Origin of the sequence: Saccharothrix sabaoui (assembly GCF_051756985.1) — a bacterium.
GTDB lineage: Bacteria > Actinomycetota > Actinomycetes > Mycobacteriales > Pseudonocardiaceae > Actinosynnema.
Genome location: NZ_JBPKJK010000034.1, coordinates 1 through 57,671 on the forward strand (window position 1 = coordinate 1; position 57,671 = coordinate 57,671).

Sequence of the window (57,671 nt, forward strand, 5' to 3'; positions counted from 1 at the left end):
CCTCCCGACGGGCGCGGTCACCTCCCGAGGGGCGCGGTCACTTCCCGAGGGGCGCGGTCACTTCTCGACGGGCACCCGCGCCGCCGCGTCGAGGCGGCTCTGCTGCGCCCACCGCACCACGAACGGCGTCACCAGGCCCAGGCCCAGCAGCAGCACGCCCAGCGCCACCCAGCCGGGCAGCCCCTGGTCCAGGCACAGCGCGGCCAGCAGGGCGGGCCCCGCCGCGTTCGCCGCGCCCGCGCCCAGGCCGAAGATCCCGGCGTACTGGCCCTGCGCGTGCGGCAGCGCCAACCCGAAGGCCAGCTCGAACGACGCCGCCGCGTGCCACAGCTCGCCCAGCGTGTAGACCACCACGCCGAGCAGGAGCACGAACGCGGCCGTCCACGTCGGCAGCGCGGCGGTGAGGCCGATGAGCGCCGACGCCACCAGCAGCGCGCCGCCCGCCCACCGCATCCGCTGCCCCGCCGAGCGCGGGTCGACCACGCCCCGGCTGAGGCGGACCTGGAACGCGACGATCAGCACGCCGTTGACGAGGATCACCGCGGTGATCGCCCAGCGCGGCACGGACGTGCTGTCCACGATCCACAGCGGCAGCGCGAAGCTGGGGATGGCCAGGTGCACGGACATCGCGCCGTTGACCAGCGTGATGGCCAGGTACGGCCGGTCGGTGAGCGCCACCCACCGCCGCTGGGTGGCCTCCACCGGCAGCGGCACGACGTGCGCGAGCCTGGTCAGGATCGCGCCGGACAGCAGGAACGTGGCCGCGCTGCCCAGGATCATGGCGACGTACACCGGCCCGGTGTCGAGCTGGATGCCGATGGTGGCGATCAGGATGCCCAGCATGACGCCGACGTTGGACACCGCGCGCTGGTAGGACAGGAACCACGTGGTGCGGTCGCCCGCCACCGCCCGGATCAGCGGTGCCCGGCTCGCCGAGCCGGCCGCGCCGACGAGCGCGGTCAGCAGCGACACCAGGGCCAGCGCCCAGAACGACCGCACGAACACGAACCCGGCGGTGGCCGCCGCGCCGCACAGCATCGTGGCGATGTGCACCTCGCGGGGCCCGCGGCGGTCGGCCGCGTGCCCGACCAGCGGTCCGGCGGCCAGCCCGACCGCCGCGCCGGCGGTGAGGCCGAACCCGACCTCGACCGGCGACATGCCGATGATCCGGGTCAGGTACAGGGTGCTGCTGCCCAGCAGCATCCCGCCGCCGGCGGTGACCGCGAAGACCGATCCCAGCAGGGCCCGCTGCGGCCCCGGTGGGGGCAGCACGCGCAGGACCGCCCGCCGGGCGCGGCCGAGCGGTCCCCCGCCCGGCCGCTCCCCGGTACCGGGTACCGGGTCGACGTCCTCCCGGTCGCTCATTCGCCGTCGTAGAGCCAGTCGCGGTACTCGCGCTCCGGCGCGCGCCTGCGCTCCAGCGCCCAGCGCTCACCGCTGGTGAGCCACGGCTCGGCCACCACGAGGCGCTCGGCGAACCACGCGCGCAGCTCCTTGACGCGCGCCTGGAACCGGTCGACGTCCTCCGTGACGAGCAGCAGCGCGCCGAGCATGTCGGCCGACGCGGAGAACTTGTCGGCCAGGGTGTGGCCCGGCGGCACGTACATCTGCGCGAACGCCACGTCGGGCTGGGCGATCAGCTCGTCGGCGGTCGGGTAGCCGATGACCGTTCCGGGCGGGCCGAACAGGCCGGCGCAGCCGACGACGTTCGGGTTGACCTTGACCTCGATCTCGGGCTGGCGGCCGATGGCGCACAGCAGGGCGGCCTCGCCGAGGTCGACGTTGAACTTCGCGAGCACCTGCTCCTGCGTCAGCGCGCCGCCGCGGCGGGCGGCGCACTCGCTGAACACGATCCGCCCGGTGCCCTCCTCCCGGAACATCTCCATGTGGAACACGCCGTCCCGCAGGCCCAGCACCTTGATCGCCTCGCGCACGACCGGGTCGGCGGCCTCGTACGCCTCCGGCTCCTGCACGGGGTCGAGCCGCCGCAGCGAGATCGGCTCCTGGCCGGTGATGGCGTCGAGGCAGGGCTGGGTGTAGGCGCCCAGGCCGAAGAACAGCACCTCGCCGTCGAAGGCCACGCCCTCGGCCATCCACTCGTCGCCCTCGACGAACTCCTCCAGCAGGAACGTCCGGCTGGTCTCCTTGGCCAGGCGGGCGGCCCGGCTCGCCGCCTCCAGGTCCTCGCGACCGCGCACCACGCTGGTGGACGTGGTCCCGCCGCCGGCGATGGGCTTGAGCACGGCGCGCTCGAACTCCAGCGGCACGTCGGCGACGTTGAACAGGTCCTCGACGACCTGGGTGCGGGTGACGGGCACGCCTGCCGCCCGCAACGCCGCCTTCTGCAGCGACTTGTCGCGGAAGAGCAGCGCGGTGCCCGGGTCGATCGTCCGGGTGCCCAGGGCGCGCCCGAGCACGGCCGCGGTCACCACGGCGTACTCCCAGGTGGTCTGCACGGCGAGGAACTCCCGGTCGCCCAGGCCCGCCCGGTGCAGGGCCGCCAGGCAGTCCTCCACGTTGGTCACGTCGTCGACGCGGATCAGCGTGCCGCCCGGCGGCAGCTGGACGCGGCCGGAGTCGTACGCCGACGAATTGCACAGCAGCACCGGCTCGATGTCGTGGCGCTGGCACGCCCGCAACACGTAAGGATCGGCACCGATCAACAGAACAGATGGCCTGCTCAAAGTCCCCTCCAGCATCCCCAGTTTCTCCGCTTCCGCGCGGAGCGACGCAACCGTAGCCCATTGCCCGCCGATTGACAGGATTTTTTCACATAACGAACTCGAATGGCCCCCATTGTCCGGACAAATGCGCAGGCTGACGCCGCGCCGAGCAGGCCGGCACCTCGCAGTATTCCACGTCTTCGCAGGTCAGCAAGGGGTTGACAGGGGGGCGTGCAGTCGCTCCGGGAAAGATTTCGCCGCGAATCGACCATTTTGGCAAGATTTTCCCCCGACCGCCCGGAGCGTCGTCGGCGATTTGGAATGCATTTCCAGCCTTTTCGGGGTCCCGATGCGCGATCACCGGCGCGTGCACGTGCAGATTCACGGGCAACCGCCGGAGAGCGCGGCGCGGCACCCAGGAAAACGACCGGCGGCGCGCCGGGCGCGGTTCAGGCGGGCAGTTCCGCGAACCCGGGCCCGCGGCTGTCGAGCGGCGCCGACCCGAGCGCGGTCAGCGCGTGCAGCGCCGTGCCGCCGCGGCGGGTGGTGACGACCAGGCCGGCCACCACCCGCAGCCGCCCCGGGTCCCCACCGTGAAGCGAACGCGCAACACCACGACCCCCGCACCACGTCGCGACCGCGGTGCGGCACACCCCCGGCGCACCCGGACCCCACCGCCGTCCACCCGGCACCACGTCCGGCGGCACGTCCCCCGTTACCGCTCCGCGGCCGGCGCCCCCGCCCCGGCGCCGGACGACGACCGGAAAGGGCTGCTCCGTCCGGCGGCGCACACCCGGGAGGACGACACCCGTCGCACCATCGGCCCACGTCACCCCGCACTCGCTACTCGATGTGGGGAATTCAGCTCCGATCAATACTCCGTTGTGCCACGATTGACCCGTTCGCGGCACGAGGGGGCCGTCGGACTGACTCAGCGAAGTCGGTTGAGTCGTTGCTCGATGGACTGGACAAGATCATTCAGGGGAGGAAGATCTCTTTGTCTACGACCACGGAGACCGAGTTCTTGGGGGAGGACGTCCCACAGGGCGTCACCACGCTGACGGACGTGCCGGAACAGCACGGCGAGCAGCAGGAACAGCAGAGCGGCACCGAGCAGTCGGAGGAGGGCGCGTCCACCGCCGAGTGCATCGGCGGCGGGTGCGTGGAAAAGGTCCCGGCCACCCAGCCCTGACCGTGAAAGGTGACAGCGCCCGCCGACCGGACCCCTGGTCGGCGGGCGTTGTCCCGTTCGGTCCTGTGATCTCATGGACGAGTGCCTGTGACCGCATTCCCGGCCGAGATCGCAGTGATCGACAAAGCGCGCGGACTGCACCGCGACGGAGTCGACGCGTCGTGCTCCGGGAGGCACCGGGAAGCGGTGAGACTGCTCCGCCGGGGGCAGAGCCTGACCGAGACGATCGACCCCGTCGACCCGGCCACCCGGTCCGAGTGGCTGGTGACCCGCATCCGGCTGTCGTCCACGCTGGCGACGCTCGCCGCGGAGAAGGCGGGACCCGCCGCGGGGCTCGACGGGCTGGCCGAGGTGCGCCGACTGGTCGACGAGGTGGTGGACCCCGAGGTCAAGGCGGAGCTGGACGGCACGATCGCGCACAACCGCGGCCTGCTGCTGCTCAACGCGGGGCTGATCGAGACCGCCGTCGCCGTGTTCGACTCGGTGATCGAGCACAAGGAACGCCGGCTCGCGGAGGGCACGCCCGAACCGCCGCTGGTCGAGTCGATCGTGAAGACGCTGTGGAGCAGGGGCACGGCGCACACCAGGCTCGGCGCGATCGGCGCGGCCCGGCACGACCTGACCAGGGCCGTCGCCCTGGCGACCGAGCACGGCCTGTCGGCCAGGGCGACCGACGCGAGCCACGCGCTGGGCGTGCTGGAGCTGCGCGTGGGCGACGTCCCGGCGGCCCTGCGCCGCTACGAGGACAGCGAGCGCTCCGCCCGGGGCCAGGGTCCCGACCTGCCGGTGCTGCTCGGCGTGGACCGGGCGCAGGCGCTGATGGCCGCCGGTCTCGCCGACGAGGCGGGCACCCAGCTCGACGGCGTGCTGGAGGTGCTGCGCGCCGAGCACGGCACCACCCGGTACCTGGCCAACGCGGAGCTGTACCGGGCGGCGGCGGCGTACCTGACCGGCGACCTGGACCTGGCCCGCCGGATGGCGAGCGCGGCCCGGCAGCGGATGCGCCGGTGGGGCTGCGAGAACTGCGTGGCCAACGCGACCCTGCTGGGCCTGCGGGTGGACACCGCGGTGGCCCTGCGCGCCGGCCGGGCGCCCCGGCCGCTCGTCAAGCGGACGCTGGCCTTCGCCGACGGGCTGCCCGTGCCCCGGCTGGCCGAGCAGGCGGCCGTGGCCCGGCTGCTGGCCGTGCGGCTGGAGGTCCGGCGCGGTGACCTCGACGCGGCGCGGCGCGTCCTCGACCGGGTGCCCCGGCCGGGCAGGCTCACCCCGGTCGAGCACCGGATGCTGCGCCGGCTGTGCCGCGCCGAGCTGGCCGTGGCCCTCGGCGACCGGTCGGGCGCGCTCGCCGAGATCAGGGCGGGGCTGACCGACCTCGGGCACGTGCGGGACCGGATGAGCGGCCTGGAGCTGCTGTCCGGGACGGCGCTGCACGGTCAGGACCTGGCCGAACTGGCCGTCACCCTGGTCCTGGAGGGCGGCGACGCCCGCCGGCTGTTCTCGTGGCTGGAGCGGACCCGGGCGCAGACGTACCGCTACGAACAGCTGACCCGCGTGGACGACCCCGAGCTGGCCGAGCGGATCGCCGAGGTCCGCAGCCTCGCGCAGTCGATCCACCAGGCCGAGCACGAGGGCCACCCGACGTCCGCGCTGCGCGGCCGGTACGCCGAGCGCCTCCGCGAGGCCAACCGGCTGGGCTGGCACGCCGGCAAGTGGGGCAGGCCGCGCCCGGTCGTCGGGTCGGAGGAGGTGCTGGCGCGGCTGGGCGACCGGGCGCTGGTCAGCTACGCGTCGTCCGGTGACGTCCTGGTCGCGGTCGTCGTGGTGGGCTCCGCCGTCCGGCTGGTCCGGCTCGGGTCGGCCGGCGCGGCGTCGGAGAGCGCCCGGATGCTCAACGCCGACCTCAACGCCCTGGCCCCCGACCGCCTGCCGGACCCGCTGGTGCGGGTGCTCGCGGCGTCGGCGCACAGGCAGGCGGACCGGCTCGACGCGCAGCTCGTCCGGCCGCTGGCGGAGCTGGTCGGAAACCGGGAGCTGGTGGTCGTGCCGACCGGCGCGCTCTACGCGGTCCCGTGGGGCGTGCTGCCGTCGCTGCGCGGGCGACCCGCGGTCGTGGCGCCCTCGGCGACCGCGTGGCTGGCCGCCGACCGCGCCGGGACCGGGGCGGACGGCCGGACCGTGCTGGTCCGCGGCCCCGAACTGCCCGCCGCGGTCGGCGAGATCGACCGGCTGGGCGCGCACCACCGCACCGCGTCGCTGCTGCACGGCGAACCGGCGACGGCGTCGGCGGTGCTGGCCGCGCTGGACGGCGCGGAGATCGCGCACCTGGCCGCGCACGGCGTCCACGAGCCGGAGAACGCCCTGTTCTCCCGCCTCCAGCTCAGCGACGGGCCGCTCTACGCGTACGAGCTGGCCGGCCTGGACCGCCCGCCGCGCCAGGTGGTGCTGGCCGCATGCGAACTGGCCCTCAACCGCATCCGCCAGGGTGACGAGCCGCTGGGGTTCGCCAGCGCGCTGCTGGCCGGCGGTTCGCGCACGGTGATCGCACCGCTGAGCCGGGTGGGCGACCAGGCGTGCGCCGCCGCGATGGACGACTACCACCGCAGCCTGGCCGCCGGCGCGCGACCGGCCGTGGCGCTGGCCGACGCGATCGCCGTGGACCCGCTGCGGCGGCCGTTCGTCTGCCTGGGCACCGGCTGACCGGGGCCGCGGGCCGTCACGGGTGGGAGAACACGGCCACCAGGTCGTCCAGGCGGGTGACGACCAGCACGCCGACGGCGGCCACGAGCAGCGCGACGAGCACGCCGCCGAGGTCGGCGGGCGGCGGCGTCGAGGCGACCGGGACGAGCAGCCCGGCGCAGGCCAGCACGAGGTTGCGCACCACGTGCGCCCGGCCGGGCGGCGTGGCCGAGGCGCCGAAGCACCGGCACGGCACCCGGCGACCACCGCGCACCGCCCGTGCGATCCCCACCCCGAACACCACCAGCAGCGCCGCCGCCGCCGCGAACCCGGCGGGCACCGTCGAGGGCACGGCCAGCAGCACCAGGACGGCGCCCTCCCCCGCCACCACGGCGGCGGCCACCACCCCGGAGGCGCGCCGGGAGGTCCCCAGCAGCCCGGCGACCGACCCCGAGAACGCCCCGGGGCCGCGCACCTTGCCGACCAGGGCGACCAGGAACACGCCGAAGAGCAGCGCCCGGCAGACGAGCACGAGGTGGGCCGCGGTCATCCCGTCCACCCCCGTCCCCCTCCGCCGCCGGTCCCCGGGACGGTAGCGGCACCGCCCGTCCCGGTGCGACTCACCGACCGAAGCTGCCGACCAGCACCTCGGGCGCGGCCCGCTCGGCGTGCAGCCGCCAGTAGTGGTCGGCGAAGACCTCGGGGGCCAGAACCTCCGGCTCGTACCCCGGGGGGCTCGCGGTGATCGCGCGGTGCGGGACGCTGCCCTCGATCAGCGCGCCGATGTTCACCGCGCCGACGTAGACGCCCTTCCCGGCGAGGGTGGCGTTGAGGTTGTGGACGTAGTTGCGCAGTGCGGCCTGGGCCATGCCGATGTTGCCCAGGAACGGGGTCGGGTGGAGGCCGGACTGACCGGCGGTGAACAGGACCGCGCCGTCGCCGCGCGCCTCCATGGCCGGCAGCACGGCGCGCACCAGGGCGACGGCGGGGACCACGAAGCGGTCCAGGACGAGGCGGAGGTTCTCCGGGGTGACGTCGAGCGCGGGCGCGATGCCCTCACCGAGATTCCCACCGCCCGGGTTGAAGGACACGACGTCGATCCGGCCGAAGCGCTCGGTGACGGCGGCGGCGGTGACGGCGATCTGGTCGTTGTCCTGGACGTCGGCGGTGAACCCGGCCGCCTCGACGCCGTCGGCCGCGAGTTCGGCGACGAGGCGGTCCAGGTTCGCCCTGGTCCGGGCGACGAGGGCGATCCGGAAGCCCTCGCGCCCGAAGCGGCGGGCGATGGCCAGGCCGAGGACGGGACCTGCTCCGAAGATGGCGAGGGTCTTGGCCATGTGCGCCGTCAGCTCCTTCGTGGTGCCAGAAGTTGAGGTCATCCTCAACTTCATTCGAGCATACACAAATCGAGGGGCACCTCAACTTCATTAGGATGGCCGCGTGACCACGCGACCCAAGCCGCTGCGCAAGGACGCCCGACGCAACCGGGAGCTGCTGGTCGGGGCGGCCCGCGAGCTGTTCGCCCGGCACGGGCTCGACGTGCCGCTGGAGGAGGTCGCCCGCACCGCCGGGGTGAGCATCGGCACGCTCTACAACCACTTCCCGCAGCGCGCCGACCTGGTCGACGAGGTGTTCGCCGACCGGGCGGAGACGGTCGTGCGGATCGCGGAGCACGCGCTGTCGCTCGCCGACCCGTGGGACGGCCTGGTGCACTTCCTGGAGCGCGTCTGCGAGCAGCAGGCGGCCGACCGCGGCTACAACGACCTGGTGTCGCGCCGGGTGCCGCAGGCCACGCCGACCGAGGAGTACCGGCGCGGGTACGAGTTGATGGTGAGGATCGTTGAACGAGCCCAGGAGAGCGGGGCGCTCCGGGCGGACGTCACCCTGGAGGACCTGGCGTTCGTGACCTGGGGGACGGCGCGCACGGTCGAGGCGGCGGGCGCGATCCGGTCCTCGCTGTGGCGCCGCCACCTGGCGATCCTGCTCGACGGGATGCGCGCCGACGCCGCCCACCCGCTGCCCGAACCGCCACTGCGGCCCGAGGAGCTGGCGCGGGCGATGAACCCGGACTGCTGACGGGTGCTCACCGCACCGGGCGCGCTCACCGGGCACCAGCCGGCGACGCGGGTCAGGGACCGAACGGCGACGCGGGTCAGGGACCGGACGGTGACGCGGGTCAGGGGCCGAACGGCGACGCGGGTCAGGGACCGGACGGCGACGCGGGTCGGGGGCCGAACGGCGACCCGGCGTTGACCGAGGCCACGTCGAAACCGCAGGCCACCGCGTAGCCGTCGACCAGCTCCCGCAGCTCGCGGCGGGAGAACGGCGGGTCCTGCTCGTCGAAGCCGTCCGGCGCGGCCCGGTGCGCCAGGTTCACCACGGCCTCCGGGCCGTACTCCCGGTTGGCGCGCTGGATGCGGGTCGTCACCGGGCGGCGGAGGCGTTCGTAGGCGGCGAGCCCGGCCGCCGGGTCGTCGGCGGTCAGGTGGTGGGCCAGGGCGCGGGCGTCGACGATCGACTGCGCGGCGCCGTTGGAACCCATGGGCACCATGGCGTGCGCCGCGTCGCCCACGAGCGTCGCGGTGGACACCGACCAGCCCTCGACCGGGTCGATGTCGGCCATCGGGTACTCCAGGACCACGTCGCTGCCGTTGATCAGGTCCGCCACGTCCACGTCGGCGAAGCACCACCCGGCGAACTGGTCGACGAACACCGACGCGGGCACCGGCCGGTTCCAGTCGACGACCCCGTCGCCGTGCGGGGACGGGGCGACCACCGCCCAGTTGACCACCGCGGTGCCGCCGGGCGCGGCCGTCGTCAGCGGGTACACGACGGCCTTGCGCTCCTCGTCGCCGCCGACGAGCATGGTGCGCCCGCCGGAGAACGGCGCGCGGTTCGCGGTGCCCCGGTAGATGGTCATGCCCAGCCGCCGCCGGGGGCCGGGGTGCTCCGGGTGCAGGATCTCCCGCACGGCGGACCGGATGCCGTCCGCGCCGACGAGGACGTCGGCCTCCAGCACCTCCCGCTCACCCGAGGGGCGCACGGCCACCACGCGCCACCGCCCGTCGCCGCGCTGGTCGAGGTCCGCCAGCCGCAGCCCGGTCGTGACGGCGCCGGGACCGAGCCGCGCCCGCACCGCGCCGAGCAGCACCGCCTGCAACGGCCCCCGGTGCAGGGACAGCTGCGGCCACCGGTACCCCGCCTCGACGCCGCGCGGCTCGCGCAGGACCAGACCGCCGCCCCGGTGGTGGTAGCGCAGCTCGGCGGTGGAGACGGAGACCCGCAGCAGCTCCTCCAGCAGGCCGAGCGCGGCCAGCTCCCGCACCGCGTTGGGCAGCACGTTGAGCCCGGCCCCGACCGGCCGCAGCTCCGCCGCCGCGTCGATCACGCGGACGTCGCGCCACCCGGCCCCGTGCAGGCTCAGCGCCGTGGTCAGCCCCGCTATCCCCGCACCCACGACCAGCACCCCGGGCACCGGCGACCTCCTCGCCTCGACACCTCCCGTCCTACCACTTCCGACGGACGGACGGAGACGGGACGGGAACAGGTGGTCGGGGGCGCGGCAGCGGTGGGCCCGCCCCCTGGGAGAGCGGGGGCGGGCCACCTCGGGGTACCGGTCCCCGACGCGGTTCAGCCCGCGTCGAGCGCGATGGCGACGTCGCTGATCCCCAGCGGGAACCGGCCCAGGCTCGTGGTGGCCCCGGTGAACGGGTTGACGCCGTAGAACGTCGACGAACCGCCCGCCGGGGTGAGGGTGGCGAAGAACGACACCGAGGTCGTCCTGCCGCCGGTCAGGTCGCTGTAGATGTCCAGGCCGGCGTTGGCCTGGGCGTCGAAGCCAAGTGAGCCGACCGCGGCCAGGGTGCCGTTGTTGGCCGGGGACTGGATGACGAGCTGGTCGGTGGCGGTGTTGATGTCGAACAGCGTGGTCGCGGTGCTCGCGTCCAGGTCGTTGTTGGTGTACGCGGCGGCCGAGACGCCCCGGGCCGGGCCGAGCGCGGGCGGCGTGGTGAGGACGGCGTCCTCGTCGGTGGCGTGGGTGGCGAGGTTGTGCCGCAGGTTCTGGCCGGTGTTGGCGACCACCCGCAGCCGGTCGGCGGCGGGGTTGAAGTCGACGCCGAAGTTGGTGCCGTACAACGCGACGCCCAGCTGCGAGACCTTCGTGACGACCACGTCGTCCGTCTGGGGCGGGGTGGTGATCGTGTAGATGCCGCCCTGGTCGCCCACGCCGTACATCAGGCCGTTCTGGACGCGGAAGTCGATGCCGATCAACGAGGTGTCGCCGCTGAGCCCCGTGATCTCCCTGACCCAGTCGAGCACGGTGGGCCGGTCCGTGGTGAACATGGTCATCACCTTGCCGTCCGTGCTGATCCCGAACGCCCGCAAGGCCAAGGGCTGTGCCCAGCCCGAGCCCGCCGTCCCCACCAGCGCCGCCGCGGTGGTGGCCACGACCGCCGCCGCGGCGATCCCTCTCGTGAACCGCGTTGTCATCAGTTCTCCCCCTCAGGAAGCGTCCTGCGCGGAATTCCCGGGCCGAAGCTAGGGGCGGTGACTGGACATCGGTTGGACATCGACTGGACCTCGGGCGCGGGCGCTTGCCGTCGTCGGAGCGGCGGCGGAAGAGTGGCCCCACGCGACGAGGGGGACGAAGGGGGACGACACGATGAGGACCGGGGTTCTGCTCGGGGTGCTCGTGATCTGCGGAACGGTGTCCGGCCCGGCGGCCGGTGCGGCGGTGTTCGGCGGGGCGGGGTTCGGTGCGGCGGTGGCCGATGCGGCGGTGGCCGGTGCGGTAACCGGTGGGGCGGTGGCCGGTGGGGCGGTGGCCGGTGCGGTAACCGTTGCGGCAGTGGGCGGTGCGGCACCGTCGACCGCCGCCCCCGCCGGGACCCCGGCGTGCGAGGGGGCGCTCGCGACCGCCGACCCGGTGGTCGTCCTGGACTACGAGGACCTGTGGACCTACCGCTACTCCCTCTCCTGGTGCGTGGTGGACGGGGGGATCACCTGGGTCGTCCCGCGGGTGACCCCGCTGGGGGTCGACCCCCGCTGCACGTGGGTGGGCAGCATGGAGGAGAAGGTGGCGCCGAGGCCGGGCACGAGCAGCTGGACCGCGTTCAACATGAGCGAGTTCTCGTGCCGCGTCGACGACCTGGGCACGGTCATGGGCGTGAACCCGTGGGCGGACGTCGTGGTCCACGCGGACCGCGCGCCGGAGGTGGTGGGCGAGGGCGTCACGGTCCAGCGGTAGCCCGGCGCGACGCCCGCCGCAGCACGGCCAGGGCCTGCGCCTCGCCGAGGCGGTGACCGGTCTCGCGGTGCACGGCGAGCGCCTGGCGGGCGTGCTCGGCGGCGTCCCCGGGGTGGTCCTGGAGCAGGCGGATGTCGGCCAGCACGCCCATGGCCTGCCCCACCAGCGCCCGGTAGCCGGCGTGCCGGGCCAGGGCGAGGGCGTGCCGGGCGTCGCCGATGCCCGCGGTGGCCGTCGCCAGGCCGATGAGGGCGTCCACCTCGGGGTAGCGGTCGCCGGTCTCGCGGATCAGGTCGAGCGCCTGGCGGTACCGGCGGACCGCGTCCGGCCGGTGGCCCAGTCGCCGGTGGACGGTGGCCAGCGCGGTGAGCGCCTCCGCCTCGGTCCGGGGGTCGCCCGCCTCCCGGGCCAGGGCCAGGCCGGCGCGCGCGTGCTCCAGCGCCTCGGCCGGGAGGTCGAGGTCGCAGCACGTCACGGCCAGCCGGCCGTGCGCCTCGGCCTCGCTGCCGCGGTCGCCCGCCTCGTGGTGCAGGTCGAGCGCCGAGGACAGCAGCTCGGCGGCCTCGGTGGGCAGCCCGCGGACGCGCTGCACCTGGCCCAGGTTGGCGAGGTTGATCGCCTCGCCGTGGCGGGACCCGATCCGCCGGTACCGGCTCAACGCCCGCGCGTAGTGCTCGGCGGCCCGCGCCAGCCGGCCCATCTCCCAGTGGACGAGGCCCAGGTTGCCCAGGGCGGCGGCCTCGCCCGCGGGTTGGCCGATGCCGCGGCTCAGCGCCAGCGCGCGGTCGAACCGGGCCGCGGCGGCGGTGAGCCGCCCGGCCTGCCAGTACACGCAGCCGAGGTTGCCGAGCACGGCGGCCTCGCCCTCGACCCACCCGGCCCGCCTGGACAGCAGCAGCCCGTGCGCGTGGTGCCGCACGGCCTGCCGGTAGCGGCCCTGCCGGAAGTGCAGGTCGGCGAGGCTGAGCCGGGCGGCGGCGGGTGCCCTCGGCTCGTCCGCGCCCTCGGCGGCGGCCAGTCCCGCCTCCGCCACCGCCAGCCACTCGACCCGGCGCGTGCTCATCCAGAAGTAGCCCCGCAGGGAGTCCGCGAGCAGCCACGCCACGCGGCGCGGTCCGGCCCGCGCCGCGTGCCGGACCACCGCGACGAGGTTGCCCAGCTCGGCGTCCAGCCAGTACGCCGCACCGACCCCGTCGGTGAGGCCCGAGGGCGTGCGGGCCCCGGTCGGGGGCACCGGCAGGCGCAGCAGGTGCGACGACAGCAGGCCGGCCGCGACGTCCACGGCGTTGAGGTGCCAGTCGTGCAGCCGCCGCAGCGCCGCGGCGCGCTCCTCCGCCGGTTCCCACCGCTCCGCCTGCTCGGCCGCGTAGCGGCGCAGCAGGTCGTGGAAGCGGTGGCGGCCGGGCGCGTGGTGCTCGACCAGGTGCGCGCCCGCCAACCGGTCCAGCAGCCGCGCCGCCCGCTCCGGCGTCACGTCGGCCAGCGCCGCCACCGCCTCGGTGCCGACGTCCGCGCCGGGCACCAGGCTCAGCAGCCGGAACAGCCGGCGCGCCGCGGGCGGCAGCGCCGCGCAGGACAGGTCGAAGGCGGTCCGCACCGCGGCCTGCTCGTCGCCCCGCATCGCCAGCGCGGCCAGCAGGTTGCCCGCCCGCAGCTCGGCGACGTGGTCCGCGATGCCCGCGCCGGGGTGCTCGGCGAGGTCGGCCGCCGCGATCCGCAGCGCCAGCGGCAGGTGCACGCACAGCTCGACCAGCTCGACCGCCGCCCCGGGTTCGGCGCGCACCCGCCGCTCCCCCAGCACGCGGGTCAGCAGCTCCAGCGCGTCGGCGCGGCCGAGCACGCCCAGGGTGAGCGGGCGGGCGCCGTGCACCGCGACCAGACCGCCCAGCCGGTCGCGACCGGTCACCACCACCAGGCACCCCGGGGCGGCGGACAGCAGCGGCCTCACCTGGTCGGGGTCGGCGGCGTTGTCCAGCAGCACCAACACCTTCCGGTCCGTCAGCAGGGAGCGGTACAGGTCCGACGCGCCCCCCACGTCGACGGGCACGCGCTCGGCGGGCACCCCCAGCGCGACCAGGAACCGGGCGAGGACCTCGATCGGCGTGGCCGGCGGGCCGTGGGCGTGCCCGCGCAGGTTCGCGTAGAGCTGCCCGTCCGGGAACCGGTCGCGCACCCGGTGCGCCCAGTGCACGGCCAGCGCGGTCTTGCCCACGCCCGCGGTGCCCGAGATCGCGACGACCCGCACCGCGCCGCCCGGTCCCCCGCCGTCCGCTTCCCCGCCCTGCTCCCCACCCTGTTCCCTGCCGGCCGCTCCCCCGCCGTTTGCTTCACCATCGGCCGCTCCACCACCGGCCGCTCCACCGCCGGCCGGCAGCAGGGCGTCCAGTTCGGACAGTGCCGCGGCCCGGCCGGTGAACCCGCCCGGGTCGGCCGGGAGCTGCCCCGGCGCACGCGGCGCACGCGGCGCGGGGCCGCCCACCGCGGGACCGGCCCGCGCCGGACCCGACCCGGTGACCGGGTCGTCGCGCAGCAGCGCCGCGTGCGCCGCGACCAGCTCCGGCCCGGGGTCCACGCCCAGCTCCTCGACCAGCCGGTCGCGCACCTCGTGGTAGACCTGGAAGGCCCTGGCCCGCTGCCCGACCGCGTGGTAGGCGCGGATCAGCCGGGCCTGGGCCGGTTCGTCCAACGGCTGCTCGGCGACGTCCGCGGCGACCTCGGGCAGCACCTCCGCCGCCGCGCCGACCTGGATCATCGCGTCGCCGTACCGGGCGAGCAGCTCCCGCCGCTCCGCGACCAGCGCCAGCACGCCCGGGTGCTTGGCCAGCACCGGGACGTTGGCGAGCGGGCGACCCCGCCACCACCGCAACGCCTCGCCCAGCAGCGACGCCACCCGCGCCGTGTCGCCGTCGCGGTGCGCGTCCTGCGCCTCGGCGACCAGGCGGCGGACGTGCAGCAGGTCCACGTCCACGACGTGGACCCGCACGGCGTAGCCACCGCCGACGTGCGGCAGCACCCCGCTGCCCGCGCGCGGCGGCCGGTCGGGCTCCAGGAGCCGGCGCAGGTGCTTGACGTGCGTCTGGAGCACGTTCAGCGCGCTGCGCGGCGGCCGGTCGCCCCACAGCGCGTCCACCAGCTCGCGGGTGGTCACCGCCTCGCCGCCGGCGAGCACGAGCAGCCCCAGCACCGCCCGCCGGCCCGGCGGTCCGAGGTCCAGCTCGTCGCGGTCGTGCCACGCCCGCAGCGAACCGAGCACCTGGATGCGCACGGACTTCAGCGCCACGGCGGGCTCCACGGTCGACGTATAGGCGGCGAACCTAGTCCACGGGCCGGTGGGGCACAAGAACGTTGCGCGCGAAGGAAATTACCGCACGCGGGGGGTTGGTCCGCTCAGCCCAGCGCCCGCTCGGCGTGCGCCCAGGCCGTCCAGCAGCCCCTGGATGCGGGCGGTGTCGTCGGGGCGGTCCTGGGCCTCGTAGGACTCCAGCGCCTCCTGCCACGCCGCGCGGGCCTCGTCCACCTGCCCCAGGGCGGCGTGCGGGTGGCCGAGGTGTTCGAGGGTGTCGGCGACCTGGTAGGTGTTGCCGATCTCGCGGAACAGCACCAGCGCCCGCCGGTAGTGCTCCACGGCCGGCGCGTGGTCCCCGGTGTGGTGGTCGATGTAGCCGAGGCTGTCGAGGGTGTCCGCCTCGCCCTCCGGGTTGCCGTGCCGCCGGTGCAGGTCCAGGGCGGCGCGGCAGTGCTCGCGGGCGCGGTCGTGCTGCCCCAGCTGCGCCGCGTACCAGCCGACCATGTTCAGCGCGTTCGCCTCCCACGCCGGGTTGCCGAGCGTGCGGTACAGGTCGAGCGCGCGGGTGGCGTGCTCCAGCGCCTTGCCGTCGTCGCCGCCGCGCGACCACGTCCAGGCCAGCACCTGGTGGACGTGCGCGTGGTTGACCGGGTCGTGCTCCTCGGCCAGGGCGAGCGCCACGTGCAGGTGGCGGACCGCGTCCTCGTGCTGCCGCAGGGCGGCGTGCGCGCGGCCGAGGTTGCGGTGCACCCGGATGCCGGCGGTCGGGTCGTCGAACCGCTCGGCGGCGGTCAGCCCGGCGTGCCACACGGCCAGCTGCTCGTCCAGGTGCCCGCGCCGGTTGTGGAACGTGGTCAGGTTCCACGCGAGCTGCCACACGACCCGGTGCAGGCCGTGGGACGCGGCGGCCTGCTGGGCGGCGAGCAGGCACGCGTGCTCGGTGTCCAGCCAGGCCAGCGCCTCGGCGGTGTCGGCCAGGGGCTGCGGTTCGCCGCCCGGTTCGGCCTCTTCCGGCTCGACCAGCTCGCGGTGCGGGTCCAGGAGGCGGTCCGCGGCGTGCGCGGTGCGCAGGTAGAAGTCGACGACCCGGCGCAGCGCGCGGCGGCGGACGGCCTCCGGCAGGCCGCGGGCGGTGTCGGCGGCGTAGGCGCGGATCAGGTCGTGCATCGCGTACCGGCCGCGGTCGTCGCGGGTGAGCAGCGACGCCTGCTCCAGCCCGCGCAGCGCCGCCGCCGCGCGGGCGGGCGGCAGGCCGGTGAGGGCCGCCGCGGCGGGCAGCGCGGTGTCCGGGCCCGGGGCGATGCCGAGCAGGCCGAACACCTCCCGCTCCTCCGGGGTCAGCGCCTGGTGGGACCAGGACAGCACGGTGGGCAGGCTGGCCGCGGGGTCGCTGTCGGCCAGCGCGTCCAGGCCCAGGTCGCGCAGCTCGGCGGCGAACGTGGCCAGCGGCATGCGGGGGTGCGCGCAGGCGCGGGCGGCGATGACGCCGAGGGCGAGCGGGAACCCCTTGCACAGGGCGATCAGCTCGTCCACGGCCCGCGCCTCGGCCTCGACCCGGGCCGCGCCCAGGCGGCGGGCCAGCAGGTCGCGCGACTCCTCGTTGGACAGCACGTCGAGGTTCAGGTGGCCGGCGCCGTGCGCGGTGGTCAGGCTGAGCAGCCTGCTGCGGCTGGTGACGAGCACGGTGCACGAGCGACCGCCGGGCAGCAGCGGCACGACCTGCGCCGCGCCGGCGGCGTTGTCCAGCACGATCAGCATCCGCCGGTCGGCGACCACGCCGCGCAGCAGCGCCGCCTGCGCGTCCGGGCCCGCCGGCATCCGGCCGGGCTCCACGCCCAGCGCGTCGAGGAACCCGCGCACCGCCACCGCGGGCGGCATGGGCTCGCTCTCCGGGCTGAACCCGCGCAGGTCCACGAACAGCTGGCCGTCGGGGAACCGGTGGACGTGCTGGTGCGCCCAGTGCAGCGCCAACCAGGTCTTGCCGATGCCGCCGGTGCCGCCGATCGCGGAGATCACCACGGTGCCGGCGTCGACGTCGTCCAGCGCGGCCGTGAGGGCGGCCAGCTCGTCGGCGCGGCCGATGAACGAGCGGGGCGGTGCGGGGAGCTGGCGCGGCACGACGGCCACCTGCCGCGGGGCGGGCGCGGCGGGCGCGGCGGGTCCCGCCGCCCCGACCGGTTCGGCCGCGAGCAGCCGCCGGTGCAGGTCGCGCAGCGCGGCGCCGGGGTCGGTGCCCAGCTCCCCGGCCAGCCGCGCGCGGACCCGCTCGTAGTGGGCGAGCGCCTCGGCCTGCCGACCGCCGAGGGCCAGGGCGAGCAGGTGCTGGGCGGCGACGCGCTCGTCCAGCGGGTGCTCGGCGGCGCGGGCGGCCAGCTCGGGCAGCAGGTCGGTGTGCCGCCCGAGGCGCAGCGCCAGGTCGGTGCGCTCCAGCTCGGCCGTCCACCGCTCGCCGTCGAGCATCTCCCGCGCCGCGACGACCCAGGGCGTGTCCAGCCCGCTGAACGCCTCGCCGTGCCACAGCCCGAGCGCCTCGTCGACGGCGGCCAGCCCCCGCGCGGGGTCGGGTGCCGAGCGGGCCCGGGAGAGCAGGGCGCGGAACCGGTGCAGGTCCACCCGCTCCGGGTCCACCTCCAGCACCCAGCCGCCGGAGCGGTGCACGATCGCCACGTCGCCCAGGTCGGCCAGGGCGGTGCGCAGGCGCGACACGTACGAGTGGAGGTTGCCCTTGCCGCGGTGCGGCACCCGGTCGCCCCACACGCGGTCGAGCAGCTGGTCCGCGGTCACCACGCGGTTGGCGTCGACCAGCAGCGCCGCCAGCACGCACTGCCGGCGGGCGTGGCCCACGTCCAGCCGCCGCCCCGCGGTCCACGCCTCGACCGGGCCCAGCACTCTCAGCTCTCCCACGACCGACCTCTCAGCGGTGATTACGCGCGTGCGCGTCAAGGCATATCAGGTCCCGGAGTTCCGGCGCGGGTCAGGCGGGCGGCAGGGCCCGCGATTCCTGCGAGAACACCGGACACCGGCCGAGTGTTCGAAAAATTTCGACTACTTTATCGCAATAGTTTCGACGGCCTCACTACGCCGATCGCACTATCCCCACACCACTCAAGAGTTAATCCCCAATCATCGAACACTACGTCTCAACTGGGCATACACGCAGCATCTCACTCTGGGAGCGATCCCGGACGCGCACCGGCAAACACCACGTAGAACACGATCCAGATCGGGTGCCGAGCCTTCTTGATCCGCAAAATACGGCTGGATCGACGCTTGCAAGACCTTGATGTTTCGGTCAATACTGCTAAAAGTTTCAGGGACTGGGCTGTCAATCCCCGACCAACCCACCTGGTGAACCAGCAGGTGCTCCCCCAGAAGGTGCCAATCATGAAGCTGACATCGAGGTCAGTGCTACGAGCCGCGCTCGTGTCGACCCTCGTCGCCGCCACGACCGGCGCGACGGTGCTCCTGGCCACGTCCGCCAGCGGCGCCGCCTCCACGCTCGCCGCGGCGGCGCAGCAGAGCGGCCGGTACTTCGGCACGGCCGTGGCGGCGAACAAGCTCTCGGACTCGACCTACGTGGGCATCCTGAACCGCGAGTTCGACATGGTCACGGCCGAGAACGAGATGAAGATGGACGCGACGGAACCCCAGCGCGGCCAGTTCAGCTACGCCAGCGGCGACCGGATCGTCAACCACGCCCGCAACCAGGGCATGCGCGTGCGCGGGCACGCCCTGGCGTGGCACTCGCAGCAGCCCGGCTGGATGCAGTCCATGGAGGGCTCCACGCTGCGCCAGGCGATGCTCAACCACGTCACCCAGGTCGCCACGTACTACCGCGGCAAGATCTACGCCTGGGACGTCGTCAACGAGGCGTTCGCGGACGGCAGCTCCGGCGGCCGGCGCGACTCCAACCTCCAGCGCACCGGCAACGACTGGATCGAGGCCGCGTTCCGCGCGGCGCGCGCCGCCGACCCGGGCGCGAAGCTCTGCTACAACGACTACAACACGGACGACTGGACCCACGCCAAGACCCAGGGCGTCTACCGCATGGTGCAGGACTTCAAGTCGCGCGGCGTGCCCATCGACTGCGTCGGCCTCCAGTCGCACTTCAACAGCCAGAGCCCGGTGCCGTCGAACTACCAGACCACGCTCCAGAACTTCGCCAACCTCGGCGTGGACGTGCAGATCACCGAGCTGGACATCGAGGGCTCCGGCAGCGCCCAGGCGGACAACTTCCGCCGGGTGACGCAGGCGTGCCTGGCCGTGGCCCGCTGCACCGGCATCACCGTCTGGGGCATCCGCGACACCGACTCGTGGCGCGCCTCCGGCACCCCGCTGCTGTTCGACGGCAGCGGCAACAAGAAGGCCGCGTACACGTCGACGCTCAACGCCCTCAACGCGGTCACCCCGACGGACACGACCACCACCACGACCACGACCACGACGACCACCACCACGACGACCACGACGACCACGACTCCCGACCCCGTGCCCGGCGGCTGCACCGCCTCGGTGTCGTTGAACTCGTGGAACGGCGGCTTCGTCGCCACGGTGAAGGTCACCGCGGGGTCCAGCGCCATCAGCGGCTGGACGGTGACGACCGCCCTGCCCTCCGGCGCCGCGGTCACCAACTCGTGGAACGCGCAGCGCAGCGGCACCTCCGGCAACGTCAACTGGACGAACGTCGCCTACAACGGCCGGGTCGCGGCCGGGCAGTCGACCGAGTTCGGCTTCCAGGGCACCGGCTCCGCCACCGGCCTGACGCCGACGTGCAGCGCCAGCTGATCCACCCCGCATGACCGAGGCCCGGCGCGGTCCCCCCGCGCCGGGCCTCCGCGTTCGACGCCGGGCGCGCCACCCCGACACGCCACCCCCGGCAGGCCACCACCGACACGCCACCCCCGGCACGCCACTCCCGACACGCCACCCCCGACGCACCGCACCGCACCGGGCGGCGGAGCGCGGGCGTGATCACTACGGTGTGGGGCAGGCGATCGACGAGGAGGCCGGAACCCATGCCCCGTGCGAAGTCCAACGGCATCGAGCTGGAGCACGACACCTTCGGTGACCCGTCCGACCCGACCCTCGTGCTGGTCATGGGCCTGCGGGCGCAGATGACCGCGTGGGACGAGCGGCTGTGCGGGCTGCTGGCCGCGGAGGGCTTCCACGTCGTCCGGTTCGACAACCGGGACTCGGGGCTGTCCACCCAGCTCGACCACCTGCCGGTGCCCGACTTCGCCGCCATCGCGGGCGGCGACCGGAGCACGGTGCCGTACCTGCTGTCCGACATGGCGGACGACCTCGTGGGCCTGCTCGACCACCTCGGCGTGGAGCGCGCGCACGTGGTGGGCGCGTCGATGGGCGGCATGATCGCCCAGCAGGCCGCGATCGGCCACCCGGAGCGGCTGCTCAGCCTCACCTCGATCATGTCGACCACGGGCAACCCGGCGGTCGGCCAGGCCACGCCGGAGGCGCGGGCGGTGCTGGTGCGCCCGCCCGCGACCAGCCGGGAGGAGGCGATCGAGAACGCGGTGGCGGGCTGGCGCGTCTTCGGCTCACCGGGCGCGGAGGGCGACGAGGAGGCCGTCCGCGCGAGGGCCGCCGCCGCGTTCGACCGCGCGTTCCGCCCGGCCGGCGGGGCGCGGCAGATGGCCGCCATCATCGCCTCGCCGGACCGGACCGCCGGTCTCCAGGGCGTCCGGCTGCCCACCCTGGTCGTGCACGGCATGGACGACGCGCTGGTGGGCCCCAGCGGCGGTCAGGCGACCGCCGCCGCCGTCCCCGACTCCGAGCTGCTGCTGGTCGACGGCATGGGCCACGACCTGCCCCCGGCGATCTGGCCGACGCTGGTCCGGGGTGTCCGGCGCAACGCCGACCGGGCCGCCGAGCGGGACCAGCCGGTCTAGCCGAGGTCGTGGACCGGCCGGCCGTCCCGATCGGGACGACCGGCCGGGGAACGCCCCGGTTACAGGGTGCGCTGGAGGTGGTCCGACAGCACGCGCACGAAGTGCGCCGGGTCCGGCAGGTCGCCGCCCTCGGCCAGCAGGGCCATGCCGTGCAGCAGCTCCACGGTGCCCTCCAGCCCGCTGTGGTCCTCGTTCCCGGCGAACGCCTGCTGCAGGCCGGTGACCAGCGGGTGCCCCGGGTTGATCTCCAGGATGCGCTTGACCGGCGGCAGCTCCTGCCCCATCGCCCGGTACATCTTCTCCAGGGTCGGGGTCAGGTCGTGGGCGTCGCCGACCACGCAGGCGGGCGACGTGGTCAGGCGCGAGGACAGCCGCACCTCCTTGACCCGCTCAGCCAGGGTGGTGGTCATCCAGGACAGCAGGTCGGCGAAGTCCTTGCGGCGCTCCTCGGCCTCCGCCTTCTCCTCCTCGGTCTCCAGGTCCACCTGGCCCTTGGCGATCGACTGGAACTGCTTGCCCTGGAAGCCGGGGACGGCGTCGACCCACATCTCGTCGATCGGGTCGGTCAGCACCAGCACCTCGAAGCCCTTGGCGCGCAGCGCCTCCAGGTGCGGCGAGTTCTCCACGGTGGCCCGCGAGTCGCCGGTCATGTAGTAGATGTGCTGCTGGTCGTCCTTCATCCGCTCCACGTACTGCGCGAGCGTGGTCTTCCCCTCGGCGTCGTGCGTGGAGTCGAACGAGCAGATCGCCAGGATCGAGTCGCGGTTCTCGGCGTCGGCGACCAGTCCCTCCTTGACCGCCGCGCCGAACTCGCGCCAGAACGTCGCGTACGACTCGGGCTTGTCCGCCATCATGGTCTTGACGGTGGACAGCACCTTCTTGACCAGGCGGCGGCGCATCAGCGCGATCTGCCGGTCCTGCTGGAGGATCTCCCGGGACACGTTGAGCGACAGGTCCTGGGCGTCCACGACGCCCTTGACGAACCGGAGGTACTCCGGCATCAGCTCTTCGCAGTCGTCCATGATGAACACGCGCTTGACGTAGAGCTGCACGCCGCGCTTGCGCTCGCGCATGAACAGGTCCATCGGGGCCTGGGACGGCAGGAACAGCAGCGCCTGGTACTCGAAGGTGCCCTCCGCCTGCATGCGGATGGTCTCCAGCGGCTTGTTCCAGTCGTGGCTGACGTGCCGGTAGAACTCGGCGTACTCGTCCTCGCTCACCTCGCTGGACGGCCGCGCCCACAGCGCCTTGCGCGAGTTGATCGTGGTCGGCTCGCCGCCCTCCTCCTCGGGCGCGAGCCTGACCGGCCAGGTGATGAAGTCGGCGTACCGCTTGACGATCTCGCGGACCTTCGCGGTCGCGGTGTAGTCCGCCAGGTTGTCCTCGGCGTCGGCGGGCTTGAGGTGCAGGGTCACCGCGGTGCCCTGCGGGACGTCGTCGACGTCCTCGATCGTGTAGGTGCTCTCGCCGCCGGACTCCCAGCGGACGCCCTTCTCCGAGCGCGGGTGCTTCGTCACCAGCGTCACCCGGTCGGCGACCATGAACGTGGAGTAGAAGCCCACGCCGAACTGGCCGATGAGGTCCTGCGGGGCGGCGGCCTCCTGCGACTCCCGCACCTTGCGCAGGAACTCGGCGGTGCCCGACTTCGCGATCGTGCCGATCAGGCCGATCACCTCGTCGCGGGTCATGCCGATGCCGTTGTCCCGGACGGTCAGCGTGCGCTGCTCGCGGTCGACCTCGATGTCGATGTGCAGGTCGGACGTGTCGACGACCAGGTCCTTGTCGCGGAACCCCTCCAAGCGCAGCTTGTCCAGCGCGTCGGAGGCGTTGGACACCAGTTCGCGCAGGAACGTGTCCTTGTTCGAGTAGATCGAGTGGATCATCAGCTGGAGCAGCTGACGCGCCTCTGACTGGAACTCGAGCGTTTCCACGTTCTCCCCTTCGTGTGCGGCATCCGTCGACCCCACATCGTATCGGGGCGGGGCGGGGTCACCCACCACCCGCGCACACCACCGCCCGGTGCCCGCGACCGCCCCGCCCCGCCCCGCCCGACGTGCCGACCACCCGGCCGACGTGCCGCCCCCGCCCGACGTGCCGACCACCCCGGCCGGCCGGCGGCGACGCGGGGACCGCTACCCGCAGTGCAGGCGCGCGTCGGCCCAGTCGGCGTGGTCGAAGTTCCGGCCGTCGCCGGCGTCGGTCGCCCGCAGGGTCAGCGTCCGCACGCCCGCCACGTCCACCGCGACGGCCCGCCCCGGCTCGCCGGAGCGCACGACACCGCTGTCGTGCAGCACCCGGCCGTCGCCGACCACCTGGAACACCACCGACCCCGGCGAGGTCGTCTCGTCGTCGAGCCCCAGCACCGCGCCGAACGACCGGCACGCGCCGCCGAGGTGCACGGTCACCTCGGACGGGGCGTGCGTGCCGAGCCCCTTGGCGTGCACGACGCCGCCGATGGTCAGCGGCCCGCCGTCGCCGGCCGGGTTCTCGCCGTTGGACCGGTCGCGCTCGACCGGCCCCCAGCCGTTGGCCTGGGTGAACGGCAGGTCGCTGACGTGCGGCGCGCCGGTCGGCGCGACGAACACCCGCACCGCCCGCTCGACGTGCACCACCGGGTGGCCGGGGACGCGGAACTCCGCCACCACCGGCACGTCGTGCGCGCCGACCGCCCCCGCCGCCGGGCGCACGGTCCACGTGCCGCCGATCGCCTCGCCCGCCCGCAGCGCGGCCCGCCGGACGGTCGGGCCGGTGACCTCCCAGCCGGCGGGCGCGGTCGCGGTGAGGGTGACGTCCGCGGTGTCGGCGGTGGCGGTGAAGCCGCCGGTCACCTCCACCGGCGTGCCCGGGAGGGCGTCGGCCTCGGCCGGGGTGGTGGTCAGGGTGCTGCCGGGCACCGGCACGACCGGTTCGTCGCACGTCGTGCGCCCCGGCCGGTGGGGGCAGGCCACCGCGGCGAACCCGCCGTGGCGCGGCACCGCCACCTCCAGCGCGTCCGAGGACCGGGCGACCCGGCTCTCCCGCAGCACGTCGCCGCGCACGGCGGCCGGGTCGTCGCGCAGCACCTCGACCAGCCACCGGCCGTCGCCCAGGAAGTCCAGCGACGCGCGCAGCGTGCGCGGGTCGCCCGTCGACACCGCGCCGACGAACCACCGCTCGCCCGACCGGCGCGCCACCACCGCGTGGTCCGCCGGGTCGCCGCCGAGCAGCCGGGTGTCGTCCCACACCGCCGGCACCTGGTCGAGGTGGCGCAGGGCGCGCGGGAACCGCTCGTACGCCTCGGGCTTGTCGGCGAAGTGCGTCCACCCCGACTCGTAGAGCACCGGCAGCGCGACCTCGTGCGCGACGGACGCCTCCCGCGTGCCGACCTCCAGCGACACCGGCGTGTAGTCCATCGAGCCGACCGCGTTGCGGGTGAAGAACTGCACCGGGTTGTTCGCGGCGGGCGGGGAGTTCTCCGCGCCGCGCACGGCCTCCATCGTCATCACGTGCGGCCAGGTGCGGGCCAGGCCGTGCGGGATGGTCGACCCGTGGAAGTTGACCATCAGCCGCAGCTCGGCGGTCTTCGCCAGGACCTCGTCGTACCACTGGTACCGGGCCCGCGAGTCGGACTCCATGAAGTCCAGCTTCACGCCCTTCACGCCCCAGTCGCGCACCCTCGGCAGCACGGTGTCCCGCTCGGCGGCGGTGTCCAGGTCGCTCCACCGGAACCACAGCAGCACCTCGACGCCCCGGGCACGGGCGTAGCGCACCAGGTCGGGCACCCACGCCTCCTGCCAGCCCTCGTCGACCAGGACGTACTCCCAGCCGTGCGCGGCGGCGAAGTCCACGTACCGCCGCTGCCGCTCGGGGTCGCCGGGGCTGGCGTGCTCGCTCAGCCACGACCAGGCGACCTTGCCGGGCCGCACCCACGAGGTGTCGGCGAGCCGGGACGGCGGCGCGAGGTCGTCCACGAGGGTGGACGCGCTCACGGTGGCCAGGTCGCCGACGATCGCCGTCCGCCACGGCGTGCGCAGCTCGCCCGCCGAGTCGGTGCGCTCGTCGGCGAGCACGACGTCGTAGCGCCCCGCCCCGGCGTGCCGCAGCCGCGCGCCGGGGTACCGCCCGTCCACGTCGGACTCGGTCAGCAGCGCCCAGTCCGCGCCGACCCGGAACAGCGACGGGTTGCCGTAGTCGCCGACCGCCGCGCCGCCGGCCGTGGTGCGCACGCGGTTCGCCTCGTACCAGGCGTTGTAGGGCAGCAGGTGGGCCGGCGCGTCGGCGGGCAGGGCGAAGGACGACGCCTCGCCGGTCACCACGACGGGTCCGGGCACCACGTACCGGTAGGCGACGCCGTCCGGCGCGGCGCGCACCACGAGGTCCAACCGCGCGTCGCCGGCACCCGCGAACGACAGCCGCGCCTCGGTCATCCGGTTGTCGCGGTGGAGCCGCTTGCCGGTGGTCGTGGTGTACCGCTCCCGCACGACCCGGTCGACGCGCCCGAGCGGGCGCAGCCCGGTGGTCAGGTCGGCGGCCTCGGTGCGCAGCCCGACGGGCGCGGGCGCCAGCACCGTGCGCCCGCCGCGCGTCACGGCGAGGGTGAGGGCGCCGCCCTCCAGGGCGACCCGCGCCGCCACGCCGCCCGAGGGGGCGGTGACCACCCACCGGTCGGGCGGTGCGGCGGTCGCCGGGGCGGGCAGCACCGCCACCAGGACCGCGGTCAGGGCCAGGACGAGCGGGCGAACCGATGACATCGTTGTCAAACCCCCGTGGTGCCGGTGCGGGCGGTGCGGCGGTCCTCCGATCATGGTCACCCCCGGGAGCGGCGGTCAAGGGCCCCGGCCTTCCCCCGACCGGCATGATGAGGTGTGGCACCGATCACACCCTGCCCCGGAGGTCGCCATGAACGCACGCCTGCGCCGCGCCCTGTCCACCGCCGCGGGGGTGGTCGCCGCCGCGGCGGTGGTCTTACCGGTGTCGCCGGTCGCGGCGGCCGGACCGCCGGCCTACGTCGCGCTCGGCGACTCCATGCCCTCCGGACCGCTGATCCCCACCCCGACCGGTCCCCTGGCCTGCGGCCGGTCCACGCACAACTACCCGCACGAGCTGGCGGCCCGGCTCGGCGCGGTGCTGACCGACGTGACGTGCGGCGGCGCGTCGAGCAGGCACCTGGCCGAGCCGCAGGAGCTGTCGCTGCTCGACCTCCCGGCCGGGACCGCGCCGCCGCAGTTCGACGCGCTGCGCCCGGACACCGACCTGGTCACGCTGACCATCGGCGGCAACGACGTCGGCCTGGTCGGCATCGCGCAGGACTGCGTGCGGCTCGACCCCGCCGCCGCGCCGTGCGCGGGCGAGCACGAGGCGCGCCTCGCCCAGCGGCTGGCCGAGTTCGCGCCGAAGCTGGCCGCCGCGCTGGACGCCGTGCACGCCAGGTCGCCGCGGGCGCGCGTCGTCACCACCGGCTACGGGCTCTACATCAAGGCGGGCGGGTGCTGGCCGGTCCAGCCGGTGCTGCCGGCGGACGCGGACTTCCTCCAGGGCGGCGTCGACCGGCTCAACGCGGTCATCGCCGAGCAGAGCGCGGCGCACGGCGCGGAGTACGTCGACCTGCGCACGCCCAGCGCCGGCCACGACGCCTGCCGGCTGCCGTGGGACAAGTGGGTGGAGGGGTACGTGCCCACCGACCTGGCCGCGCCGCTGCACCCCAACGGGCGCGGCGAGGCGAACTACGCGCGGATCGTCGCCGCCCACGTGCTGGGGGCCTGACATGAGGTTGCCCCTGGTCGTCCTGCTCGTCGCGGCGTCGCTCACCGTCGCCGCACCCGTCCGGGCGGTCGCCGCGCCCGCCGGCGGCTGCGACCCGCTCGGCGGCGGCGCGGAGTGCCTGCTGCCGTTCCCCAGCGACTGGCACACCCGGCCGGACCCGACCACCGGCACGGGTCGGCGGGTCGCGTTCGACTCCCGCGTCCTGCCGCGCAACGCGCTGGGCAGCGCGCCGTCCGCGACCGCGTGGAACCGGGCGGACGGCTTCTCCCCCGGCTCCGCGCTCGTCGCCCACGTGCCGGGCCTCGACCCGGTGGCCAGCGGGATGGCGCCGGTCACCGACATCGGCCGTTCGCTCGACGCCGACTCGCCCGTGGTGCTGCTGGACGCGGCGACCGGCGAGCGGTGGCCGCACTGGGCGGAGATCGACTCCAACGACCCGCTGCGGCGGGCGCTGCTGGTCCACCCGGCCCGCAACTTCCGCGACGGGCACCACTACGTCGTGGCGCTGCGCGGCCTGCGCGACGCGGCGGGCGGCGACCTCGCGCCGAACGCGGCCTTCGCCCGGGTCGCCGGGCCGGACCTGCCGGCGGACGACCCGCTGCACGCCCGGCAGCGGCAGCTGCGCCCCGCCCTGGACGCCCTCGCCGCGCACGGCGTCGCCCCCGGCACGCTCGACCTGGCCTGGGACTTCACCGTGGCGAGCACGCGCGGCCTGACCGGCGACCTGACCGCCATCCGGGACGACGCCCTGCGCTCCCTCGGCGCGCGGGCACCCGCGTCGACCGTCACCGGCGTCACCGACCTCACCCCCGAGCAGGACCCGCGCATCGCCCGCGAGATCACCGGCCGGGTCACCGTGCCGAGCTACCTGACGCTGCCCGGCGGCCTGCCCGGTTCGGTGCTGCGCCGCGCGGCGGACGGCACGCCGCGCCGCTCGCTGTTCGGCGACGTCGAGGCGGGGTTCCGCTGCGAGGTGCCCCGGTCGGCGTTCACCCGGCCCTCCTGGCCCGCCCTGTACGGGCACGGGTTGCTGGGCTCGCGGTCGGAGGTGGGCGCGGGCAACGTGAAGGCGATGGCGGCCGAGCACGGGTTCACCTTCTGCGCCACCGACTGGATCGGCATGGCGCGGGACGACATCCCGGTCGTGCTGGCCGCGCTCGCCGACATCGGCCTGTTCCCGGCCATCCCGGAGCGCTCGCAGCAGGGCGTCCTGAACGCGATCTTCGTGGGCCGCGCGCTGGCGCACCCGCAGGGGTTCACGTCGCACCCGGCGTTCCGCACCGACGACGGCCGCCCGCTGGTCGACACCACCCGTCCCCTGGTCTTCGACGGCAACAGCCAGGGCGGCATCCTGGGCGGCGCGCTGGTGGCCGCGTCGCCGGACATCCGCACCGCGGTCCTCGGCGTCACCGGGATGAACTACGGCCTGCTGCTCAACCGCAGCAGCGACTTCGCGCGGTTCCACCAGGTGCTCGACCTGTCCTACCCGGACCGGCTGCGCCAGCAGGTGGTGCTGCAACTGCTCCAAGTGCTGTGGGACCGGGGTGAGACCAACGGCTACGCCAACCACCTCACGGCGGGCGGGCGGCGCGTGCTCCTGCACATCGCGTTCGGCGACCACCAGGTCGCCAACGTCGCGGCGGACGTGCAGGCCCGCACGATCGGGGCCCACGTGGTGACGCCGGCGCTCGCGCCCGGCCGCAGCCCGGACCGGGTCCCGTTCGCGGGGATCGAGCCGGCGGTACCGCCGCACGCGGGGTCGGCGATGGTCGTGTGGGACAGCGGGACGCCCGCGCCGCCGACGACCAACACGCCGCCCACGGGACCGGAGTACGGGCGCGACCCGCACGCGGACCCGCGTTCCTCGGTCGACGCACGGCGACAAAAAGCCGTGTTCCTGACCACCGGGGTGGTGGTGGACGTGTGCGGCGGAGCGCCGTGCACCGCCCCGCCGGCGTAATTCGCCGACAACGGGAAAACCCCCGGCGGGCCGTTCGGGAGAACGACCCGCCGGGGCGGTGCGGTGGATCAGGTCATCAGGACACGGTGAACTCGTACAGCTTGGTCACCTGACCCGGCTTGAGCGTGCAGGCCGACGTGAAGGTGCCCAGGCCGGTGGTCGAGCCGTCGGCCTTCTTCGGGGTGAGCGTGGTGCTGAAGTTGCCCACCGTGATCGTGGTCTTGCCCGCCTTGGTCAGCGTGAGCGCCGGGGTACCGCCGGTGGCGACCGTGTTGAACGCGCCGGAGGTGGGCACGCTCGTCTTGGCCACGGTCAGGTTCGCCGTCACCGGCACCACGGTGCCCGCGTTGTCCACGCTGGTCGACGCGACCGCCGTGCCCTCCACCGTCTTGGCCCCGACCAGGGACAGGCCCATGGTCGCGGTGGCCGGCACGGTCGCGACGGCGGTCACGCCGGTGGGCGGGAGCGGCACGCCGACGGTGCCGGACGCGGGCAGGTTGGTGACGGTGATCTTCACCGACATGTCCTGCGCCCCGATCAGCGGGAACGGGCAGTTGTAGACGAGCGTCAACTGGGCTGACGCAGCGTGACCGATGCCCGTGCCGCCGAGGACGGCGGTGGTCGCGACCGCGGCACCGACCGCGAGCCCCTGGACGATCTTCCTGGACAGGGAGGTGCGCATGGACAATCTCCTCGTTGAGACCGGTGGGAATACGCGTCAGCGGCGGCGGCAACTCCTGACTACTTGTCAGTAATATACGGATCGCCAAAGACCCCTACAAGTACCGGATTCACATTTGCCGTAATTCCTGACGTCGGCGACAGAAAGTCCGAACGGGGTTGTGAGTGGTGTGACAAAAGTCGTTCACCCGAACGTGTCCGGGCGGGTGGGTGACGGCGCTTGGTACGGTGGCGGGGCAGTGATCGACCGGTGAGGGGACCAGCCGTGGCGGGTGAGGACGACATCTCCGGGTGAGCCCCGGGGTGCCGGCCACCGGTGGGCGTTCGCACGTCCCGCCGAGGTGGCCATGTCGTCGTCCCCCCAGTCATGCCGCGGCGTCGCGTCGACGCGCCCGCGCCACCCCCTCACGAGGTCCCCACCATGTCCGACGCCCCCGTCGTCTGCTCGGCCCTGTCCTTCTCCTGGCCGGACGACTCCCCTTTGTTCACCGACCTGTCCTTCAGCGTCGGCACCGGCCGCACCGGGCTGGTCGCCCCCAACGGCGCGGGCAAGAGCACGCTGCTCAGGCTGATCGCCGGCGAGCTGACCCCCACCTCCGGCAGCGTGACCGTCGACGGCACCGTCGGCTACCTGCCGCAGACCCTGCCCCTGACCGCCGACCTGACCGTCGCGGAGGTCCTGGGCGTCGCGCCCGCGCTGCGCGCGCTGCGGGCCCTGGAGTCCGGCGACGCCGCCGAGGAGCACTTCACCGCCATCGGCACCGACTGGGACGTCGAGGAGCGCACCCGCGCCCAGCTCGACCGCCTCGGGCTCGGCGACGTCGACCTGGACCGACCGCTCGGCACGTTCAGCGGCGGGCAGGTCGTGCGGCTCGGGCTGGCCGCCCAGCTGCTCAAGCGCCCCGACGTGCTGCTGCTCGACGAGCCGACCAACAACCTCGACCTCGACGCCCGGCGCGGGCTGCACGACGTGATCGACGGCTGGACCGGCTGCCTGCTGGTGGTCAGCCACGACCGCGTGCTGCTCGACCGGGTGGACCGCGTCGCCGAGGTCGAGCGCGGCTCGATCCGCTTCCACGGCGGGAACTTCACCGCCTACGAGGAGGCCGTCGCCGTCGAGCGGGAGGCCGCCGAACGCGGCGTGCGCCACGCGGAGCAGGAGGTCAAGCGGGAGAAGCGGGAGATGCAGCAGGCCCGCGAGCGCGCCGCCCGCCGCGCCGGGAACGCCGCGCGCACCCTCGGCAGCGCCGGGCTGCCGAGGATCTTCGCCGGGACCATGAAGCGCAACGCCCAGGAGTCGGCGGGCCGGGCGAACGAGGCGCACGCCGCCCGCGTCGACGGGGCGAGGGCGCGGCTGGACGAGGCGAGCCGCGCCCTGCGCGACGACCGGAGGATCGCGCTGGAACTGCCGGGCACCGCCGTGCCCGCCGGCCGCACGCTGTTCCTCGGCGAAGGGCTGCGGGTGCGGGTGGGCGGGCGCGACCTGCTCGCGGGCGTGGACCTGGCGATCCGCGGCCCGGAGCGGATCGCGCTGACCGGCCCCAACGGCGTCGGGAAGTCCACGCTGCTGCGCGTGCTCGACGGCGACCTGGAGCCGGCGGCGGGCGTGGTGAAGCGCGCCGAGGGCCGGGTGGCCCACTTGTCGCAGCGGCTGGACCTGCTCGACCTCGACCGCACGGTCGCGCAGAACCTCGCCGCCGCCGCGCCCGGCCTGCCCGAGGCCCGGCGGCTGACCCTGCTGGCCCGCTTCCTGTTCCGGGGCGCGCGGGCGCACCTGCCGGTCGGCGCGCTGTCCGGCGGCGAGCGGCTGCGGGCGACGCTGGCGTGCGTGCTGTTCGCCGAACCGGCGCCGCAGCTGCTGCTGCTCGACGAGCCGACGAACAACCTCGACCTGGTCAGCGTCGGCCAGTTGGAGAGCGCGCTGACCGCCTACCGGGGCGCGTTCGTGGTGGTGAGCCACGACGAGCGGTTCCTGACCGGGATCGGCGTGGACCGCCGGCTGCGGCTGGCCGACGGGCGGCTGTCGGGCGCGTGACGCACCCGGGCGCTACGGCAGCGGCAGCCACTCGGTCGACGTGGTCACCTCGGCCAGCGCGTCGGGCAGCGGCTCGACGCCCAGGCCGGGGCCGGTGGGCACGGGCAGGTGGCCGTCCCGCAGCACGAACGGCTCGGTGATGTCGGCCCGGTAGTAGCGGTCGGAGGCGGAGGTGTCGCCGGGCAGGGTGAAGCCGGGCAGCGCGGCCAGCGCGACGTTGGCCGCGCGGCCCAGGCCGCTCTCCAGCATCCCGCCGCACCACACCGGCACGCCGTGCGCGGCGCACACGTCGTGCACGCGGCGGGCCTCCAGGTAGCCGCCGACCCGGCCGGGCTTGACGTTGACCACCGAGCACGCGCCGAGCCGGATCGCGTCGGCGGCGGCGCGGGCCGAGGTGATCGACTCGTCCAGGCACACCGGGGTGCGGATCGCGCGGGCCAGGTCGGCGTGCCCCAGCAGGTCCTCCTCGTCGAACGGCTGCTCGACCAGCAGCAGGCCGAACGGGTCGAGGCGGGCCAGGTGCCCGGTGTCGGCGCGGGTGTAGGCGGTGTTGGCGTCGACCTGGAGCAGCACGCCGTCGCCGAACCGCTCGCGCACCGCGCGCACCGGCTCGACGTCCCAGCCGGGCCGGACCTTCAGCTTGATCCGGACGTAGCCGGCGTCGAGGTAGCGGGTCACCTCGTCGAGCAGCTCCGGCACGGAGTCGGCGATGCCCACCGACACCCCGCACGGCACGCGGTCGCGCACGGCGCCCAGCTCGCGCGCGAACGACCGGCCCGCGGCGCGCAGCTCGGCGTCCAGCACCGCCGTCTCCAGCGCCGCCTTCGCCATCCGGTGCCCCTTGAACGCGGCCAGCGCGGGCGCGACGGCGGTCGCGTCGGCCACCCGCGCGGCGGCGGGCACGAGGTAGGTCCTGAGCACGTGCTGCGCCGCCTCGACGTACTCCGACGAGTAGAGCGGGTCGGCCAGCGCGACGCACTCGCCCCACCCCTCCGCCTCGTCCGTGACGGCCCGCACCAGCAGGATGTCGCGGGTCGTCTCGCTGCCGAACGAGGTCCGGAACGGCGCCACCAGCGGCATCCGGACCCGGCGCAGCTCCACCCCGGTCAGCTTCACGGCCCCTCCACCAGGTACCCGTCGGCGCGGTCGAACCCGACCACCCGGCCGCCGGCCGCCAGCAGCGGCGCGAGGGCCGCGCGCACCGCCCGCCGCCAGTCCCCGGCCGCCTCCGGGGTGGCGGCGCGCAGGGCGGCCACGTCCGGCGGCACGGGCACCCGGGCGGTGCCCGCGGGCGGGGCGGCCGGTCCGGGCAGCGGCGCGCGGACGTCCCAGCGGACCAGCACCCGGTCGCTCTCGTCGTCGGCGTTGATGCCGTCGCGCATGGAGCCGTAGAAGTCGGGCAGGTACTCCACGACCTCCGCGCCGAGCTTGGTGAGGTTGAAGTGGGCGTTGCGGCTGACCAGCGGGTCGAACGTCCAGGTGATCGCGGCGACGCCGCGCGCCGCCGCCCACGCCCGCTGGTGCAGCTTCAGCGCGTACCCGACGCCGCGGCCCAGGGCGGTGGGCGCCACACCGGTGATGTGGCTGTGCAGGACGGCCTCGGCGGGCGGGCCGAAGAACCCGGCGGCGGCGCCGACGAGCGCGGTGCCGTCGTACGCGCCCGCCACGTAGTTCCCGGCCTTGGTCAGGGCGCGCATCAGCTCGGTGGTGATCGGCGGGTTCGCCGGGTCGGGCCGCCAGACGCCGTCGAACAGCCGCTGCACGGCGGCGAGGTCGGCCAGGTCGGTCAGCGCGCGGACCCGCACCCCGGCCGCGCGGGCGGCGGCCTCCGCCTCGGCGACGGGACCGGTCGCCACGTCGCGGGTCCCCGGACCGGTCGCCAGGCCGGTCCTCATGCCGATCACCGCGCCGGTCGCCGGGTCGTGCCCCGCGCCGGTTCCCGGACCGGTCACCACGCCGGTCCGGGAACCGGTTGCCGGGTCGGTCACCCCTCCGCCAGCAGGTCGGCGATCAGGGCCGCCACCAGGGCCGCGCGCGGGGCCAGTTCGTCCACCAGGACGTGCTCGTCGTCGGCGTGCGCGCCGCCGCCCACCGCGCCGAGGCCGTCGAGGGTGGGTGTGCCGACGCCGGCGGTGAAGTTGCCGTCCGAGCCGCCGCCGACGGCCACGCCCTCCAGCGGGGGCAGGCCGAGGCCGGCGGCCACCCGGGACGCGCGGTCGAACAGGGCCGCGGAGGCGGTGCGCGGCAGCGGCGGGCGGTTCGGGCCGCCGACGACCTCCAGGACCGCGCCGTCGAGCACCGGGCGCAGGGCGCGCACCGCGGCGTCCACGCGCTGCTGCTCGGCCGCGTCGCGGGCGCGCACGTCCACCTCGAACTCCCCCGCCGCGGGCACCGTGTTGGCCGAGCTGCCGGCGGAGAGCAGGGTCGGCGTGACCGTCGTGCCGCGCTCCGGGTCGCCCAGCGCGGCCACCGCGAGCACCTGGTGGGCCAGCTCCACGCTCGCGTTGACGCCGCGCTCGGGCTCCAGGCCGGCGTGCGCGGCCCGGCCGGCCACCCGCACCAGGTACCGGGACACGCCCTTGCGCTCGACCTTGAGCGCGCCGCCGGACGCGGACGCCTCCAGCACCAGGGCCGCCGCGCAGCCCGCCGCCTCGGCCTGGATCAGCTCCCGCGAGGACGGCGAGCCGATCTCCTCGTCCCCGGTGACCAGCAGCGTCACGCCGGTGCGGTCGGGCAGGGCGGCGAGCGCGTGGAACGCGGCCACCAGGCCGGCCTTCATGTCGAAGGAGCCGGGGCCGCGCAGCACGCCGTCGCGCACGGTGGCGGGGTGGGTGGCGAGCGAGCCGATCGGCCACACCGTGTCGTGGTGGCCGAGCACCAGCACGCGCGCCGGCCCGTCGCCGAACCGCCAGCGCAGGTGCGTGCGGCCGTCCAGCACGATCCGCTCGGGCTCGACGCCCAACCGCCCGGTCCCGATCCCGGTCACGAGGTCGGCGCTCGCGGCCACGGCCGCCAGGTCGCCCGACGGCGACTCGCAGGCCACCAGTTCCCCGATGTCGGCCAGCATCGCGGGCAGCGCGGCCCGCAGGTGTGCGACGAAGTCCACCCGAGGCAGCCTAGGGGTTCGCCACCCCCTCGCGGTCGGCTTCGCGGCGACTCCCGGGCCCGGCCGATGCCGTCACGCCCCGGCGAGGCGCCCGACCGGCCGCAGGGGAGGCAGCGACCGGTGCGTGTGCCGCCGCGCCGCCAACCGGTAGACGTGCTCGTAGCGGGCGGCCATCCGGTCGACGTCGAACCGCTGCTCGGCGGCGGCGCGGCAGGCGGCGGGGTCCAGCTCGCCCACCCGGCTCAGCGCGGCCACCAGCCCGTCGTGGTCGTCGCAGACGAACCCGGTCACGCCGTGCGCGACGACCTCCGGCACCGAACCCCGGCGCAGCGCGACGACCGGCGTGCCGCACGCCATCGCCTCCGCCATCACCATCCCGAACGGCTCGTCCCACTGGATCGGGAACAGCAGGCAGCGGGCCGCGCCGAGCAGCGCGAGCTTCTCCTCCCGGTCCACCTCGCCCAGCCACTCGACGTCGCCGGACCCCAGCAGCGGCTCGACCACCCGGTCGAAGTACTCCCGCTCCTCCGGGTCGCGGCACTTGGCCGCGATGCGCAGCCGCACGCCCGCCGCCGAGGCCGCCGCGACCGCCTCGGCGATGCCCTTGTCCGGGCTCACCCGCCCGAGGAACAGCGCGAAGTCCTCCTTGTCCCGCCGGCACGGCACGGTCCGCACGGGGATCGCGTTGTGCACGGTGCCCGTCCAGTCCAGGTGCGGCGCCAGGGCGCGCTGCGCGTCGGAGATGGCGACGAGGTGCACGCTGCCGCCCAGCCGCCGGTAGTACTCGCCCAGGTCGCCGGTGACGAGGCCGTGCACGGTGACCACGGTCGGCACCGGCCGCGCGCGGGCCTGGAGCGGGCCGGCCAGGCTGTGGTCGTGCACGACGTCGACGTCGAGGTCGGCGAGGATCTCGGGCAGCGCGGCGGCGTGCACCACCTCCGGGACGGCCTGCCCCAGGCGCTCGTGCTGCGGGTGCGGCGTGGTGGCCACGAAGTCGGCGGCCGTGCCGTTGCGGCCCACGCCGATCAGCGTGACCGCGTTGCCGCGGGCGACCAGCCGGTCCACGAGGTCGGCGCACACCGACTCGATGCCGCCGTAGGCGGCGGGCGGCAGCTCGAACCACGGCGGGGCGACCACGGCGACGCGCACGGTGTCCATCAGTCCCGCCTCCCGCCGGCCGGTTCGCGGATCAGCTCGACGTCGTCGGGCAGGCCGGAGACCTCCACCTCGTCGCCGTCGACGCGCAGCGACACGCGGGTGCCCGCGATCGGCACGCCGTCGAGGACCAGCGGCCCGACCGACGCCGGCAGCACGGGCGCCAGCCACACCCGGCGGCGCGGCGCGTGCGGCTCCACGCGCAGCAGCACGCGCAGCAGGTGCACCGGGGTGGCCGCCGCCCACGCCTGCGGCGAGCACGAGGTCGGGTACGGGACGGGCCGGCTGAACTCGGCGCGGTCGAAGCCGCACAGCAGCTCGGGCAGCCGCCCGTCGAACGCCCGCGCCGCGTCCAGCACGGCGGTGGCGACGCGCTGGGCGTGCTCGACGAAGCCGTACCGCATCAGCCCGGCCGCCACGAGCGCGTTGTCGTGCGGCCACACCGACCCGTTGTGGTAGCTCATCGGGTTGTAGGCGCCCATGCCGGTGGCGAGCGTGCGCACGCCCCAGCCGGAGAACATCTCCGGCGACAGCAGGGAGTCTGCGACCCGCTCGGCCTTGTCGTCGTCGACGATGCCGCTCCACAGGCAGTGGCCCTGGTTGGAGGCGAGGGCGTCCACGGGCCGCTTGTCGCCGTCCAGGGCGATCGCGAAGCGGCCCAGGTCGGGCAGCCAGAAGCGCTCGTTGAACGCCTCCTTCAACCCTGCCGCGCGGTCGCGCCACCGGCGTGCGCCGTCCGGGTCGCCGAAGTCGTCGCACAGGCAGGCCCGCGCCAGGTAGGCGGCGTAGGCGTAGCCCTGCACCTCGCACAGCGCGATCGGGCCGCGGGCGATGCTGCCGTCGGCGAAGTTCACCCCGTCCCACGAGTCCTTCCAGCCCTGGTTCACCAGGCCGCGCCCGGTGGCCCGCTGGTACTCCACGAACCCGTCGCCGTCGCGGTCGCCGTACCGCTCGACCCACTCCAGGGCGCGGTCGGCGTGCGGGAGCACCGCCTCCACCTGCTCGCGGCCGACGCCCCACCGGGACAGCTCGCCCAGCAGCACGACGAACAGCGGCGTGGCGTCCGCCGTGCCGTAGTAGACGTTGCCGCCGCCCAGGGCCAGCGAGGCGTCCGCGCCGAAGCGCATCTCGTGCAGGATGCGCCCCGGCTCCTCCTCGCTCTCCGGCTCGACCGCGGCCCCCTGGTGGTGGGCCAGGGTGCGCACGGTGCCCAGCGCCAGGTTCGGGTCGATCGGCAGGGCCATCAGGGAGGCCAGGATCGAGTCGCGGCCGAACAGCGTCATGAACCACGGCGCGCCCGCCGCGACGGCGGTGTCCTCGGGGCGCTCGGGGTCGAAGATGCGCAGCGCGCCCAGGTCCTGACCGCTGCGCCGGAGGGTCGCGACGAGGCTCGGGTTGCCCGCGTAGCGCAGCAGCGGGCCGACCTCGCGCCACCGCCGGGCGCGCTGGACGGGCAGCGACTCGTCGATGGGCCTGCCCGGCGGGAACATCGGCTCGACCGGCTCGCCGTCCACGACCGGCTGCACGGTCACGCACGTCGACCACTCGCCCTTGGGCGGGATCACCACCCGGAACGCGAGCGCGGACCGCGAGTACTCGGCGCCGTCCGCCCGCACCCGCACGCCCCGGCACCGGCCGTCGAGCAGCCGGTGCAGGCGCAGCCCGTCGTCGGAGACCTCCGCGCGGTGCTCGCCGCGCTCGCGCACCCGGCCCTCCTTGACCTCGAAGAGGTCGGCGAAGTCGGCCGCGACCGCGAGCGTCACCACGTGCGTCGCGGTCTCGCGGCCGAAGTTGCGCAGGACGAGGTCCTCCCGCATCCCCGAGCCGACGTAGCGCTCGCGGCGCACGAGCAGGGTGCTCTCCGCGCCCTGCCGCGCCGACCGGCCGCGACCGACGAACGTGGCCCGGAACGGGTCGGGGTCGAGGGTGGTGATGTGCTCGACCGGGACGCCGTCCACGCGCAGCCGCCACCCGGACACGATGCGGGTGTCCTGGAAGAACGCGCCCTGCGCCGCCGCGCCGTCCACCTCGCCGTCGCCGCCGCACACGCAGAACGACGTGCCGTGCACGAGCGTGACCGTGCTGGGGGCCAGGGTGACCGGCTCGCCGTCGAAGGTCCAACCGCCCTCCGCCATGCGCGCCTCCTCGGGGCTGGGCAACGGGGTCCGGCCCAGGTCGGGTGCCACCCGGGCCGATCGCCAAACACCACCCATCCCGCCGGGGGATGCCACGGACGGCGCAACGCGCGTTCACTCGGACGGCCGATCAAGATCGGCCGTCGGGCCGTCGATGATCGGGGTGGACGACGCGGTACCGCTGCGGTGAGCACCGGAGCGTCGTTCCCACTCCCCCTCGAACCGCGCCGCCGCGCTCCTGTGTCCCCCGTGCCCGGGTCACGCCCGGCGAGCCCCTGCGGCGGGTGCGCCTGCGCCGGGAACCGTCGTCACGCGTCGTGCGCGTCGAGGCGGACGACCGGTCACCCGACCCGCCGGTGCCGGGCGCGTCCAGGCACGGCGCGTCGCGCGGTCGGAGGGGTCGTGGCGGTCGCCGCCCTGGCCACGGCCCGGGATGCGCGCCGCGACCGCGGGGCGGCACGGTGTGGGCCGGTGTCGACCGCACGACCGGGTGACCCACCTTTCGGGTGACGCGGAGTAGTTGCACGGTGCCGGCCGGGGCCGTACGGTCGAGGTGGGTCGACGTCCACACGTCCGTTCGCGCGGAGCGACGATACGGGTTGAAACACGAGCTCGGTTGCCGGTTCTCGTGGCTTGCCGAGAGGTGCCCCATGTCCGATGCCCACCCCGTGACCGCCCCCACCCTCCGCACCCTCGAACACGACGACATCCCGGTCGTCGCCGTGGCCGGCGAGATCGACGCCTCCACCGCGCACCCCGTCCGGGCCCGGTTGGCCGCCCTGCTCGACCGCCGGCCGTCCGGTCTCGTCGTGGACCTGTCCGACGTCGGCTTCATCGGCTCCACGGGCCTGCAACTGCTGCTGGAGGCCGTCCTGCGCTCCCGGCGGCAGGGCACCGCGCTGGTGCTGGTCGCCGCCCACCGCGCGGTGCTGCGCCCGCTGGAGATCACCGACCTGCACCACGCGGTCGCCGTGCACCCGTCGGTCGAGCAGGCCCTGGCGGCGGTGCGCGACCGGCTCGCCGGCGGTGGCGCGCAGCTCCCGCCGCCGCGCCACCGGCAGCGGTGACGGCCCGGCGGGCGTGACCGCTCGGGGCTGAGCGCCCGGGGCCGCCGGCTCAGCCCTCCAGCAGTTCGCCGACCTGCACGCGGAAGTGGAACGTGGACGTGCGGCCGTCCACGACCACCACGTACGAGTCCTCACCCACCCGGATGACCTGACGCGAGCGCACCGACCACGGGTAGGCGGGCACGTGCTCGCGCGCCAGCCTCAGCGCCTCGGCGCGGGCCGCCTCGCGGTCCGCCGAGGCCCAGGTGTGGGACAGCTTCCACTCCCGGCCCTCCCCCATGCCCCGCGCTTCCTCCAGGAGCACCCACCACCGCGTGTCGTCCACGTCACTGGGACGCCCACCGGTCGGGCCGGGTTCCGTCAACGCGGCGTCAAGGTCCCGGTCACGGGTGTCAAGGAGGCGTCAGGCCGCCCGGCGCGGCCCCCGTCCCGATGCACTCTTCCGGGCGTCGCGGTCCCGCGAACGGGGGACCGCCCGAGGCGTCTGGAAGGAGCACGCCCATGGCCGACCTGGCCTACGCGTCGCTGCTGATCGGGGTGTTCGCGCTGCTGGCGCTGACCGTGCGCGGACTGGAGCGGTTGTGAGCGGCACCGGGGTGGTGGCGAACGCCGTCGGCGGCGTGCTCGCCCTGCTGCTGCTCGGGTACCTGTTCGTCGCCCTCGTCCGGCCGGAGAGGTTCTGATGTCCCCGACCGCGGCCGGCCTGCTCCAGGTCGGCCTCCTGCTCCTCGCCCTGGCGGTCGCGCACCGCCCCTTCGGCGACCACCTCGCCCGCACCTACACCGACCGGGAGCACCTGCGGGTCGAGCGGGTCGTCTACCGCGCGGCCCGCGTCGACCCCGACTCCGAGCAGCGGTGGGGCACCTACGCCCGGGCCGTGATCGGGTTCTCGTTCGTCGGTGTGGTGCTGCTCTACGCGTTGCAGCGCGCGCAGTCGCTGCTGCCGTGGGACTTCGGGCGCGGGGACGTGCCGCCGGCGACGGCGTTCAACACCGCGGTCAGCTTCGTGACGAACACGAACTGGCAGTCCTACGTGCCCGAGACCACCCTGGGGCACGCCGTGCAGGTGGTCGGCCTGACGGTGCAGAACTTCGTGTCCGCCGCCGTGGGCATGGCCGTCGCGGTCGCGCTGGTGCGCGGGTTCACCCGCGAGCGCACCGACCGGTTGGGCAACTTCTGGGTCGACCTGACCCGCGGCGTCGTGCGCGTCCTGCTGCCGGTGTCGTTCGCGTTCGCGGTCGTGCTGGTGGCGGCGGGCGTGGTGATGAGCCTGCGGTCCGGGGTGGACGTGGACGGGCAGGTCGTCGCCACCGCGCCGGTCGCGAGCCAGGAGGCGGTCAAGCTGTTGGGCACCAACGGCGGCGGCGTGCTCAACGCCAACTCCGCCCACCCGTTCGAGAACCCGAGCGGCTGGTCCAACCTCGTGCAGGTCTTCCTGGTCCTGCTGATCCCCGTGTCGCTCACCCGCGCGTTCGGCACGATGGTCGGCGACCGCCGGCAGGGGCACGTGCTGCTCGGCGTGGCCGGCGCGCTGTGGGGCGCGGTGCTGGCGCTGGTCTGGGCGGCGGAGGCGAACGGCCTGCGGCCCCTGGAGGGCAAGGAACTGCGCTTCGGCATCCCGTCGAGCGCGTTGTTCGCCAACACCACCACGGCGACGTCGACCGGCGCGGTGAACTCGATGCACGACAGCTTCACCGGCCTGGGCGGCGGCGGTCTGCTGCTGAACATGCTGTTCGGCGAGCTGACGCCCGGCGGCGTGGGCACCGGCCTCTACAGCATCCTCGTGATGGCCGTGATCGCGATGTTCCTGGCGGGCCTCATGGTCGGCCGCACGCCGGAGTACCTGGGCAAGAAGCTGGGCCGCCGCGAGGTGACGGCCGCCGCGGTGTCGATCCTGGCCGTGCCGACCGTGCTGCTCCTCGGCGCGGGCGTGACCGCGGTCCTGCCGTCCACGCCGGGCGCGCTGGCCAACCCGGGCGAGCACGGCCTGTCCGAGATCCTCTACGCCTACGCGTCGGCGGCGAACAACAACGGCAGCGCGTTCGCCGGGCTCACCGCCACGAGCGACTGGTTCCAGGCGTCGCTGGGCGTGTGCACGGCCCTCGGCCGGTTCGTGCCGATCGCCGCCGTGCTGTGCCTGGCCGGTTCGCTGGCCGCGCAGCGGCGGGTCCCGGCCACCGCGGGCACGGTGCCCACGACCGGTCCGCTGTTCGCGACGCTGCTGGCCGGGGCGATCGTCCTGGTCGCCGCGCTCACCCACGTCCCCGCCCTCGCCCTCGGTCCCGTCGCGGAGGCCCTGCTGTGACCACCACCAGAGACCGTCCACTCCGGACGGTTCACCCGACGTCCCCCCGCCCGGTCGCGGCCGGCGCGTTCCGCCCGCGGCAGCTCCTCGCGGCGTTCCCCGACGCGCTGCGCAAGCTCGACCCGCGCCACCAGCTGCGCAACCCGGTGGTGTTCGTGGTCTGGGTCGGCTCGGCCCTCGTCACGGTGTTCGCCGCGACCGACCCGAGCGCCTTCACCGTCTCCGTGGCGGTGTGGCTGTGGCTGACCGTGCTGTTCGCGAACCTGGCCGAGGCGGTCGCCGAGGGGCGCGGCAAGGCACAGGCCGACTCGCTCCGGCGGGCCAAGACCGACGCGGTCGCCCGGTTGACCGACGGCCGCACCGTGCCGGGGACCGACCTGCGGGTCGGCGACCTGGTGGTCGTCGAGGCGGGCGAGGTGGTGCCGGGCGACGGCGACGTCGTCGAGGGCGTCGCCACCGTGGACGAGTCGGCCATCACCGGCGAGTCCGCGCCCGTGGTCCGCGAGTCCGGCGGCGACCGGTCCGCGGTGACCGGCGGCACGACCGTGCTGTCGGACCGGGTCGTCGTGCGCATCACCGCCGAGCCGGGCGAGACGTTCGTGGACCGGATGATCGCCCTGGTCGAGGGCGCGCGGCGGCGCAGGACGCCGAACGAGGTCGCGTTGACGATCCTGCTGTCCACGCTGACGATCACCTTCCTGCTCGCGGTCGTGGCGCTGCAACCGTTCGCGGTGTACTCGGGGGGCGAGCAGTCGGTGGTCGTGCTGACCGCCCTGCTGGTGTGCCTGATCCCCACCACGATCGGCGCGCTGCTGTCCGCCATCGGCATCGCGGGCATGGACCGGCTCGTGCAGCGCAACGTGCTGGCCACCTCCGGCCGGGCCGTGGAGGCGGCCGGCGACGTGGACACGCTGCTGCTGGACAAGACCGGCACCGTCACGTGGGGCAACCGGCGCGCCACCGGGCTGGTCCCCGCGCCCGGCGTGCCGCTCGACGTCCTGGTCGACGCGGCCCGGCTGTCGTCGCTGGCCGACGACACGCCCGAGGGCCGCAGCGTGGTCGAGCTGTGCGCCGCCGAGCACGGCCGGTCGCCCGGGGCCACCGCGCACGAGAGGACCGGCGAGTTCGTGCCGTTCAGCGCGCAGACCCGGGTGAGCGGCGTCGACCTCGACGGCCGCCGCACCCGCAAGGGGGCGGCGAGCGCGTTCACCCTGGACGAGCCGGTGAGGGCGGTGGTCGACGGGATCAGCGCGGCCGGCGGCACCCCGCTGGTGGTCGCCGAGGACGACGTGGTGCTGGGCGTCGTCCGGCTCTCCGACGTGGTCAAGCCCGGCGTGGCGGAGCGGTTCGGGCAGCTGCGCGCGATGGGCATCCGCACCGTGATGGTCACCGGCGACAACCCGCTCACCGCCCGCGCCATCGCCGCCGAGGCCGGGGTCGACGACGTCCTCGCCGAGGCCAGGCCCGAGGACAAGGTGGCGCTGATCCGGCGCGAGCAGGAGGGCGGCCGGCTCGTCGCGATGACCGGCGACGGCACCAACGACGCGCCCGCGCTGGCCCAGGCCGACGTCGGCGTCGCGATGAACACCGGCACCTCGGCCGCCAAGGAGGCCGGGAACATGGTGGACCTCGACTCCGACCCCACCAAGCTCATCGAGGTCGTGGAGATCGGCAAGCAGCTGCTGGTCACGCGGGGCGCGCTGACCACGTTCTCGCTGGCCAACGACCTGGCCAAGTACTTCGCGATCCTGCCCGCGATGTTCGCCTCGGTGCACCCCCAGCTCGGCCGGCTCGACGTCATGCACCTGGCCTCGCCGCAGTCCGCGATCCTGTCCGCGGTGATCTTCAACGCGCTGGTGATCGTGGCGCTGATCCCGCTGGCGCTGCGGGGCGTGCGCTACCGGCCGTCCGGCGCCGCCGCGCTGCTGCGGCGCAACCTGCTCGTCTACGGGCTGGGCGGCGTGGTCACGCCGTTCGCCGGCATCTGGTTGATCGACCTCCTCGTCCGCCTCGTCCCCGGGATCGCCTGAGATGACCTCGTTCGCCAAGCAGGCACTGGCCGGACTGCGCGTCCTGCTCGTGCTCACCGTGATCACCGGCGTGCTCTACCCGGCCGCGGTGTGGGGGGTGTCGCGCCTGCCGGGCCTGCACGACCGGGCCGAGGCGGTGGGCACGACCCTCGTCGCCGTGGACCGCGGGGACGACCGGTACTTCGCCCCCCGCCCCTCGGCCGCCGTGCCGCCCGCCTCGGGCGGCTCCAACAAGGGCGAGCGCAACGCCGAGCAGGACGCCGTCGTCGCCGGGCGCCGCACCGCCGTCGCGACGCGCGAGGGCGTGGGCGAGGACCGGGTGCCGCAGGACGCCGTCACCGCGTCGGCGTCGGGCCTGGACCCGCACATCAGCACGGCCTACGCCCAGCTCCAGGCGCCCCGCGTGGCGCGGCGGAACGGGCTGACCGAGGAGCGCGTGCGCGACCTGGTCGCCGAGCACACCGACGGCCGGTCGCTGGGCTTCCTCGGCGAGCCGGGCGTCAACGTCACCGCGCTGAACCGGGCGCTCGACGAGGCGCGCTGACACCGGCCGCACCACCAGGCCGCACCACCACCGGCCTCGCTGCCGGCAGCCGCAAGGCAGCAGCCTCGCCGGCACCGGCCGCGCCGCCGGTCCGCGTCACCTCGACCCCCGCGTCGGCCTCGCCGGCGCGGGGGTCACGCGCGGGAGGGTAGCGGGACATATCACCCCGGCACGCGTCACCGTTTCGTGGACAGGACCCACTCAGAGTGTCCTACGATGGCTCATACCCACCCGGACGGAGGACGTCGTGCTGAGTGCCGCCGCCGGGAGCGAGGTCGGGCAGCGCTACCGGGCCAACTACGACGCCTTCTCGCTCTCCACCGACCCGTTGCTGGCCGTCGTCGCGGACGGCATGGGCGACGGACCGGGGAGCGCGGTGGCGAGCCGCACGGCGGTCGACCTCGTGGTGCGGCGGGCGGCGGCGGGCAAGGAGGCCCTGCTGGACGCGGTGGCCGAGGCGCACCGGCTCGTCTTCGACTTCGGGCGCGAGCACGGGGTCCTCGCCGGGTGCACGCTGACCGCGCTGGCCGAGTGCCCCGACGGGTTCTGGCTCGTGCAGATCGGCGACTCGCGGCTGTACCGGTCGCGCGGCGAACTGCTGGAGCTGCTGACCGTGGACCACACGATGGCCTGGCTCGGCGCGGTGCACGGCTGGTACCCGTTCGACTCGGCCGAGGCCCGCGCGGCGCGGTACCACCTGACCCGGTTCGTCGGCCACGTCGACGCGCCGGCGCCGGACCTCGTCAAGGTGGAGGTGCGGCCCGGCGACGTGCTGCTGCTGTGCACCGACGGGGTCGCCGAACAGGTGCCGCACCACCGGGTGTCCGACGTCCTCGGGCGGGACGCGCCGCCGGGGGACGCGGTGCGCGACCTGCTCGCCGCCGCGGGGGCGGCCGGGGGACGGGACAACGCCACGGCGATCGTGGTGCGTTCGGCCTAACCCCCTTGGCCTCAGGGGGTTCGGAGGTTCCCCCGACTGCCGGGGTTTCTATATCGTCGCGCTTCGTGGTCACCACGCAGCGCAGTGGGGAGGAGACGTCCGGTGATCGGGCAGCCCGACGGACGTGACGTGCAGCGCTGGCGGACCTCGGACCGAACCTCGTCGCGGGAGGAGCTGGAGGTCGCCCTGAGCGCGTCGTCACCCTCGATCCGGTCGGTGTCCTCGGCCAGGTCGACACCCTCGGCCAGGTCGACGTCCTCGGCCCGGTTCTCGCCGAGGCCGCCCTCGGACGCCGAGCTGATCGACGCCGTGCGGGGCGGTGAACTGCGCGCCTACGGGCAGCTCTACGAGCGGCACGCGACGGCGGCGCGGACGTTCGCCCGGCAGCTGTCGCGGTCGGCGGTGGAGGCCGACGACCTGGTGTCCGAGGCGTTCGCCCGGGTGCTCGACGTGCTGCGGGACGGGCGCGGGCCGGACTCGGCGTTCCGCGCCTACCTGTTCACCGCGATCCGGCACACCGCCTACGACCGGCACCGGCGGGAGAAGCGGGTCGAGCTGGCCGACGACGTGTCCGCCGTCGCGCCCGAGGCGACCGTCGTGCCGTTCCACGACCCGGCGGTGGCGACGCTGGAGCGGTCGCTGGCCACGCGGGCGTTCGCGAGCCTGCCCGAGCGGTGGCAGACGGTGCTGTGGCAGACCGTGATCGAGGGCCAGTCGCACGCCGAGGTGGCCCCGCTGCTCGGGTTGACCGCCAACGGCGTGTCCGCGCTGGCCTACCGGGCGCGCGAGGGCCTCAAGAAGGCGTACCTCCAGGCGCACCTGGAGGACGTGCCGACCACCCGCTGCCGGGCGACCGTCGACCGGCTCGGCGCGTGGACCCGCCGGGGGCTGAAGGGCCGGGAGGCCGCGCAGGTCGAGACGCACCTCGACGGCTGCGTGCGGTGCCGGGCCCTGGCGGAGGAGCTGGCGGACGTCAACGGCGCGCTGCGCGCGGTCGTCGCGCCGCTGGTGCTGGGCGCCGGGGCGGCCGGTTACCTGGCGACCACGGCGGGCGCGGCGGAAGCGGCGGTCGGCGCGGCGGGCGCGGGCACGGCGGCGGTCGGCGCGGGTGCGGCGACGGGTCCGGCGGGCGGTACGGCCGTCTCGGTCCCGCAGTGGCTGGGCGCCGCGGCCTCCACCACGGCGCTGGTGGTCGCGGTCGTGTGGGGGGTGGGGTCGAGCGGGCTGGAGGCCGTGCCGCCGCCCGAGGCCCTGCCGCCCACGCTGAGCGCCGACCCGGGGCAGCCGGCGACGACGACGCCCGGCAACGCGGCGCCGCGGGTGACCGCGGCCCCCTCCGGCAGCGCGACGGCGGCGACGCCCACCGACCCGGGCGGGTCCTCCGGGGTCGTCACGACGCAGCCGGGGACGTCGACGTCCGACGAGCCGCCACCCGGGTCCGCGCCGGACGCGCTGGTGCCGCAGGTGCCGACGGACTTCTCGCTGGGCAGCGGCGGCCCGCCGGTCGACCTGCCGATCACCGTCCGCAACACCGGTTCGACACCCGCGGCGGCGCCCGCGCTCGTGCTGGCGCTGCCCGAGGGCTTCCAGGTGGTCGGTCCCGGCAACGGGCTGCGCGGCGCGCCGGTGGTGGCGTTCGACGGCGCGCGGGCGCAGGAGACCGTCCCCTGCCCGGCGGGCAGGGGCAGGGTGACGTGCACGGCCTCCGGGGAGCTGGCCCCGGGCGACTCGGTGCGGTTCGTGTTCCGGCTGCTCGCGGGTCCGAAGTCGAGCAGCGGCACGGCCACCGGCACGGTGACCGCCGCTCCCCTCCCCCAGGTGACCATCGGGTTCCCGGTGGCGGTGACGCCGAAGAAGTAGCGGGGCGGCCCGGACGCACGACTCGCCGCCGCCACCGCGCCGCGGCGACCCCTACGGCGTGGAGGCGGGAACGTGGAGCTGGAACTGACCGACCAGGGGTGGCACGCGCTGCGCGGCGCGCTCGCCGACGCGGCCGACCGGTTCGCGCGGCTCATCACCGACCGCTGGGAGCCGGGGCGGCGGGCGGTCGGCACGTGGTCGGTCGCCGAGACCGCCGCGCACACCGCGATCGTGGCGCACCTCGACGCGGGCCTGCTGGTCGACCCCGAGGCGGCCACGGGCGTGCCGGAGGTGGACGGGCTCGTCCCGGGCACCACGCTCGCCACCCTCGCGGACCTCAACGCCGCGGCGCTGGAGCGGTTCCCGGACCGGTCGCCGGACGGGATCGCGGACCACCTGCTCACCGGCGTGGCGACGCTGCTGGAGCGCAGCGCCGACCTCGACCCGCTCGCGCCCGCGACCTGGCTCGGCCGCTCGCGGCTCACCGTCGCGTCCCTGCTCGCCCACCAGCTCAACGAGATCCTGCTGCACGGGTTCGACATCGCCGGTCCGGGGTCGCGGGCGTGGCGCGTCCCCCCGGAGGAGGCGGCGCTCGCGTTCGACGTGTTCCTCATGCGGCTGCTCGGCACCGACGACCAGGGCGTGCTGTTCGGGCCGGGCGTGGGCGGCGGGCGGCGGGTGTCCGTGGAGCTGCGCTCCGACCGCACGACACCCGTCGTGCTCACCACCGGCGGGGGCGGGCGCACCACCGTCGAGCCGCCGGACGGCCGCGCCGACGCCCGCATCCGCTTCGAACCGGCGGCGTTCATGCTGACGACCTTCCGGCGCACCCGCCTCACCCGCGCCCTCGCCACCGGCCGGCTCGTCGTCTCCGGGCGACGCCCGTGGGTCGCGGTGGAGTACCTCAGGCGGACCCGGACCCCCTGACGGTGGTCAGGCGGCGCGGGCGGCGGCCACGAAGGCGCGCATCAGGCCGTGGTCCTTGACGCCCCGGCTCGACTCGATGCCGCTGGACACGTCCACGCCCCACGGCCGGGCCCGCCCGATCGCCTCGGCGACGTCGTCCACGCCGAGGCCGCCGGCGAGCAGCCACCGGCCCTCCGGGCGGGCGCCGTCCAGCGCGGCGAGGTCCCAGCGGTGCCCGGAACCGGCCTCGGGCGAGTCGAGCAGGAGCATCTCCTCGCCGAACGCGCCGACCCGCACGTCGGTGCCGGGGGTGAGCGAGACGGCGCGCAGCAGCACCAGGCCCGACCCGGCCAGCTCGTCGAACGCGGCGCGCGGGTAGTCGCCGTGCAGCTGCACGGCGCGCACGCCGGCCCGCTCGGCGACCCGGCGCACCTCGGCCGGCTCGACGTCCTTGAACACGCCGACCGCGAGCACGTGCGGCGGGACGCCGGCCACCAGCTCCCGCGCCGCGTCGGGGTCCACCCGGCGCGCGCTGGCGCTGAAGACGAACCCGACCGCGTCCGCACCCGCGTCGACCGCGACCGCCACGTCGTCCCCGGTGCGCAGGCCGCACAGCTTCACGTACATGCGGCAAACCCTAACGGCGGTGGCGGGCGGGGGCCGGCCCACCCACCACCGCCCCGGCTCACCGCGCGGCCGTGGCCCCGGTGGCGCTCCGGGTGGGCGCGGGGCCCGTGCCCACGAAGGACGTCGCGACGAGGCCCTGCGGGGTGCGCCAGGTGAAGATCGGCTTCCCGTCCGCCAGCACGGTGCCGGCCGGGTCGGTCGCGGTCTCCTCGAAGTAGCGCACCCGCCACTCGCCGAAGCCCGCGGCCGGCGCGAGCTGGCTCGCCTGGCGCACGTAGCCGTCGTCACCGCGCACGGCCAGCTCCACCAGGCCGCCGCCGGTCAGGACGGCGTCCGGCGCGCCGGGCGCGGTCAGCTCGCCCACCTGTTGCCACGTGCCGCCGAACGCGCCGCCGGCCTCCCGCTGGGTGAGCACCCGCCCGTCCGCGCCGCGCGCGAACACCTGGAGCTGCCCGTTGGGGTGCGCGACGGCCGAGGGCCGCGCGGTGGTGCCCGCGCCGACCACCCGCCACGCGCCGGGCGTGCCGTCGACCACGCGCAGCACCCGCGCCGAGCCGTCGGTGAACCGGGCCACCACGTCCAGCGCGGTCCCGTTGCGCAGCACCGCGAAGTCGGCGGTGACGCCGCCGGTCGCGATCCGCCGCCACGCCTCGTACCCGCCGTCCGCCGCGACCTGGCGGCTCTGCCACAGCCCGCCCGCGCCGTCGGCCGCGAACAGCGCCAGCGCGCCGGACGCCTCGGTGCCGACCACCGGGTCACCCGCCATCCAGCCCTCGTGGGCGGTCAGGCCGGTCCCCCACACGCCGTTGCGGACCTGCTGCACCTTGCCGCGCAGCCCCGCGTCGTCCGAGCTGTTGGCCAGCACCTCCAGCCGCCCGTCGCCGCGCACGCCCGCGCCCGGCCGGCCGGTGTGCAGGTGGTACTCGGGGAACGTGGCGTAGTCGAGCAGCCCGTAGTCGCCCGCGTAGCGCTGCTTGGCGGCGGTGAGGCCGCCGGCCGGGTTGACGTAGAAGAACGTCACCAGGCCGTCGGGTCCCTGCACCGGCGTGGTCGGCGCGTCGTAGCGCTGCGGCACCGCCGGGCGCTGCGGCACGGCGGCCCCCGTGACGCGGCACGCGTCGGACTGGCCCTCGACCTGCCAGTCGGGGAGCCAGCCGCCGTCGCCGACGATGCTGCCGGACGCCGCCGCCCACGTCCCGTCGCCCGTGTAGCGGTACCACTTCAGCTGCTGCGTGCCGCCGTTCAGGGCGTAGAACACGCCGCCGCCGACCGAGGCCACGTCGGTGAACTGGTTCCAGCCGGCCGCGCCGACCTGGGGGCCCTCGACCAGCCAGCGCCGGCTCTCCGCGTGGTAGGTGTACTGGTGCAGCGCGCCGGCGTGGGTGCGGGCGAACAGCACGCCGTCGCCCGAGGCCCACAGCATGGTGAAGCGCGACGCCCAGCCGACCGCCAGCGTGCGGTCGAGCGTCGTCCACGCGCCGTTGACCTTGGTGTGGCGGTACCAGTGCAGGTTGCCGTCCGGGGCGATGCCGTAGAAGTCGCCCTTGGCGTCGACCACGAGGGTGTCGCGCGACCACCCCGTCCAGCCGGTGCGCACGGTGTCGCCGACGCCGCCGTTCTCCCAGCCGGAGCCCAGCCAGCGGAACCGGCTGAGCGTCCCGTCGGGCGCCAGCTCGTACACGACGCCGTCCGGGCCGCCCAGGGTGATGCCGTCCCAGGCGAAGCCGTGGCTGAACTGCGTCCGCCAGCTCGGGTTCCCGTTCTCGGGCTCGTCGTGCTGGTAGAGGGTCAGGCTGGTGTCGGGCTTGCGCACGTGCAGGGGCGCGCTCGTGCTGCACTGGAAGGTCTCCGCCGCGCCGGCGGAGCCGGTGGCCAGGGGCGTGAGCGCGGTCGCCACGAGCACCGCGGCCAGGAGACCCGCGGCCCGGTTCACCGCCGCACCGCCGTGGTGCCTGCGTGGGTGGTCTGGGCGGCCGGGCTCTGGACGTACGAGGTGGCCACGAGGCCGCCGGGCGTGCGCCAGGTGAAGATCGGCTTGCCGTCCGCCAGGACCAGGCCCGTCGGGTCGGTCGCGGTCTCCTCGAAGTACCGCACGCCCCACTGGCCGAACCCGGCGGCGGGCGCCCCCTGGTCGGCCTGGTGCACGAACCCGTCCGCGCCGCGCGCGGCGAGCGCCATCAGGCCGTTGCCCTTCAGCACGGCCGCGGGCGAGCCGGTGGTGGCCAGGTCGCCGATCGCGGACCACGTGCCGGGGAACGCGCCCGCGCTCTCGCGCTGGGTGTGGACCAGGCCGTCGGCGCGGCGGGCGAACACCTGGAGGTCGCCGTTGCCGTGCGCGACGGCGGCGGGCCTGCCGGTCACCCCCGCGCCGACGGTGCGCCACGCGCCCACGACGCCGCCGGTGACGCGCGCCGCCCGTGCCGTGCCGTCGGTGAAGCGGGCCACCACGTCCACGGCCGTGCCGTTGCGCAGCACGGTGAGGTCGGTGCTCAGGCCGCCGGCGGCGATCGCGCGCCACGCGGCGTACGGGCCGTTGGGCGCGATCTGGGCGCGCCGCCACAGCGCGCCGGCCCCGTCGACCGCGAACTGGCTCAGCGCGCCGTCCGCCCCGGCGACGACGACGGGGTCGCCGAGCAGCCAGCCGCGGTCGGCGGTGACGGGCGCCGGGCCCCACACGCCGTTCTTGAGCTGCTGCACCTTGCCGCGGTACTCGCCGTCGTCGTGGCTGTTGGCCAGGGTCTCGAACCGGCCGTCCTGGCGCAGGCCCGCGCCCGGCTGCCCGGTGAAGTCGAAGTGCCCGGTGAACGTGCTGTAGTCCAGCAGGCCGTAGTCGCCCGCGGTGCGCTGCGCGGCGAGGCTCAGGCCGCCCTCGCCGTTGACGTAGAAGTACGACACCCGGCCGTCCGGCGCCTGGAGCACGGTGGTCGGCGCGTCGAAGCGCTGCGGCACGGCAGGTCTGGTCGGGAGGGCGTTGCCGGTCAGCCGGCAGCCGTCGGTGTCGGCGACCACGTCCAGCTCGCCGTACCAGCCCCAGCCGACGAGCTTGCCGACGTCGCGGCCGGTGTCCGCCCACGTGTCGGTGTCCTCGTGGTAGCGGTACCACAGCAGCTCGCCGCCGTTGTCGGCGCGCGTGGCGTACAGCACGTCACCGCCGGGCGAGAAGATGCGGTTGAACATGTTCCAGCCGAACCCCGCCGGCCGCGCGTGGTGCACGAAGCGGTCGGACGCGGCGTGGTAGCGGTACCGGAAGAGCTCGCCGCCCGGCTTGCGGGCGTACAGGACGCCGTCACCGGCGGCCACGACGAGGTCGTACTGGTCCCACCCGGTGTCGATGACCTTGCCGCTGCCGGTTTCCCCGCTCCACCAGCCGGTCGCGTCGTCGCCCTCCCAGACGAACACCTCCAGGTTCCCCTCGGGGGTGATCTCGTACAGGCGGCCCTTTTCGTCGACCGTCACCTTGTTGCGGTGCTCGGCCTGGCCGTAGCGGCCCCAGCCGCTGCCCACGACGCGGAAATGCGCGCCGTTCCACGAGTCCCAGTTCCCGGTGGTGTCGTTCCAGCGGAACCTGCGCAGGTCACCGGTGGCCGCGACCATGCTGTAGAGGACGCCGTCCGGCCCGGCCAGGGTGCGCCCGACGTCCCAGCCGCCCCCCACGGTCCGCTTCGTCCCCCAGTCGAAGTTCCCGTTCTCCGGGTCGTTGTGCGGGTAGGTGAAGATACTTCCTCCGGGCGTCACCCCGTACACCTTGACAGCGGTGTCGCAGACGAGTGCGGCGGCCGATGCGGAAATTTCCCCGTGCGCCGCCGGAACAGAAATCCCGGCCATCCCGAAAACCAGGGCGAGCACTGCTCCGGAACTGTTTTTGAGCAGGCTCGCGCTCACTCTTGACATGCACTTCCCCCTGGTCGAACTCGACGGTCGAGGGGACCGTAACGGACACCCGGCACACCGGCCAACCCCTTCACAGTTATCCCCACCAGCGGTAACGAGGTGACGGACGGTATCGCTGGGCGGGGTCCGCTAGGCCGAGCGAGTTAACCGGTGGTCTGCACCACGTCATGTGACGAACAGTCACTTGCCTTTTTTCGATCCGGGCTGGATGCTTCAGCCCGACACGGCCTAGGGGGGCCTGCGGTGGCACGACGGCACCGCGCCTGTCGACACGGGGGGATTCCGGACAATGACCGCTGGGCGTATTCGGCGTGCGCGCTCCAGGCTGCCGCGCTCACCGCGCGGGAGAATTCTGGCCGCGCTCGGCCTGGTGCTCGTGGTGTTCTTCGGCGCGGTCGCGCCGGACGCCGTGGAGCTCCTGCCGCGGTGGGGGTCCACCTCGTCGGACCCGGCCGCCGAGGCGGGCGCGCTCGCGCCCGACCAGCCGTGGGGGTCGGCCGAGGGGCAGGAGCACGAGGTGCGGGGGGAGGCGCCCAACCGCGCCCTGCCCCGCTCGGAGCTGGCCAAGCACCCGCAGCCGGACTTCCCCTCAGACGCGACGAAGCCCAACGAGGTCCGCGAGGTCGCGACCTCCTCGGACCCGACCGGGTTCGACCCGGCCACCAGCCGCGAGGACGAGGGCGCGCGGCAGGCGTTCTCCCGCACGTTCGTCAACGCCGACGGGACGCGGACCACCGAGTTCAGCCAGGCACCGGTCAACCACCGGCGCGACGACGGCTCGTGGCACCCGGTGGACACCGCGCTCGTGGCCGACGGCGACGGGTGGCGCAACGCCGCCGACCAGGTCGACACCCGGTTCGGCGCGACCGCCTCCGAGTCCCCCTTCGTGCGCGTGGCGCTGTCCGACGAGCACGAGATGGCGTTCGGCCTGGCCGGCACGGCCGCCGCGCGCGGTGCCGCGCAGGGCAGCCGGGTCACCTACCCCGGCGTGGCCGCGCACACCGACCTGCGGCTGGACGTGCTGCCCGGCGGGGTCAAGGAGACCCTGGTGCTGGCGTCGCCGGACGCGCCGCGCAGCTGGGTGTTCCCGCTGCGGCTCAAGGGCCTCACCGCGAAGCTGAACGAGGGCCAGGTCGAGCTGGTCGACGGCGACGGCCGCGTCCGGGGCGTCGTCCCGGCCGGGTTCATGACCGACTCGCACGCCGAGAACCCCGTCACCTCCCACGACGTGCGCTACGACCTGGTCGACCACGCGGGCGGCCCGGCGCTGCGCGTGTCCGTCGACGACGCGTGGCTGCGCGACCCGGCCCGCACCTACCCGGTGCTGGTCGACCCGTCGGTGCACGGCGCGACCGCGAACGCCGCCGTCGTCACCTCGGGCGGCACGCGCACCGGCGGCACGGAGCTGCACGTCGGCGGCGGCAGCGCGATGTACCTGAAGTTCGACGGCGTCTCCCAGGCGCTGGCCAACCACCGCGTCTTCGGCGCGCAGCTCTACCTGACCAGCTTCGACGCGCCCTCGTGCCGGCCCGAGCCGATCGTGGTGCAGCCGATCACCGCGGGGTGGACCGCGTCCGGCTCCGGCCACCCGCCGACCGGCGGCACCATCGGCACCGCGTCGTTCGCGCACGGCTACGTGGCGCTGGGCCAGTCGCACTCCGCCTGCCCGACCGCGGCCCACTCGATCGACCTCGGCGACGCGGGCCGCGACCTGGTGCACGGCTGGACGCACGGCCAGGCCAACAACGGGCTCGCGGTGAAGGCCGTCAGCGGCTGGAAGAAGTTCACCGGCGTGGGCACGGCCAACCCGCCGCGCCTGTTCGTCACGCACACCCCGTACGACGCGGGCTACCGCATCGAGCGCGGCGTGCCGGAACCGCCGGTGCTGCGCACCCAGGACGGCAAGGTCCGCATCGCGGTGACCAACCGCGGCTCCCAGCCGTGGACGCCGGGCGCCTACAAGCTGGCCTACCGGCTGTTCACCGCCGAGGGCAGGGCGGTGGACTCGCGGGAGTCCGCCGCGCTGGACCGCGTCGTGCCGGTGGGCGACACGATCACCCTGGACGCCACGGTGCACCGGGCCAACCCGGGCGACTACCTGCTCGACTTCAGCATGGTGCACAACAGCACCTACTTCACCGACGAGCAGATCCCGCCGGCACGGCTGTCGATGACCGTGTTCGAGGTCCCGCCGATCGTCAAGGCGCAGTACCCGCCGGCGGGACACTCCGCGCCGACGCTGACCCCGCAGCTGTGGGCCGACGCGGTGGACGTGGACGCGCCGCCGAACACGAACGTGCTCTACGAGTTCGAGGTGTGCGGCAGCACGGCGGACGGCACGCCCGACACCGGTTCGTGCCGGCTGTCGCCGCGCGGGGCGAGCCGGACGTGGACCGTGCCCAGGACGTGGTTGCAGTGGAGCGAGGCGTACCACTGGCGGGCGTTCGCGATCGACCCGAGCGGGACGCGCAGCGAGGCGCTGCCGTTCAGCGCGATCCTCACCGCGGTGCCGCAGCCGGACATCACCTCGCACCTGGGCGGCGCGCCGTACAGCGCGGGCGACCTGGACTTCGACCCGCAGATCGGCAACTACACCACCGGCGCGGTCGACGCGGCGATCGGCGTCACCGGCCCCGAGCTGAACGTCGCGCGCACCTACAACAGCCTCGACCCGCGCAAGGACCTGACCTTCGGCGCGGGCTGGTCCACCCGCTACGACATGCGCGTGGTGCCCGACCAGGACGGCTCGGGCAACGTCGTGGTCACCTACCCCGACGGGCAGCAGGTGCGGTTCGGCCGCAACGCCGCCGACGGCAGCTTCGACCCGCCCGCCGGCCGGTTCGCGACGTTCTACCAGGACTTCGGCCTGCCCACCCGCCCGTACGTGCTGGTGGACAAGTCCAACTCGGTCTACCGCTTCCGCGAGTTCGACGGCCGGCTGGTCACCGTGCACGACAACGCGGGCCGCGCCGTCGAGATGGACTACGGCCCGGACGGCAAGATCAAGAGGGCGATCAGCAGGCTCGTCCAGGACAACGCCGCCGCCGACCGCACGCTGTACTTCACCTGGACCGGCAACCACGTCACCGAGGTCCGCACGGACGCGCCGGTGGCCGGCGGCACGCCGATCAAGTGGACGTACAAGTACCTCGGGGACCGCCTCACCGAGGTGTGCGACCCCAAGGGCGGGTGCACGAAGTACGACTACGCCAACGGCTCGCACTACCGCAGCGCCGTCATGGACTCGCGCCCCGACTCCTACTGGCGGCTCGGCGAGGGCGCCGGCTCGTCCGACGCGGTCAGCCAGGTCGCCACGAACCTCGGCAAGGACGCGGGCGCGCACCGCGCCACCACGCTCGGCGCGCCGGGCGCGCTGGACGGCAGCCCGGACGCCTCGACGTCGTTCAACGGCACCGGCTCGTACGTGAAACTGCCCGACGGGGCGATCAAGAAGAGCCGCGACCTGTCGATCGAGCTGTGGTTCAGGACCACGAGCGGCGGCCCGCTGGTCGGCTTCCAGCACGCGCCGTTCGACCGCGCCCAGACCGGCGCGGTGCCGGTGCTCTACGTGGACCGCGACGGCAGGCTGCGCGGCCAGTTCTGGCACGGCCGGGTCGCGCCCATCACCAGCGCGGGCGCGGTGGACGACGGCGGGTGGCACCACGTGGTGCTGTCCGGTTCGCTGGCGACGCAGACCCTGTTCCTCGACGGCGCCAAGGTCGGCACGACCGAGGGCGAGATCGACGACAGCCTGCTCACCCACGGCCAGATCGGCGCCGCGCACGCCGTCGGCCCCGCCGACTGGGCGCCGCACGGCTGGTGGCCGGGCGAGGGCGTCAAGCACTTCTCCGGGCAGGTCGACGAGGTCGCGATCTACCAGCACCCGCTGGGCGAGGAGGCGGCCCGCGCCCACTTCCGGGCCCGCGAGCACGCCGACCAGCTGACCAAGGTCACCATGCCCAGCGGCCGCGTCGCCGCCGAGCTGACCCACGACACCACCAACGACCGGGTCAGCGAGTACACCGACGCCGACGGCGGCCACTGGGAGCTCGGCCTGCCGCAGGTCAGCGGCACCGAGGAGCAGGACGCGCAGGGCCGCACGGTCCGCAACCTGGTCCGCTCGATCCAGGTCACCGACCCGGGCAACCGGTCGCACTTCTTCGACTACGACCCGGTGCGCGGCCGGATCATCCGGTTCGTCGCGCCCCTCGGCACCGGCGTGCGGCTGGAGGACCGGCCCGACCCGTCGGTCGTGCCGACCACGCCGACGACCGCGCCGCCGTGCACCGCCGCCCCGACGCCCAACCCGGACGGCACGCCGTCGTACTGCGGCGGCACGGGCGTGAGCAACCCGGACTGGCAGGGCGGCCCGGTGCAGGGCGTGGGCGTGCGCACCTACGACTACGACGCCTCCGGGTTCCAGCAGACCATCACCGACGAGAACGGCCACCAGGTCGAGCTGCGCAACGACGAGCGCGGCAACGTGCTGTCGCGCAGGACGTGCCGCGACCCCGCGGTGTGCGACACCGAGCACTTCACGTACCACAAGCCCGCGCCGGGCAAGGTCAACGACACCGACCCGCGCATCGACAAGCAGCTCACCTCCCGCGACGGCCGCTCCTCCGGCCCGACCGACGACCGCTACCTGACGACGTCGGAGTACGACGCGCGCGGCGAGCTGGTCAAGCAGACGATGCCCGACGGCACCACCGTCCGGCACACCTACACCGACGGCACCACCGCGGCCGACGGCGGCGGCAACGAGCGCGCCGGCCTGCTCAAGACCACCACGGACGCGCGCGGCAAGGTCACCACCTACCGGTACTACGCCAACGGCGACCTGGCCTCCACCACCGAGCCGGGGCGCACCGACGCCGAGCCCGAGGGCCGCGTCACGAAGTACCGCTACGACCTGCTGGGCCGCAAGGTGTCCGAGACGGAGTTCTCCGACACCTACCCGCAGGGCCTGGAGACGAAGTTCGCCCACGACGAGATGAACCGGCCCGCCGAGGTCACCGACGCGCCGGTCACCAACGCCGTCACCGGCGTCCGGCACACCAAGTTCACCAGGACCACCTACAGCGCCGACGGCCAGCCCGAGAAGGTCGAGGTCTCCGACCTGGCCGGCGGCGACTCGACGCGCACCACGTCGTACACCTACGACGACCGGGGGCGGCAGGACTCCGTCACCGACGCCGAGGGCGCGAGGACCAGCTACGGCTACGACGCGTTCGGCAACCGCACGTGGACCGTGGACGCGAACGGCACGAAGGTCGAGTACGCCTACACGGCGCGCAACAAGGTCGCCGAGGTGCGGCTGCGCGGCTGGCACGGCAAGCCGGTGTCCGGCGGCGTGGGCGACGGCGAGACGCCGTCCGGCGGGTCCCTGCTGGTGCTGGAGGCCAACACCTACGACCTCGGCGGCCGGCTCGTGCGCAAGGTCGACGCCATGGGCCGCAAGACGCTCTACGAGTACACGCCGAGCGGCCTGGTGTTCCGGGTGCTGGCCGAGGTGGCGGCGACGGGCGGCGGCACCCGCCGGGTCGTGCTGGAGCGCAACGACTACGACGGCGCGGGCAACCTGGTCAAGCGCACCGGGCCCAACGGCAAGGTCACCCAGTACACCCACAACGAGGTCGGCCGCGTCACCGAGGTGCTGGCCGACCCGACCGGCCTGGCCCGGCGCACCAGCTACCGCTACGACGCCAACGGCAAC

At 74.9% G+C, this 57,671-nt stretch carries 39 protein-coding genes (1 of these 39 running past the window's edge); 19 read left to right on the top strand and 20 right to left on the bottom strand.

Features of this window, described 5'->3' with window-relative positions; genetic code table 11:
• Positions 1 to 57 precede the first annotated feature (57 nt).
• Positions 58 to 1,365 carry an MFS transporter gene (locus tag ACR807_RS13385; RefSeq protein WP_438921600.1) on the bottom strand — a complete coding sequence of 436 codons (1,308 nt, stop codon included), beginning with the start codon at positions 1,363 to 1,365 and terminating at the stop codon, positions 58 to 60.
• Positions 1,362 to 2,642 carry an ATP-grasp domain-containing protein gene (locus ACR807_RS13390; RefSeq protein ID WP_438921601.1) on the bottom strand — a complete coding sequence of 427 codons (1,281 nt, stop codon included), beginning with the start codon at positions 2,640 to 2,642 and terminating at the stop codon, positions 1,362 to 1,364. The genes ACR807_RS13385 and ACR807_RS13390 overlap by 4 nt, the downstream gene beginning before the upstream one ends.
• 1,018 nt (positions 2,643 to 3,660) lie before the next feature.
• On the opposite strand from ACR807_RS13390, the gene ACR807_RS13395 reads away from it, so the two are divergent.
• Both ACR807_RS13395 and ACR807_RS13400 read left to right on the top strand, forming a co-directional pair.
• Positions 3,661 to 3,855: a hypothetical protein gene (locus tag ACR807_RS13395; RefSeq protein WP_438921602.1), complete on the top strand. Its 195-nt coding sequence runs from the start codon at positions 3,661 to 3,663 to the stop codon at positions 3,853 to 3,855.
• Between the two features lie 87 nt (positions 3,856 to 3,942).
• A complete protein-coding gene (locus ACR807_RS13400) occupies positions 3,943 to 6,552 on the top strand; it encodes a CHAT domain-containing protein (RefSeq protein WP_438921603.1) in 2,610 nt (869 codons plus the stop codon).
• 16 nt (positions 6,553 to 6,568) lie between these two features.
• Here ACR807_RS13400 and ACR807_RS13405 read toward each other — a convergent pair whose 3' ends face one another.
• Entirely contained in the window at positions 6,569 to 7,081 is a 513-nt protein-coding gene (locus ACR807_RS13405) for a MauE/DoxX family redox-associated membrane protein (RefSeq protein WP_438921604.1), read from the bottom strand.
• A 70-nt stretch (positions 7,082 to 7,151) separates the two neighbouring features.
• Positions 7,152 to 7,910, bottom strand: coding sequence for an SDR family NAD(P)-dependent oxidoreductase (locus ACR807_RS13410; RefSeq protein ID WP_438921605.1), 759 nt, complete (start codon positions 7,908 to 7,910; stop codon positions 7,152 to 7,154).
• Between the two features lie 61 nt (positions 7,911 to 7,971).
• Between ACR807_RS13410 and ACR807_RS13415 the strand changes: the two genes are divergently transcribed.
• Entirely contained in the window at positions 7,972 to 8,607 is a 636-nt protein-coding gene (locus ACR807_RS13415; protein WP_438921606.1) for a TetR/AcrR family transcriptional regulator, read from the top strand.
• Between the two features lie 124 nt (positions 8,608 to 8,731).
• Here the strand turns inward: ACR807_RS13415 and ACR807_RS13420 are convergent, their stop codons facing one another.
• A complete protein-coding gene (locus ACR807_RS13420; RefSeq protein WP_438921607.1) occupies positions 8,732 to 10,006 on the bottom strand; it encodes an FAD-dependent monooxygenase in 1,275 nt (424 codons plus the stop codon).
• 155 nt (positions 10,007 to 10,161) lie between these two features.
• On the bottom strand, positions 10,162 to 11,022 hold the full coding sequence (locus ACR807_RS13425) for a DUF4394 domain-containing protein (protein ID WP_438921608.1): 861 nt from the start codon (positions 11,020 to 11,022) through the stop codon (positions 10,162 to 10,164).
• Between the two features lie 172 nt (positions 11,023 to 11,194).
• On the opposite strand from ACR807_RS13425, the gene ACR807_RS13430 reads away from it, so the two are divergent.
• Positions 11,195 to 11,779: a hypothetical protein gene (locus ACR807_RS13430; RefSeq protein ID WP_438921609.1), complete on the top strand. Its 585-nt coding sequence runs from the start codon at positions 11,195 to 11,197 to the stop codon at positions 11,777 to 11,779.
• Here the strand turns inward: ACR807_RS13430 and ACR807_RS13435 are convergent.
• Both ACR807_RS13435 and ACR807_RS13440 read right to left on the bottom strand, forming a co-directional pair.
• Positions 11,763 to 15,059, bottom strand: coding sequence for an AfsR/SARP family transcriptional regulator (locus ACR807_RS13435; RefSeq protein WP_438921610.1), 3,297 nt, complete (start codon positions 15,057 to 15,059; stop codon positions 11,763 to 11,765). The genes ACR807_RS13430 and ACR807_RS13435 overlap by 17 nt on opposite strands.
• A gap of 81 nt (positions 15,060 to 15,140) precedes the next feature.
• The gene (locus ACR807_RS13440; protein WP_438921611.1) at positions 15,141 to 17,969 is read right to left on the bottom strand and encodes an AfsR/SARP family transcriptional regulator; all 2,829 of its coding nucleotides are present in this window, start codon (positions 17,967 to 17,969) and stop codon (positions 15,141 to 15,143) included.
• Positions 17,970 to 18,449: 480 nt separating this feature from the next.
• Here ACR807_RS13440 and ACR807_RS13445 point away from each other — a divergent pair, with 480 nt between their 5' ends.
• Together ACR807_RS13445 and ACR807_RS13450 are read left to right on the top strand one after the other, a co-directional pair.
• Entirely contained in the window at positions 18,450 to 19,850 is a 1,401-nt protein-coding gene (locus ACR807_RS13445; RefSeq protein ID WP_438921612.1) for a glycoside hydrolase family 10 protein, read from the top strand.
• A 230-nt stretch (positions 19,851 to 20,080) separates the two neighbouring features.
• Complete coding sequence (locus ACR807_RS13450) at positions 20,081 to 20,971, top strand: alpha/beta fold hydrolase (protein WP_438921613.1); 891 nt, start codon at positions 20,081 to 20,083, stop codon at positions 20,969 to 20,971.
• A 59-nt stretch (positions 20,972 to 21,030) separates the two neighbouring features.
• Here the strand turns inward: ACR807_RS13450 and htpG are convergent, their stop codons facing one another.
• A complete protein-coding gene (gene htpG / locus ACR807_RS13455) occupies positions 21,031 to 22,902 on the bottom strand; it encodes a molecular chaperone HtpG (RefSeq protein WP_438921614.1) in 1,872 nt (623 codons plus the stop codon).
• A 201-nt stretch (positions 22,903 to 23,103) separates the two neighbouring features.
• Complete coding sequence (locus ACR807_RS13460; protein ID WP_438921615.1) at positions 23,104 to 25,701, bottom strand: NPCBM/NEW2 domain-containing protein; 2,598 nt, start codon at positions 25,699 to 25,701, stop codon at positions 23,104 to 23,106.
• A 148-nt stretch (positions 25,702 to 25,849) separates the two neighbouring features.
• Here ACR807_RS13460 and ACR807_RS13465 point away from each other — a divergent pair, with 148 nt between their 5' ends.
• Together ACR807_RS13465 and ACR807_RS13470 are read left to right on the top strand one after the other, a co-directional pair.
• Entirely contained in the window at positions 25,850 to 26,713 is an 864-nt protein-coding gene (locus tag ACR807_RS13465; RefSeq protein WP_438921616.1) for an SGNH/GDSL hydrolase family protein, read from the top strand.
• Between the two features lies 1 nt (position 26,714).
• The gene (locus tag ACR807_RS13470) at positions 26,715 to 28,673 is read left to right on the top strand and encodes a hypothetical protein (protein WP_438921617.1); all 1,959 of its coding nucleotides are present in this window, start codon (positions 26,715 to 26,717) and stop codon (positions 28,671 to 28,673) included.
• 76 nt (positions 28,674 to 28,749) lie between these two features.
• On the opposite strand, the gene ACR807_RS13475 is transcribed toward ACR807_RS13470, so the two are convergent.
• The gene (locus tag ACR807_RS13475) at positions 28,750 to 29,355 is read right to left on the bottom strand and encodes a DUF6801 domain-containing protein (protein WP_438921618.1); all 606 of its coding nucleotides are present in this window, start codon (positions 29,353 to 29,355) and stop codon (positions 28,750 to 28,752) included.
• A gap of 420 nt (positions 29,356 to 29,775) precedes the next feature.
• On the opposite strand from ACR807_RS13475, the gene ACR807_RS13480 reads away from it, so the two are divergent.
• Complete coding sequence (locus ACR807_RS13480) at positions 29,776 to 31,389, top strand: ABC-F family ATP-binding cassette domain-containing protein (protein ID WP_438921619.1); 1,614 nt, start codon at positions 29,776 to 29,778, stop codon at positions 31,387 to 31,389.
• Between the two features lie 12 nt (positions 31,390 to 31,401).
• Here ACR807_RS13480 and menC read toward each other — a convergent pair whose 3' ends face one another.
• The 5 genes from menC to ACR807_RS13505 all read right to left on the bottom strand — a co-directional run bounded on the left by menC (position 31,402) and on the right by ACR807_RS13505 (position 37,785).
• Entirely contained in the window at positions 31,402 to 32,505 is a 1,104-nt protein-coding gene (gene menC, locus ACR807_RS13485; RefSeq protein WP_438921620.1) for an o-succinylbenzoate synthase, read from the bottom strand.
• Entirely contained in the window at positions 32,502 to 33,284 is a 783-nt protein-coding gene (locus ACR807_RS13490; RefSeq protein WP_438921641.1) for a GNAT family N-acetyltransferase, read from the bottom strand. Before ACR807_RS13490 ends, menC begins: the two co-directional genes overlap by 4 nt.
• Positions 33,285 to 33,373: 89 nt before the next feature.
• On the bottom strand, positions 33,374 to 34,456 hold the full coding sequence (locus tag ACR807_RS13495; protein ID WP_438921642.1) for a M20 family metallopeptidase: 1,083 nt from the start codon (positions 34,454 to 34,456) through the stop codon (positions 33,374 to 33,376).
• Positions 34,457 to 34,567: 111 nt separating this feature from the next.
• Positions 34,568 to 35,653 carry a glycosyltransferase family 4 protein gene (locus tag ACR807_RS13500; RefSeq protein ID WP_438921621.1) on the bottom strand — a complete coding sequence of 362 codons (1,086 nt, stop codon included), beginning with the start codon at positions 35,651 to 35,653 and terminating at the stop codon, positions 34,568 to 34,570.
• Positions 35,653 to 37,785 carry an amylo-alpha-1,6-glucosidase gene (locus ACR807_RS13505; RefSeq protein ID WP_438921622.1) on the bottom strand — a complete coding sequence of 711 codons (2,133 nt, stop codon included), beginning with the start codon at positions 37,783 to 37,785 and terminating at the stop codon, positions 35,653 to 35,655. Before ACR807_RS13505 ends, ACR807_RS13500 begins: the two co-directional genes overlap by 1 nt.
• Positions 37,786 to 38,435: 650 nt before the next feature.
• Here ACR807_RS13505 and ACR807_RS13510 point away from each other — a divergent pair.
• A complete protein-coding gene (locus tag ACR807_RS13510) occupies positions 38,436 to 38,852 on the top strand; it encodes an STAS domain-containing protein (RefSeq protein ID WP_438921623.1) in 417 nt (138 codons plus the stop codon).
• A gap of 49 nt (positions 38,853 to 38,901) precedes the next feature.
• On the opposite strand, the gene ACR807_RS13515 is transcribed toward ACR807_RS13510, so the two are convergent.
• Positions 38,902 to 39,177 (bottom strand): hypothetical protein, encoded by a 276-nt coding sequence (locus tag ACR807_RS13515; protein ID WP_438921624.1) that lies wholly within the window; start codon positions 39,175 to 39,177, stop codon positions 38,902 to 38,904.
• A gap of 107 nt (positions 39,178 to 39,284) precedes the next feature.
• Between ACR807_RS13515 and ACR807_RS13520 the strand changes: the two genes are divergently transcribed.
• From ACR807_RS13520 to ACR807_RS13555, 8 genes are all read left to right on the top strand, one after another.
• Complete coding sequence (locus ACR807_RS13520; protein ID WP_438921625.1) at positions 39,285 to 39,437, top strand: hypothetical protein; 153 nt, start codon at positions 39,285 to 39,287, stop codon at positions 39,435 to 39,437.
• Positions 39,434 to 39,535: a K(+)-transporting ATPase subunit F gene (gene kdpF, locus ACR807_RS13525; protein ID WP_438921626.1), complete on the top strand. Its 102-nt coding sequence runs from the start codon at positions 39,434 to 39,436 to the stop codon at positions 39,533 to 39,535. Before ACR807_RS13520 ends, kdpF begins: the two co-directional genes overlap by 4 nt.
• Positions 39,535 to 41,157 (top strand): potassium-transporting ATPase subunit KdpA, encoded by a 1,623-nt coding sequence (gene kdpA, locus ACR807_RS13530; RefSeq protein ID WP_438921627.1) that lies wholly within the window; start codon positions 39,535 to 39,537, stop codon positions 41,155 to 41,157. The genes kdpF and kdpA overlap by 1 nt, the downstream gene beginning before the upstream one ends.
• Entirely contained in the window at positions 41,154 to 43,187 is a 2,034-nt protein-coding gene (gene kdpB, locus ACR807_RS13535) for a potassium-transporting ATPase subunit KdpB (RefSeq protein ID WP_438921628.1), read from the top strand. The genes kdpA and kdpB overlap by 4 nt, the downstream gene beginning before the upstream one ends.
• Before the next feature lies 1 nt (position 43,188).
• The gene (locus tag ACR807_RS13540; protein WP_438921629.1) at positions 43,189 to 43,731 is read left to right on the top strand and encodes a potassium-transporting ATPase subunit C; all 543 of its coding nucleotides are present in this window, start codon (positions 43,189 to 43,191) and stop codon (positions 43,729 to 43,731) included.
• Between the two features lie 247 nt (positions 43,732 to 43,978).
• On the top strand, positions 43,979 to 44,671 hold the full coding sequence (locus ACR807_RS13545; RefSeq protein WP_438921630.1) for a PP2C family protein-serine/threonine phosphatase: 693 nt from the start codon (positions 43,979 to 43,981) through the stop codon (positions 44,669 to 44,671).
• A 102-nt stretch (positions 44,672 to 44,773) separates the two neighbouring features.
• Entirely contained in the window at positions 44,774 to 46,531 is a 1,758-nt protein-coding gene (locus ACR807_RS13550) for a sigma-70 family RNA polymerase sigma factor (protein WP_438921631.1), read from the top strand.
• A 72-nt stretch (positions 46,532 to 46,603) separates the two neighbouring features.
• Positions 46,604 to 47,458, top strand: coding sequence for a maleylpyruvate isomerase N-terminal domain-containing protein (locus tag ACR807_RS13555; protein WP_438921632.1), 855 nt, complete (start codon positions 46,604 to 46,606; stop codon positions 47,456 to 47,458).
• 6 nt (positions 47,459 to 47,464) lie between these two features.
• Here the strand turns inward: ACR807_RS13555 and ACR807_RS13560 are convergent, their stop codons facing one another.
• From ACR807_RS13560 to ACR807_RS13570, 3 genes are read right to left on the bottom strand one after another with little or no spacing between them, the layout of a single operon-like run.
• Positions 47,465 to 48,064, bottom strand: a complete 600-nt coding sequence (locus ACR807_RS13560; protein ID WP_438921633.1) for a phosphoribosylanthranilate isomerase — start codon at positions 48,062 to 48,064, stop codon at positions 47,465 to 47,467.
• A gap of 58 nt (positions 48,065 to 48,122) precedes the next feature.
• Positions 48,123 to 49,997: a tachylectin-related carbohydrate-binding protein gene (locus ACR807_RS13565; RefSeq protein WP_438921634.1), complete on the bottom strand. Its 1,875-nt coding sequence runs from the start codon at positions 49,995 to 49,997 to the stop codon at positions 48,123 to 48,125.
• Complete coding sequence (locus ACR807_RS13570; protein WP_438921635.1) at positions 49,994 to 51,799, bottom strand: tachylectin-related carbohydrate-binding protein; 1,806 nt, start codon at positions 51,797 to 51,799, stop codon at positions 49,994 to 49,996. Before ACR807_RS13570 ends, ACR807_RS13565 begins: the two co-directional genes overlap by 4 nt.
• A gap of 445 nt (positions 51,800 to 52,244) precedes the next feature.
• Here ACR807_RS13570 and ACR807_RS13575 point away from each other — a divergent pair, with 445 nt between their 5' ends.
• Positions 52,245 to 57,671, top strand: partial view of an RHS repeat-associated core domain-containing protein gene (locus ACR807_RS13575; RefSeq protein ID WP_438921636.1) — the 5' portion only. Its footprint extends 4,326 nt past the window's final position; the window shows 5,427 of its 9,753 coding nt (coding positions 1–5,427); the start codon lies at positions 52,245 to 52,247; its stop codon lies beyond the right edge, outside the window.

Excerpts from the sequence above, each read along its gene's own strand:
- ACR807_RS13385 (WP_438921600.1), bottom strand. The coding sequence starts at position 1,365 with ATGAGCGACCGGGAGGACGTCGACCCGGTACCCGGTACCGGGGAGCGG.
- ACR807_RS13405 (WP_438921604.1), bottom strand. The coding sequence starts at position 7,081 with ATGACCGCGGCCCACCTCGTGCTCGTCTGCCGGGCGCTGCTCTTCGGC.
- ACR807_RS13410 (WP_438921605.1), bottom strand. The coding sequence starts at position 7,910 with ATGACCTCAACTTCTGGCACCACGAAGGAGCTGACGGCGCACATGGCC.
- ACR807_RS13425 (WP_438921608.1), bottom strand. The coding sequence starts at position 11,022 with ATGACAACGCGGTTCACGAGAGGGATCGCCGCGGCGGCGGTCGTGGCC.
- ACR807_RS13430 (WP_438921609.1), top strand. The coding sequence starts at position 11,195 with ATGAGGACCGGGGTTCTGCTCGGGGTGCTCGTGATCTGCGGAACGGTG.
- ACR807_RS13445 (WP_438921612.1), top strand. The coding sequence starts at position 18,450 with ATGAAGCTGACATCGAGGTCAGTGCTACGAGCCGCGCTCGTGTCGACC.
- ACR807_RS13450 (WP_438921613.1), top strand. The coding sequence starts at position 20,081 with ATGCCCCGTGCGAAGTCCAACGGCATCGAGCTGGAGCACGACACCTTC.
- ACR807_RS13460 (WP_438921615.1), bottom strand. The coding sequence starts at position 25,701 with ATGTCATCGGTTCGCCCGCTCGTCCTGGCCCTGACCGCGGTCCTGGTG.
- ACR807_RS13465 (WP_438921616.1), top strand. The coding sequence starts at position 25,850 with ATGAACGCACGCCTGCGCCGCGCCCTGTCCACCGCCGCGGGGGTGGTC.
- ACR807_RS13470 (WP_438921617.1), top strand. The coding sequence starts at position 26,715 with ATGAGGTTGCCCCTGGTCGTCCTGCTCGTCGCGGCGTCGCTCACCGTC.
- ACR807_RS13475 (WP_438921618.1), bottom strand. The coding sequence starts at position 29,355 with ATGCGCACCTCCCTGTCCAGGAAGATCGTCCAGGGGCTCGCGGTCGGT.
- ACR807_RS13480 (WP_438921619.1), top strand. The coding sequence starts at position 29,776 with ATGTCCGACGCCCCCGTCGTCTGCTCGGCCCTGTCCTTCTCCTGGCCG.
- ACR807_RS13490 (WP_438921641.1), bottom strand. The coding sequence starts at position 33,284 with ATGAGGACCGGCCTGGCGACCGGTCCGGGGACCCGCGACGTGGCGACC.
- ACR807_RS13495 (WP_438921642.1), bottom strand. The coding sequence starts at position 34,456 with ATGCTGGCCGACATCGGGGAACTGGTGGCCTGCGAGTCGCCGTCGGGC.
- ACR807_RS13500 (WP_438921621.1), bottom strand. The coding sequence starts at position 35,653 with ATGGACACCGTGCGCGTCGCCGTGGTCGCCCCGCCGTGGTTCGAGCTG.
- ACR807_RS13505 (WP_438921622.1), bottom strand. The coding sequence starts at position 37,785 with ATGGCGGAGGGCGGTTGGACCTTCGACGGCGAGCCGGTCACCCTGGCC.
- ACR807_RS13510 (WP_438921623.1), top strand. The coding sequence starts at position 38,436 with ATGTCCGATGCCCACCCCGTGACCGCCCCCACCCTCCGCACCCTCGAA.
- ACR807_RS13520 (WP_438921625.1), top strand. The coding sequence starts at position 39,285 with ATGCACTCTTCCGGGCGTCGCGGTCCCGCGAACGGGGGACCGCCCGAG.
- kdpA (WP_438921627.1), top strand. The coding sequence starts at position 39,535 with ATGTCCCCGACCGCGGCCGGCCTGCTCCAGGTCGGCCTCCTGCTCCTC.
- ACR807_RS13540 (WP_438921629.1), top strand. The coding sequence starts at position 43,189 with ATGACCTCGTTCGCCAAGCAGGCACTGGCCGGACTGCGCGTCCTGCTC.
- ACR807_RS13560 (WP_438921633.1), bottom strand. The coding sequence starts at position 48,064 with ATGTACGTGAAGCTGTGCGGCCTGCGCACCGGGGACGACGTGGCGGTC.